54 protein-coding genes, 1 tRNA gene and 1 pseudogene (2 of these 56 only partly in view) are annotated in these 56,548 nt (G+C 65.0%); 33 read left to right on the top strand and 23 right to left on the bottom strand.

Going from position 1 to position 56,548, the window contains the following annotated elements; translation table 11 throughout:
• Positions 1–520 carry the start of a helix-turn-helix transcriptional regulator gene (locus tag DL891_RS10840; RefSeq protein ID WP_198668859.1) on the bottom strand. Its footprint begins 536 nt before the window's first position, so only the first 520 of its 1,056 coding nucleotides appear in the window; its start codon is at positions 518–520; its stop codon lies off the left edge, out of view.
• Between the two features lie 103 nt (positions 521–623).
• Between DL891_RS10840 and DL891_RS10835 the strand changes: the two genes are divergently transcribed.
• Positions 624–908 carry a hypothetical protein gene (locus tag DL891_RS10835; RefSeq protein ID WP_111720447.1) on the top strand — a complete coding sequence of 95 codons (285 nt, stop codon included), beginning with the start codon at positions 624–626 and terminating at the stop codon, positions 906–908.
• Between the two features lie 216 nt (positions 909–1,124).
• Here the strand turns inward: DL891_RS10835 and DL891_RS10830 are convergent, their stop codons facing one another.
• Positions 1,125–1,979: a GNAT family N-acetyltransferase gene (locus tag DL891_RS10830; protein WP_111720446.1), complete on the bottom strand. Its 855-nt coding sequence runs from the start codon at positions 1,977–1,979 to the stop codon at positions 1,125–1,127.
• Between the two features lie 458 nt (positions 1,980–2,437).
• Here DL891_RS10830 and DL891_RS10820 point away from each other — a divergent pair, with 458 nt between their 5' ends.
• Positions 2,438–3,259 carry a UbiA family prenyltransferase gene (locus DL891_RS10820; RefSeq protein WP_232819116.1) on the top strand — a complete coding sequence of 274 codons (822 nt, stop codon included), beginning with the start codon at positions 2,438–2,440 and terminating at the stop codon, positions 3,257–3,259.
• Positions 3,256–4,749, top strand: coding sequence for an NAD(P)/FAD-dependent oxidoreductase (locus DL891_RS10815; protein ID WP_111720443.1), 1,494 nt, complete (start codon positions 3,256–3,258; stop codon positions 4,747–4,749). Before DL891_RS10820 ends, DL891_RS10815 begins: the two co-directional genes overlap by 4 nt.
• A gap of 125 nt (positions 4,750–4,874) precedes the next feature.
• On the opposite strand, the gene DL891_RS10810 is transcribed toward DL891_RS10815, so the two are convergent.
• Positions 4,875–5,516, bottom strand: coding sequence for an alpha/beta hydrolase (locus DL891_RS10810; RefSeq protein ID WP_111720442.1), 642 nt, complete (start codon positions 5,514–5,516; stop codon positions 4,875–4,877).
• Positions 5,517–5,522: 6 nt separating this feature from the next.
• Entirely contained in the window at positions 5,523–6,494 is a 972-nt protein-coding gene (locus DL891_RS10805; RefSeq protein WP_111720441.1) for a ring-cleaving dioxygenase, read from the bottom strand.
• Positions 6,495–6,684: 190 nt separating this feature from the next.
• Here DL891_RS10805 and DL891_RS10800 point away from each other — a divergent pair, with 190 nt between their 5' ends.
• On the top strand, positions 6,685–7,155 hold the full coding sequence (locus DL891_RS10800) for a MarR family winged helix-turn-helix transcriptional regulator (RefSeq protein WP_111720440.1): 471 nt from the start codon (positions 6,685–6,687) through the stop codon (positions 7,153–7,155).
• 116 nt (positions 7,156–7,271) lie between these two features.
• Complete coding sequence (locus tag DL891_RS10795; protein WP_111720439.1) at positions 7,272–8,348, top strand: maleylacetate reductase; 1,077 nt, start codon at positions 7,272–7,274, stop codon at positions 8,346–8,348.
• 56 nt (positions 8,349–8,404) lie between these two features.
• Here DL891_RS10795 and DL891_RS17795 read toward each other — a convergent pair.
• Positions 8,405–8,671 (bottom strand): annotated as a pseudogene (locus DL891_RS17795) (DUF5996 family protein); the annotation flags it as partial.
• A 52-nt stretch (positions 8,672–8,723) separates the two neighbouring features.
• On the opposite strand from DL891_RS17795, the gene DL891_RS10790 reads away from it, so the two are divergent.
• Both DL891_RS10790 and DL891_RS10785 read left to right on the top strand, forming a co-directional pair.
• Complete coding sequence (locus tag DL891_RS10790; RefSeq protein WP_111720438.1) at positions 8,724–9,782, top strand: 2,3-butanediol dehydrogenase; 1,059 nt, start codon at positions 8,724–8,726, stop codon at positions 9,780–9,782.
• Between the two features lie 229 nt (positions 9,783–10,011).
• Positions 10,012–11,586, top strand: a complete 1,575-nt coding sequence (locus DL891_RS10785) for an aspartate:alanine exchanger family transporter (protein ID WP_111720437.1) — start codon at positions 10,012–10,014, stop codon at positions 11,584–11,586.
• 25 nt (positions 11,587–11,611) lie between these two features.
• Here the strand turns inward: DL891_RS10785 and DL891_RS10780 are convergent, their stop codons facing one another.
• The gene (locus tag DL891_RS10780; protein ID WP_111720436.1) at positions 11,612–12,217 is read right to left on the bottom strand and encodes an NADPH-dependent FMN reductase; all 606 of its coding nucleotides are present in this window, start codon (positions 12,215–12,217) and stop codon (positions 11,612–11,614) included.
• A 122-nt stretch (positions 12,218–12,339) separates the two neighbouring features.
• Between DL891_RS10780 and codA the strand changes: the two genes are divergently transcribed.
• On the top strand, positions 12,340–13,599 hold the full coding sequence (codA, locus tag DL891_RS10775; RefSeq protein ID WP_111720435.1) for a cytosine deaminase: 1,260 nt from the start codon (positions 12,340–12,342) through the stop codon (positions 13,597–13,599).
• Between the two features lie 38 nt (positions 13,600–13,637).
• On the opposite strand, the gene DL891_RS10770 is transcribed toward codA, so the two are convergent.
• The 3 genes from DL891_RS10770 to DL891_RS10750 form a co-directional block, all read right to left on the bottom strand.
• On the bottom strand, positions 13,638–14,576 hold the full coding sequence (locus tag DL891_RS10770) for a DMT family transporter (RefSeq protein WP_111720434.1): 939 nt from the start codon (positions 14,574–14,576) through the stop codon (positions 13,638–13,640).
• A gap of 264 nt (positions 14,577–14,840) precedes the next feature.
• Entirely contained in the window at positions 14,841–15,212 is a 372-nt protein-coding gene (locus DL891_RS10765) for a hypothetical protein (protein WP_111720433.1), read from the bottom strand.
• Between the two features lie 1,404 nt (positions 15,213–16,616).
• Positions 16,617–16,790, bottom strand: coding sequence for a CsbD family protein (locus DL891_RS10750; RefSeq protein WP_111720430.1), 174 nt, complete (start codon positions 16,788–16,790; stop codon positions 16,617–16,619).
• 162 nt (positions 16,791–16,952) lie between these two features.
• Between DL891_RS10750 and DL891_RS10745 the strand changes: the two genes are divergently transcribed.
• The 5 genes from DL891_RS10745 to paaZ all read left to right on the top strand — a co-directional run bounded on the left by DL891_RS10745 (position 16,953) and on the right by paaZ (position 22,796).
• Positions 16,953–17,615 carry a response regulator transcription factor gene (locus DL891_RS10745; protein WP_111720429.1) on the top strand — a complete coding sequence of 221 codons (663 nt, stop codon included), beginning with the start codon at positions 16,953–16,955 and terminating at the stop codon, positions 17,613–17,615.
• Positions 17,616–17,882: 267 nt separating this feature from the next.
• Complete coding sequence (locus tag DL891_RS10740) at positions 17,883–19,070, top strand: acetyl-CoA C-acyltransferase (protein WP_111720556.1); 1,188 nt, start codon at positions 17,883–17,885, stop codon at positions 19,068–19,070.
• Positions 19,070–19,813, top strand: a complete 744-nt coding sequence (locus DL891_RS10735; RefSeq protein WP_111720428.1) for an enoyl-CoA hydratase/isomerase family protein — start codon at positions 19,070–19,072, stop codon at positions 19,811–19,813. Before DL891_RS10740 ends, DL891_RS10735 begins: the two co-directional genes overlap by 1 nt.
• Positions 19,810–20,718 carry a 3-hydroxyacyl-CoA dehydrogenase family protein gene (locus DL891_RS10730; protein WP_255563089.1) on the top strand — a complete coding sequence of 303 codons (909 nt, stop codon included), beginning with the start codon at positions 19,810–19,812 and terminating at the stop codon, positions 20,716–20,718. The genes DL891_RS10735 and DL891_RS10730 overlap by 4 nt, the downstream gene beginning before the upstream one ends.
• Entirely contained in the window at positions 20,715–22,796 is a 2,082-nt protein-coding gene (gene paaZ, locus DL891_RS10725) for a phenylacetic acid degradation bifunctional protein PaaZ (RefSeq protein ID WP_111720427.1), read from the top strand. Before DL891_RS10730 ends, paaZ begins: the two co-directional genes overlap by 4 nt.
• Positions 22,797–22,914: 118 nt before the next feature.
• Here paaZ and DL891_RS10720 read toward each other — a convergent pair whose 3' ends face one another.
• The 5 genes from DL891_RS10720 to DL891_RS10700 all read right to left on the bottom strand — a co-directional run bounded on the left by DL891_RS10720 (position 22,915) and on the right by DL891_RS10700 (position 28,543).
• Positions 22,915–23,718 carry a class I SAM-dependent methyltransferase gene (locus tag DL891_RS10720; RefSeq protein WP_111720426.1) on the bottom strand — a complete coding sequence of 268 codons (804 nt, stop codon included), beginning with the start codon at positions 23,716–23,718 and terminating at the stop codon, positions 22,915–22,917.
• 149 nt (positions 23,719–23,867) lie between these two features.
• Positions 23,868–25,136, bottom strand: coding sequence for an FAD-binding oxidoreductase (locus DL891_RS10715; RefSeq protein ID WP_111720425.1), 1,269 nt, complete (start codon positions 25,134–25,136; stop codon positions 23,868–23,870).
• A gap of 124 nt (positions 25,137–25,260) precedes the next feature.
• Positions 25,261–26,925 (bottom strand): ABC transporter permease, encoded by a 1,665-nt coding sequence (locus tag DL891_RS10710; RefSeq protein WP_111720424.1) that lies wholly within the window; start codon positions 26,923–26,925, stop codon positions 25,261–25,263.
• Positions 26,922–27,845: an ABC transporter ATP-binding protein gene (locus tag DL891_RS10705; protein ID WP_111720423.1), complete on the bottom strand. Its 924-nt coding sequence runs from the start codon at positions 27,843–27,845 to the stop codon at positions 26,922–26,924. Before DL891_RS10705 ends, DL891_RS10710 begins: the two co-directional genes overlap by 4 nt.
• Positions 27,842–28,543 (bottom strand): TetR/AcrR family transcriptional regulator, encoded by a 702-nt coding sequence (locus DL891_RS10700; protein WP_198668858.1) that lies wholly within the window; start codon positions 28,541–28,543, stop codon positions 27,842–27,844. The genes DL891_RS10705 and DL891_RS10700 overlap by 4 nt, the downstream gene beginning before the upstream one ends.
• A 94-nt stretch (positions 28,544–28,637) precedes the next feature.
• Here DL891_RS10700 and DL891_RS17335 point away from each other — a divergent pair, with 94 nt between their 5' ends.
• The gene (locus tag DL891_RS17335; protein WP_198668857.1) at positions 28,638–28,946 is read left to right on the top strand and encodes a hypothetical protein; all 309 of its coding nucleotides are present in this window, start codon (positions 28,638–28,640) and stop codon (positions 28,944–28,946) included.
• Between the two features lie 253 nt (positions 28,947–29,199).
• Here DL891_RS17335 and DL891_RS10690 read toward each other — a convergent pair whose 3' ends face one another.
• The 3 genes from DL891_RS10690 to paaI form a co-directional block, all read right to left on the bottom strand.
• Entirely contained in the window at positions 29,200–29,850 is a 651-nt protein-coding gene (locus DL891_RS10690; protein WP_111720420.1) for a TetR/AcrR family transcriptional regulator, read from the bottom strand.
• A gap of 146 nt (positions 29,851–29,996) precedes the next feature.
• Positions 29,997–31,319, bottom strand: coding sequence for a phenylacetate--CoA ligase PaaK (paaK, locus tag DL891_RS10685; protein ID WP_111720419.1), 1,323 nt, complete (start codon positions 31,317–31,319; stop codon positions 29,997–29,999).
• Between the two features lie 2 nt (positions 31,320–31,321).
• Positions 31,322–31,861 (bottom strand): hydroxyphenylacetyl-CoA thioesterase PaaI, encoded by a 540-nt coding sequence (paaI, locus tag DL891_RS10680; RefSeq protein ID WP_368665628.1) that lies wholly within the window; start codon positions 31,859–31,861, stop codon positions 31,322–31,324.
• 218 nt (positions 31,862–32,079) lie between these two features.
• Here paaI and paaA point away from each other — a divergent pair, with 218 nt between their 5' ends.
• Genes paaA through DL891_RS10650 form a run of 6 tightly spaced genes read left to right on the top strand, consistent with a single transcriptional unit; the run spans position 32,080 to position 36,803 of the window.
• Positions 32,080–33,087, top strand: a complete 1,008-nt coding sequence (gene paaA / locus DL891_RS10675) for a 1,2-phenylacetyl-CoA epoxidase subunit PaaA (RefSeq protein ID WP_198668856.1) — start codon at positions 32,080–32,082, stop codon at positions 33,085–33,087.
• Positions 33,087–33,422: a 1,2-phenylacetyl-CoA epoxidase subunit PaaB gene (gene paaB / locus DL891_RS10670; protein ID WP_111720418.1), complete on the top strand. Its 336-nt coding sequence runs from the start codon at positions 33,087–33,089 to the stop codon at positions 33,420–33,422. Before paaA ends, paaB begins: the two co-directional genes overlap by 1 nt.
• A gap of 47 nt (positions 33,423–33,469) precedes the next feature.
• Positions 33,470–34,288, top strand: coding sequence for a 1,2-phenylacetyl-CoA epoxidase subunit PaaC (paaC, locus tag DL891_RS10665; protein ID WP_232819127.1), 819 nt, complete (start codon positions 33,470–33,472; stop codon positions 34,286–34,288).
• A gap of 5 nt (positions 34,289–34,293) precedes the next feature.
• Positions 34,294–34,884, top strand: coding sequence for a 1,2-phenylacetyl-CoA epoxidase subunit PaaD (gene paaD / locus DL891_RS10660; protein ID WP_111720416.1), 591 nt, complete (start codon positions 34,294–34,296; stop codon positions 34,882–34,884).
• Between the two features lie 2 nt (positions 34,885–34,886).
• The gene (paaE, locus tag DL891_RS10655) at positions 34,887–35,999 is read left to right on the top strand and encodes a 1,2-phenylacetyl-CoA epoxidase subunit PaaE (RefSeq protein ID WP_111720415.1); all 1,113 of its coding nucleotides are present in this window, start codon (positions 34,887–34,889) and stop codon (positions 35,997–35,999) included.
• Between the two features lie 27 nt (positions 36,000–36,026).
• The gene (locus tag DL891_RS10650) at positions 36,027–36,803 is read left to right on the top strand and encodes an enoyl-CoA hydratase/isomerase family protein (protein WP_111720414.1); all 777 of its coding nucleotides are present in this window, start codon (positions 36,027–36,029) and stop codon (positions 36,801–36,803) included.
• Between the two features lie 63 nt (positions 36,804–36,866).
• Here DL891_RS10650 and DL891_RS10645 read toward each other — a convergent pair whose 3' ends face one another.
• A complete protein-coding gene (locus tag DL891_RS10645) occupies positions 36,867–37,505 on the bottom strand; it encodes an MBL fold metallo-hydrolase (RefSeq protein WP_111720413.1) in 639 nt (212 codons plus the stop codon).
• 111 nt (positions 37,506–37,616) lie between these two features.
• Between DL891_RS10645 and DL891_RS10640 the strand changes: the two genes are divergently transcribed.
• Both DL891_RS10640 and DL891_RS10635 read left to right on the top strand, forming a co-directional pair.
• Positions 37,617–37,689 (top strand) — tRNA-Glu (locus DL891_RS10640).
• Between the two features lie 81 nt (positions 37,690–37,770).
• Positions 37,771–38,634, top strand: coding sequence for a hypothetical protein (locus DL891_RS10635; RefSeq protein ID WP_111720412.1), 864 nt, complete (start codon positions 37,771–37,773; stop codon positions 38,632–38,634).
• An 82-nt stretch (positions 38,635–38,716) separates the two neighbouring features.
• On the opposite strand, the gene DL891_RS17330 is transcribed toward DL891_RS10635, so the two are convergent.
• A complete protein-coding gene (locus tag DL891_RS17330) occupies positions 38,717–38,887 on the bottom strand; it encodes a hypothetical protein (RefSeq protein WP_198668854.1) in 171 nt (56 codons plus the stop codon).
• A 384-nt stretch (positions 38,888–39,271) separates the two neighbouring features.
• Here DL891_RS17330 and DL891_RS10625 point away from each other — a divergent pair, with 384 nt between their 5' ends.
• Positions 39,272–40,261 carry a TerC/Alx family metal homeostasis membrane protein gene (locus DL891_RS10625; protein ID WP_111720410.1) on the top strand — a complete coding sequence of 330 codons (990 nt, stop codon included), beginning with the start codon at positions 39,272–39,274 and terminating at the stop codon, positions 40,259–40,261.
• Positions 40,262–40,357: 96 nt separating this feature from the next.
• Here DL891_RS10625 and DL891_RS10620 read toward each other — a convergent pair whose 3' ends face one another.
• The gene (locus tag DL891_RS10620) at positions 40,358–40,774 is read right to left on the bottom strand and encodes a hypothetical protein (RefSeq protein WP_111720409.1); all 417 of its coding nucleotides are present in this window, start codon (positions 40,772–40,774) and stop codon (positions 40,358–40,360) included.
• An 85-nt stretch (positions 40,775–40,859) separates the two neighbouring features.
• Positions 40,860–42,998, bottom strand: a complete 2,139-nt coding sequence (locus tag DL891_RS10615; protein WP_111720408.1) for a prolyl oligopeptidase family serine peptidase — start codon at positions 42,996–42,998, stop codon at positions 40,860–40,862.
• A gap of 218 nt (positions 42,999–43,216) precedes the next feature.
• On the opposite strand from DL891_RS10615, the gene leuC reads away from it, so the two are divergent.
• The 6 genes from leuC to DL891_RS10585 are packed head-to-tail and all read left to right on the top strand — an operon-like array spanning position 43,217 to position 49,536.
• Complete coding sequence (gene leuC / locus DL891_RS10610) at positions 43,217–44,680, top strand: 3-isopropylmalate dehydratase large subunit (protein WP_111720407.1); 1,464 nt, start codon at positions 43,217–43,219, stop codon at positions 44,678–44,680.
• Positions 44,680–45,276 carry a 3-isopropylmalate dehydratase small subunit gene (gene leuD / locus DL891_RS10605; protein WP_111720406.1) on the top strand — a complete coding sequence of 199 codons (597 nt, stop codon included), beginning with the start codon at positions 44,680–44,682 and terminating at the stop codon, positions 45,274–45,276. Before leuC ends, leuD begins: the two co-directional genes overlap by 1 nt.
• A 42-nt stretch (positions 45,277–45,318) precedes the next feature.
• A complete protein-coding gene (gene murA / locus DL891_RS10600; RefSeq protein ID WP_111720405.1) occupies positions 45,319–46,647 on the top strand; it encodes a UDP-N-acetylglucosamine 1-carboxyvinyltransferase in 1,329 nt (442 codons plus the stop codon).
• A 7-nt stretch (positions 46,648–46,654) separates the two neighbouring features.
• Positions 46,655–47,395 carry a 1-acyl-sn-glycerol-3-phosphate acyltransferase gene (locus DL891_RS10595; protein ID WP_232819115.1) on the top strand — a complete coding sequence of 247 codons (741 nt, stop codon included), beginning with the start codon at positions 46,655–46,657 and terminating at the stop codon, positions 47,393–47,395.
• On the top strand, positions 47,382–48,539 hold the full coding sequence (locus DL891_RS10590) for an NAD(P)H-dependent glycerol-3-phosphate dehydrogenase (RefSeq protein ID WP_232819114.1): 1,158 nt from the start codon (positions 47,382–47,384) through the stop codon (positions 48,537–48,539). Before DL891_RS10595 ends, DL891_RS10590 begins: the two co-directional genes overlap by 14 nt.
• The gene (locus tag DL891_RS10585; protein ID WP_111720403.1) at positions 48,442–49,536 is read left to right on the top strand and encodes a D-alanine--D-alanine ligase family protein; all 1,095 of its coding nucleotides are present in this window, start codon (positions 48,442–48,444) and stop codon (positions 49,534–49,536) included. The genes DL891_RS10590 and DL891_RS10585 overlap by 98 nt, the downstream gene beginning before the upstream one ends.
• 281 nt (positions 49,537–49,817) lie before the next feature.
• On the opposite strand, the gene DL891_RS10580 is transcribed toward DL891_RS10585, so the two are convergent.
• Complete coding sequence (locus tag DL891_RS10580; protein WP_111720402.1) at positions 49,818–50,327, bottom strand: DUF3515 domain-containing protein; 510 nt, start codon at positions 50,325–50,327, stop codon at positions 49,818–49,820.
• A gap of 25 nt (positions 50,328–50,352) precedes the next feature.
• On the opposite strand from DL891_RS10580, the gene thiL reads away from it, so the two are divergent.
• On the top strand, positions 50,353–51,513 hold the full coding sequence (gene thiL, locus DL891_RS10575; RefSeq protein ID WP_111720401.1) for a thiamine-phosphate kinase: 1,161 nt from the start codon (positions 50,353–50,355) through the stop codon (positions 51,511–51,513).
• Positions 51,514–51,550: 37 nt separating this feature from the next.
• On the opposite strand, the gene rsmD is transcribed toward thiL, so the two are convergent.
• Positions 51,551–52,147 carry a 16S rRNA (guanine(966)-N(2))-methyltransferase RsmD gene (rsmD, locus tag DL891_RS10570; RefSeq protein WP_111720400.1) on the bottom strand — a complete coding sequence of 199 codons (597 nt, stop codon included), beginning with the start codon at positions 52,145–52,147 and terminating at the stop codon, positions 51,551–51,553.
• 190 nt (positions 52,148–52,337) lie between these two features.
• Here rsmD and DL891_RS10565 point away from each other — a divergent pair, with 190 nt between their 5' ends.
• The 3 genes from DL891_RS10565 to DL891_RS10555 all read left to right on the top strand — a co-directional run.
• Positions 52,338–53,306 carry a MoxR family ATPase gene (locus DL891_RS10565; protein WP_111720551.1) on the top strand — a complete coding sequence of 323 codons (969 nt, stop codon included), beginning with the start codon at positions 52,338–52,340 and terminating at the stop codon, positions 53,304–53,306.
• Between the two features lie 62 nt (positions 53,307–53,368).
• On the top strand, positions 53,369–54,628 hold the full coding sequence (locus DL891_RS10560; protein ID WP_157962474.1) for a DUF58 domain-containing protein: 1,260 nt from the start codon (positions 53,369–53,371) through the stop codon (positions 54,626–54,628).
• Positions 54,615–56,548: the 5' portion of a DUF3488 and transglutaminase-like domain-containing protein gene (locus DL891_RS10555; RefSeq protein ID WP_111720398.1), read on the top strand. 475 nt of this gene lie beyond the right edge of the window; the window shows 1,934 of its 2,409 coding nt (coding positions 1–1,934); its start codon is at positions 54,615–54,617; its stop codon lies off the right edge, out of view. Before DL891_RS10560 ends, DL891_RS10555 begins: the two co-directional genes overlap by 14 nt.

The raw sequence follows: 56,548 nt of genomic DNA, 5'->3' as shown, positions 1-56,548 counted from the left end.
CCCTGAATGCTGCTGCCTGCATGCCTCGGAGAAGTAGGGTGATCGCGGGCCGTGCGCAGGCAAGAGCAGTCGCTTCGTCATTGGTGAAGAGGCTCTCGCGGCGCCACAGGTCCAGAAACCCCCACCAGCCAAAACGGTCGTTGAAGACCACCGAGACGACATCGATGATGCCGAGGCCAGCCAAATATTCGCGCCACAACCCGCTTTGTTCGGGGCGCCCAGCCGTGGCATGAACCAAGGTCGCGCACCCGCTCTCAGACAACCCGGTCCACCTGTTCACCGGAGTGACGTATTTCAGTCGGATCAGGCTCGGAAGGGTGGCGAGGTCGGGAACGTCTGCCACGGGTGAACAGCCGACGCTGGTCGTGGGATCCGTGAGCAAGAATGCGTAGTTGTCGAAAGGGATCAAATTGCGAATGACGTTCAGGATCTGTGCGCGCAGGTCACGATCGTCGACGCCAGCAGCGGCAATGCGCTCCACGGCATTCGTCAGACGTGCAGCCCCTGTGCGACCTGTCACGTTGCAAGCTTAACCCTGGTCGACCCCCAGATCTCTGGGATGGTGGCCGCCTTCGGCTCGTCCTATCGTCAAGACAACGCACCATCCCAATTTTGGAGGAGCCATGTCCACACTACGTATCGAACACGCCATCAGTGACTTCCACACGTGGCACGAGGCCTTCGGGCGATTTGCAGCGCAGCGCAAGGAGGGTGGGGTTCTTGTCGAGCGGATCACGCAACCGGTCGACGATCCGCACTACGTGTTCATTGATCTTGAGTTCGCCACTGTTGCAGCAGCACAACGGTTCCAGCAATTCCTGGAGACGCAGGTGTGGTCGAATCCTGCCAACTCGCCCGCGCTCGCGGGCACCCCGCGATCACGCGTCACGGAGATGGCGCCTGCCTGAACCCATCGAACGCAAATTGGGTGGGGCCCTCGACAGTGCTCGTGAGATCAGATCTGATAACACGCACGACCGGGCAACCCTGTCACCCATTCACCCGCGCCCATCCAGCCGTGGCTGGTGTCCATCTCCAATCGGGTGAGCTCCGACCAAACGCCGGACTTTCGCACCCAAGGTGATCGGTGATGACGTTCAGATCGGCGCCGAAAAAACCTCCGGCTAGCCCTCACCGGCCGGTACCGGATCGATGTCGTCGAGAGTTCTTTGGCGCTCGCGCTTGCTGTCGTCAGTTTTCTCCAAGAGCGTCTCCGTTTCCGTTGCGGTGAAACCGACGGAGCGGTACACGCGGTCCGCACCGCTCTCGGGGTCGGCCACGATCACGAGCGTGCGGGCGCCGAGCGTATTCAGCGCGTAGGTTCCGGCGGCATGCACAACCGTCGCGCCGAGACCCCTGCGCCGGTAGTCGGGGTGCGTATCGACACTCTGGTACCGGGCCACACCGGAACCGTCGCTGAACACTCCGCATCCGGAAACCATCAGATCCCCGGCGAATGCGCCGAACCACGCACCATGGCCCTCTCGTTGCAGAGCCCGCAGAGTAGCCATGCGTCGTATCAAGAACGTCGTGTAGCCGCGAGGCTCTTCCTCCGTGTTGTTCGCCACCTGCAACGCGATCGCGGCGGCCCAGTCGTTGTCTTTGTCGACATCGAGAACGCGCGTGTCAACATTCTGTACCCGACGCGATGGAGGCACCATCTGGGTGGCGGTCATCACCGGAGATGACTCAGCGCGGAGGCGAACAGACAACAATTCCTCAGCACCACCGGAATCGCCGCCGCGGCTGTCGATGCCGATCGCGACGTATTCCGCGTGCGGAAACTCCTGTCTGAATACGTCGACCCACTTCCTCAGCGAGCCGGGATGGGGCGTTGCATCGAGGAGTATGAAATTGCCCCAACGGAACGTCGGGTTCGACGGAGTGCGCACGCACAAGTATCCATCGTGCTGCTCGATGGTGCTGCCCTGAAGTTGCAGCAGCATGAGATCGGTGCGGAATCCGAGCGAGCTAACCATTGCTGAGTGAGCCTTCCGAGTGGTCCAAGTCAAGCAGTTTCAGGTGCGTCACGCCCAACGCCCGACGCGCGCAGCGAGCCCTCGCGGTCTCTCGAATCCGTCAGGTGAGGCAGACTCGAACATCATCACACCATTCTCAACGGTCGTGCGGTGAAACACACGGTGCCGCGAATAGGATTTTCATCATCGAACACAATCTCGACGACCGGTGACTGGGCGGTGCAGATCTCTGAACCCGGCTCAACTCATGAGCGTTGCGAGTGCATACTTTTGGTCGCCCACGACGCAGCGCTTGAGAAGGTACTCTCGAACAGACCGAACCCAACCGTGGCGGCCACCACCTGAAACCGACTTTGACCACAATCGCCAGCAGGACTCTCTGGAGCTCCGACTAGTGGGGGAGGATCTGCCCAGTGTGCAGCACGAAGACCTCCCTGCGTGTGCAACGCATTGTTCATGTGTCCCGACCAGTGCTCTGGGTCAATGCGATCGGCCCCGCCGTCATCGGGATGTGGTTGGCGGGCTCGCTCTGGGATTGGGCTGCACTGCCGTTGCTGCTCTGGTTGACGCTGCCGTTCAACCTGCTGATCTACGGGGTCAACGATGTCTTCGACCAGGACACCGATGCCCTCAACTCCCGAAAGGGGTCGCTGGAGGGCGCCCGGATCGCTTCGTCGGAAGTGCGCACCATCCTCATCTGGGTGACTGCGACCAACGTGCCGTTCATGGCGTGGTTCGCGCTCACGATACCGGCTGCCGCGTTGGCCTGGATCGGCGCCTATATCCTGGTCTTTTTGTTTTACTCGGCACCTCCGCTTCGGTTCAAGGCCCGACCATTTTTGGATTCCCTGAGCAACGCGGCCTACGCCTTTCCGCTGGTCTTCGTTCCCTACGCCCTGGGGGCGCCACCGGTGTGGCCGGCAGCGCTCGGACTGATGGCGTGGAGCGTGGCCAAACACGCCTATGACGCAGTGCAAGACCGTGAGGAAGACCGCGCCGTCGGCATCACCACCACCCCGGTGCTGTTGGGGGTGCGCGGTACCGCAGTGTGGAGCGGCGTGTGGTGGGTTGTCGCCACAGTGTTCTTTGCGTGGGTGAACTGGCCGGTGGCGGTGGTCAACGCGTTGATCGCCGGTTTTCTGGTGGTCGCCCTGTTGCGCCGGCCCCAGCCCGCGACCGGCCGCCGTCTTTACCGCTACTCGATCGCGTTTCCCTACGTCGCCGGCACGGTGGCCGGGATACAACTGGTGGCCGCACTGACCCTCGGGAGATTTCCGTGAAACGGGTAGTTGTCGTTGGCGGCGGCATCGGAGGATTGACGGCGGCCGCCCTGCTGGGCGCAGCCGGCCACCGCGTCACCCTGCTCGAGGCGACTGACCAATTGGGTGGCAAGAGCCGACGAATCATATTGGCGGGGCAGATGCTCGACACCGGTCCGTCAATGGTCACCTTCCCCGACGTCTGGGCCGAACTTTTGAATCGGTTCGATGGCCTGCGCTGCACTGCAGAAGGGCGCCACCACCCGGGCTCCGAGTCGGCTTCACGAACAACAGGATCATCATCAACCAGCGCATCGGGCGCGGAGCAGATCTCCGGGCTTGAATTCGAACGCCTGCCCGACGTCGGCACCTACTACTGGCATGGCAGCGAGGTGACGTTGCCGGTACCACTCGGCCACCCATGGCATGGCGCCTGGGCGCGGTTCGAGGCCGAACACGGCGGGCTCGGCCCTGACATCACCCGGCTGCTCACCGCGCCTCCGCTGAACCGGCGCTCCTTCCCGGCCCTCGGCAGGCTCGGGCAGACGTACGGGCGGCGCCTGACCACGCGCAGCTATCTCGATGGTCTTGACTGGATGCCGGGGGGGCTGCGCGAGATCATCGCCATCCACACACTCAACGCCGGCGTTGGGCCCTCGCGCACGCCTGCCCTGTACGCCTCGATGCCCGCCGTCATGGCGCACGACGGCGTCTTCGTTCCGCGAGGCGGCGTGAATGAAATGGTCGGCGCCCTTCACCGGCTCGGCGAGGAGGTCGGCGTCGCCTTCCACACGGAGGAACCCGTGGTCTCCATATCGTCCCACCGGGTGGTGACCGGCCGGGCCGCGTACCCGGCCGATATCGTCGTCAGCGGCATCGACGCGCAGCGCCTGGGTGGTCTGCTCGCGGGTGGTCGCACGCCGAAAGTGCCGCGCCGGATGAGTTGCTCTGCAGTGGGCATCTACGCGGTGCTGGATCCCGCGCTGCCGGCGGGTACGCCGCGGCACTCGGTGCTGGTGCCGGATCAGCCGGCCGCGCTGTATGCGGCGCTCGAAGCACGGAAGGAACCGGCCGAGACCATGGCCTTCGCGAACTATTACCCCGCGCATACGGTCAACGGCAACGACGCCGCAACGCTGGCGCTGCTGCTGACTGCGCCGGCGAACGGGAAGCTGTACACGCTACGCGACCCATTCGTGGTTCGAGAACTCGAGCGCGCCACCCGAGCACTCATGTTGGATCGGCCGCTTGAAAGCCATTTTGCCGAAACCACGATCCTGGACCCGGCATACTTCGCGACCAACGGGTCCTCGCGGGGCGCCCTGTACGGGGCGGTGCGGCCGATGTGGATGAGCGGGCCATTCCACAACCCGCCGCATCGCAGCCTGTTGCGGCCGTGGCTCTGGAGGGTGGGGGCCTCGGTGCACCCCGGCGGCGGGCTGCCGGCCGTGATGGGTGGGGCCATCATGGCGACCGAGAAACTACTCAGCCACCTGAAGTCGCGAAAGTAATCGGGGACAGACGGCCTGCGGTGAACGATCCTGCAGCGACGGGGGAGCATGCACGAGAGCACCAGATGCTGGTTCGCCGGCCGCTCTGCCGACGGCGCAGCCTGTCCATCGCCCGGAGATCCTCGCTACTTCTCGAGGGCGCGTGCCATCCACTCCTTCGCGGCGGCCAGATCGGCCCGGGCGATGCCGTGTCCGCCCGGACGCCGGACCTGCTCTGCGTCGGCGCCGTTCTGCCGCAAGGTGGTGATGAGCGTGTCGACGCTGCCGAGTGGGGCCATCGGGTCGGCCTCGCCGTTCAGAGCGAGAATTCTGCTCCCCGTCAACTCGACCGAGGACTCCCGGTCTCCGAAGGGATACATGCCGGAGAACGCGATCACCTGGCTCAGAGCCTTCGGGTGCAGCATGGCCGTGGCCAGGGCGATGTTGGCGCCGTTGGAGAACCCGACCGCGATGACCGGGCGTCCGGCCAGGTCGTAGTGCTCCCGGGCCGCTGTCAGGAAGCCGGCCAGATCGCCCGCGCGCGCAATGACGTCGTCGACGTCAAAGTTTCCTTCGCCGTGGCGACGGAACCAGCGGAGCTTTCCGTTTTCCTGGACAGCCCCCCGGGGTGCGAGGATGCCGGCGCCCGGGTGGAGTTCTGCGCCGAGGGATGCGATGTCGTTCTCATTGCTGCCAGTGCCGTGCAGCATCAGCAATACCGGTGTGTCCGCCTCCCCGGGGGTGTACAGGTGCGGCCAGCCGGTGACGGCGGTGGTACTCGTGGTCATCAGGATCTACCTCTCGGCCATCGCGGGGTTGTTCTCCGCCGGGACCTGGATCCGGGCGACGGAGTTTTCGATGGCTTCGCGCGAGGGTTCGAGCCACGGCGGCAGCTTCAGGGAGCGACCCAGTTCCAGAAGCGGTTCATCAATGTCGAAGCCCGGGGTGTCCGTGGCGATTTCGAAGAGAACGCCGCCGGGTTCGCGGAAGTAGATGGAGGTGAAGTATTGGCGGTCCAGGATCTCGGTGACGTGGAATCCGCGCTCGACCAGTTCCTGGCGCCACTTCTCCTGCGTCGCGGCGTCGGGCACCCGGAAGGCGATGTGGTGAACGGTTCCGCCGGCGGTGAGGCCGGGCCGACCATTGGGTTCGGCGATGACGTCGACGATGTTCCCCGGTCTGCCGTCACCGGCGGCCAGGCGCGTGCGGTTGCCGGTCGTTTCGATCAGGTGCAGGCCGAGGTCTCCGGTGAGCACACCGATGGTCTTGTCCGGGTCGGCCACAGTGAGGACCGAGGAGTGCTGGCCGCGCACCGCGTATTCGGCGGGCACGGAGGCGGAATCCCAGGGATTTCGGGGATCAATGGTGGAGGAGGCGATCAGGTCCAGCTGGAGCCCGTCGGGGTCCCGCAGGGAGAGTCGCTCCTCATCGGCCGAAGCCCGAGTGATGCTGGATTCGACGCCCAGGCCCTTGAAATGGTTCTGCCACCAGCCCAGGGTTCCCTCCGGAACGGAGAAGGCGGTGGACGTGGACTGGCCCGCCCCGACCCGACCCGAGGAGATGCCCTTCCACGGGAAGAACGTCATGAGCGAGCCGGGCCGGCCAGCTTCGTCGCCGTAATACAGATGGTAGGTGGACGGGTCATCGAAGTTGACCGTCTTCTTCACCAGACGCAGGCCGAGTCCCTGCACGTAGAAGTCGATGTTGGCCTGCGGATCGCCGGCGATAGCGGTGACGTGGTGCAAGCCTGATGTGTTTACGGTCATGTGACCCTCCGAATGTTGTGGGCAGTTCCGGTCACGAAGACCGGGCGCGGATATTCATGCGAATGTATCTCTCTAGAATATTGTGTCTCAGGAAGGTAATTTAGTCAACTCGCAAGAGGATGCTTCGAAAGAAGGTTGCCAGCGAATAACTTCCTACATGAGCTAATGTGGGAGCAGAGAGGATGAGTCGATGAGTCAGCAGGCATCAGCAACGGCACGCCGAGGCGTTGATCCGGTCACCCAGTGGGGCCTGGTCATTGAAGGCTTCCAGATCACCAACACAAAGCTGCACCGGGCGGTCACTGACGCCTTCTCCCTTGATCCGGCGGAGGCCGAGACGTTGCTGCGGCTCACACGCAGCCCGGACAACAAGATGCCGATGGCGGCGCTGGCCCGGGAGGCGGCGTTCAGCACCGGAGGGTTCACCAAAGTTGCAGACCGCCTGGCCAAACGCGGGCTCGTGGAGCGTAACCCCTGCGCCGATGACCGCAGGGTGGTCTACCTCACACTGACGGGCTCGGGCGCAGGATTGGCTGACGAACTCGCGGGCCTCGTGGCCGGAATCGTCCAGGAGATCTATGTCGACGTGCTGGGAGCGGACAGGGCGGCGATGGTCGCTGAAGCGATGGCGGAGCTGCGCGCGGCCCACGCACACCGGTAGCACCCCCGGCGTTCCAGTGAGAAGTTGGAACGGTCCGAGGAAGGGCATTTCCCCGTCCATCAGCCCCAGCCGCCATCCGGTTCGCCCCCGAGACCAGTAACCGACCAGGAGTCGCCATGGAACGGCAGAGAAAGTTCGAACACATCACCTTGGGCCAGCGCGTGCTGTTCGGCACTGGCAACGCAGCGGAACACCTGGCCGGCGAGGTGGAACGCCTGGACGCGAAAAGGGTCATGGTGATCACCTCGGCCAGGCAACGGCCTGAAGCGGAACGGATCATCGCCGACATCGACCCCGTACTGATCCATGACGAGGTAGCCCCGCACGTCTCCATCGGCCAGGCGGAGAACGCCCGGAACGTGGCAATCAATAACGGCATCGACCTGCTGGTCAGTATCGGCGGCGGATCCACGACCGGCCTGTCCAAAGCCATCGCCCTGAAAACAGATCTGCCCATCGTCGCCATTCCGACCACCTACGCAGGCTCCGAGGCGACCAACGTGTGGGGACTGACCGAATCATCCCGTAAGACCACGGGAGTCGATGACCGCGTTCTGCCGGTGACCGTGATCTACGATGCCGCGCTCACGCTGTCGCTGCCGAAGGAAGTGAGCATTGCCTCCGGCATGAACGCCCTGGCCCACTGTATCGATTCGATGTGGGCGCCCCGCACCGACCCCATCAATCAGGCGCTGGCCCTAGACGGCATCCGCACCCTGAGCAAGGCGCTCCCAGCGATCAGCAACGACCCGAACGACCTGGCTGGCAGGGAACAGGCGCTGTACGGGTCATACCTCTCCGCGGTCGCCTTCGCGTCCGCCGGATCCGGCCTGCACCACAAGATCTGCCATGTGCTGGGCGGCCGATGGAACATGCCCCACGCTCAAACCCACGCAGTCGTGCTCCCGTACGTGCTGGCTTTCAACGCTCCCGCCGCTCAGGGGGCGGCCCACAGAATCGCGGACGCGCTGAGTGCCGAGAACGCCGTGGACGGACTGAACTCCCTGCGCGCCGCAGTGGGTGCACCAACAGCACTCAAAGACCTCGGGCTGTCTGCAGAAGGCATCAACGAAGCCGTCCAGCTCATCCTGCCCGCCATCCCCGCGTCCAACCCCCGTCGCGTCACCGAGGAGAACCTCACCGCTCTGCTTGGTGCAGCCCACGCCGGAACCTCACCGGGTAGCATGTGCTGATCCGGACGTCGGAGCGTCATTGTGGTCACCGCCGGGCGTGGGGAGCTGAACGCACGATCCGCATCAGGCAGGTCGAACGGGTGTGGCAAGGCGACCTCCGCCTTCACCCCCAACGTCGCCAATCCCTGTCCGAGGCGGTCATAGAACGCGGTGACTGACAGCCCCATCAGCGAGAACGAGTACCGCTGCCCGGCCGTGGTGGTCAAGTCCAACCGGTGGTCCTCTGCATTCGAACTCGTTCGGCGGAGACGCGCACCGGACGCGGTCCCGTGCTTCAAGCCCGGTATACGGGCCCCTCGAGGGCTGCGGGGGACAGTGGACATTTTTCCGATGATCGCCATACACTCGAACTACAACTGTTGAGGGAGATGCGTCATGAGAGCAGCCCGCTACTACGACCGCAAGGACATCCGGATAGAAGACGTTCCGGAGCCGGAGTTGACGCCTGGAACCGTTGCGATCGACGTCGCCTGGAACGGGATCTGCGGCACGGATCTGCACGAGTACCTAGAAGGACCGATCTTCATCCCGCCTGCTGGCTCGCCGCATCCGATCTCCGGTGAAGAGGCACCGGTGACGTTGGGACATGAATTCTCGGGCACGGTGACCGCCCTCGGCGAGGGCGTCGATGACCTCCAGATCGGCGAGAGCGTCGTGGTGGAGCCGTACATCATCCGCGATGACGTCGAAGTGGGTCCGGGGCACTCCTACCAGCTCTCCGATGACATGAATTTCATCGGTCTGGCCGGTCGAGGCGGCGGCCTCGCCGAAAAGATCGTGGTGCAACGACGGTGGGTGCATCCGGTCGGCGATATCCCGTTGGATGAGGCGGCACTCATCGAACCGCTGTCCGTCGCACACCATGCATTCGTGCGCAGCGGTGCGAAAGCGGGAGATGTCGCTGTCGTCGGTGGGGCCGGCCCCATCGGCCTGCTGACCGCTGCCGTGCTGAAGGCGTACGGCTTGACCGTCTACATCTCCGAGCTCAGCGCGGCGCGCAAGAAGGCTGCCTTGGAGACCGGGGTCGCCGACGAGGTGTTCGACCCGCGCGAGGTCGACGTCGCCGACAAGGTGCGTGAACTCACCGGGGCCGGTGCGGACGTCGGATTCGAGTGCAGTTCCGTCCCGGTGGTGCTCGACATGCTGATCGACGCCGTGCGCCCAGGGGCTGTCATCGTGAATGTCTCCATCTGGAGTTACAAGCCCGAAGTGGACATGCCAGCTCTGGTTCTCAAAGAGATCGATCTGAGGGGGACGATCGGTTACGCGAACGACCATCCCGCCGTGATCAAGCTGGTGCAGGAGGGCAGGGTCAGGCTCGCGCCGTTCATCACCGCGAGGATTCCGCTGGACGAGCTTGTCTCGGGCGGCTTCGACCAGCTCATCAACAACAACGAGGAGCATGTAAAGATCCTGGTGAATCCAAACGAATAGTCGGACAGACTCGAGTGTCCCTGAGCCGGAGTGCGCCGATCGGTTCTCAGATCGCAGCTCCCTCGGGACGTTGGCACGCTTGATAGCGTGTGATAGTGACGAGTCTCAGGGTGCTCAACCTCGCTGTGTCCTTGTTGCATGAGCCGCATCACGTTTTCGGGCTTCCGTGTGAGGCAACGTGTCTTAGTGGCGTGAACCTCATTTTTCGGTCTGTCCTGAAGGAGGTTGAGTGGTAGCCCTCGACATCCTGGCGAACTCTCCCCTTCTGACAGTCTTCCTTGTCGTTGCGCTGGGGACCGCGTTCGGCGCAATCCCATTCGGGCCGCTGCGATTCGGCTCCGCGGGAGCCCTGTTCGTTGGACTGAGCCTCGGAGCCGTGGATCCTCGCCTCGGGGAAGGGCTCGCCCTCATCCAGACCTTGGGGCTCGCCCTCTTCGTCTACACAGTGGGTCTCGCAGCGGGCAACACGTTTTTCCGGGACCTCCGACGGCAACTGCCGTTGATGGTCGCAGCCGTCGTCGCAATCCTCGGGGCGGGAACAGCCGCGGTCGGGATCGGGAGGCTCCTCGACCTGGGAGGGGCGCTCACGGCGGGCACGTTCGCGGGGGCTTTGACCTCGACTCCGGCGCTCGCCGCCGCAACGGCCGCCGCCGGCACCTCCGAACCCGCAGTCGGGTATTCGCTCGGATATCCGATCGGAGTGACGGTTGCAATCCTCGCCGTGTCGGTCGTTGTCAATCGAACGTGGCCCGCGCGCCGCGACCCACAGCCGACAGCGAGTCTCGGACTGGACGCATGCACCGCACTGGTGAACACCCGAACACGGTTCGAGGATGTGCCCGGGTTCGCCGACCAGCGTGTTCTGATCTCGTACCTCGATCGTGACGGCCGCACTCGCGTGGCCACACCCGGCGAGGAACTCCAGCCCGGAGACCGGGTCGTGGTCGTCGGTCCGCTGGCGCGCGTCAACGAGGCAATCGCCCACCTGGGCGAACGAGCCACTGAACACCTCGCCGATGATCGCACGTCGGTCGACTTTCGGCGGTTCGTGGTATCACGTCGACAGGTCGCCGGCCTCAGCGTCGCAGAGTTGGACATGCCCGGACGCTTCGGGGGTGTGATCACACGCGTTCGGCGCGGGGACCTCGACCTCCTGGCGCGCGACGATCTGACCCTCGACCTCGGCGATCGGGTTCTCGCCGTCGTGCCGAGTGACGAACTCGAGGCCGTCTCAGAGTTCCTCGGTGATTCCGAGCAGCGGGTTTCTGAGATCGATGCGTTCACCGTCGGCATCGGCATGGCGCTGGGCTTGGGGCTGGGGCTGATCGCCCTCCCGCTGCCCGGAGGGGTGAGCTTCTCGCTCGGGTCGGCGGCGGGTCCGCTCCTGGTCGGGATGGTGTTGGGTGGGCTCGAACGAACCGGACCGGTTGTGTGGGGCATGCCGGCGGCCGCGAATCGAACGATCCGACAGTTGGGGCTGCTGTTGTTCCTCGCCGCGGTTGGGCTGTCCTCCGGTCAGGACTTCGCTTCGCAAGCGTTCACACTGGTCGGGCTGAAGGTACTCCTCACTGCGGTTCTGATCGTCACCATTGCGGCGGCCGTCCTGCTCGTCACCGCGCGACGGATCGGGGTGAGCGCTCCACGAGCCTCGGGAGCCCTTGCAGGCCTCGTCGGTCAACCCGCCGTCCTCGCCTATGCGGACTCACGAGTCGTCGACGAAAGGGTGGAGGGCGGTTACGCGGCAATCTTTGCGCTCGGGATCATCGTGAAGATCCTTCTGGCGCAGCTGATCGTCGTCCTGTGACCCGCACCGTGGCAGATCCGGTGGTTCACGTGTCCGAGGACCGCGGCTGCGGAACCACAGTCAGCACCCGTGTGATGAACTGGAGAAACGTGTTCATGTAGTCGCGCAGAAATTCGGCGGTGCCTTCGTTGGTGACGTCGCCGTCATCGGTGATCAGCCCATCGGTGATCTGGATGTAGGCCTCCGGCGCGTTCATTTGTGGCGAGTTGCAGAAGCTGAGCACGCTGCGCAGGTTCTGTTGCGCGACGGCCGTGCCGATCGCCCCAATGGATCCACCGATGACAGCCGACGGCTTACCGGAAAACGAGTTCTCGCCCCACGGTCGACTCGCCCAATCGATCGCGTTCTTGAGGCCCCCAGGGATCGACCGATTGTATTCCGGGGTGACGAACAATACGGCGTCGACCGACTCGATGGACTGCTTGAGCGCACGTCCTTCTGGCGGGTAATCGGCGTCGAAGTCGTAGCTGTAGAGCGGCAGGTCGCGGATGGGGATCTCGGTGAACTCAAGTTCGACCGGTGCGAGGCGAATGAGAGCCTGCGACAGCATACGATTGATCGAATTAGTCGCCAGGCTGCCGACGAAGTAACCGACGGAGTACGGTGGCTGGTGGTGCTGAATGGTGGGCATGGCTCGTCCTTTCCAACGGCAAGTGTAGACCTGCGCAACACTCACTCAGAGAGCTTCTTCCCAACCTCTGAAAATGGGCGGGGACGTAGCCGGCGGATCAACTGAAATGACATGAGGAAGCGATGAAGAAGTTCACCAACGCTCGAATCTACCGACAGCACGACCACGCCAGCGAGATCTTGGTCGACAAGGGTGTGATCACGCAGATCGGCACGAATCTGCCCGAAGCAGACGAGGAAATCGACCTGGGCGGCCGGCTGGTGGTGCCGCCGTACGTCGATGCCCACCTGCACCTGGATTACGTGTACACCGCCCGCAACGAGGGCGCCACAAACACGAGCGGCACGCTGTTTGAAGGCATCGCCCGCTGGCACGATGTCAAGAAGACCCAGACACTCGAGGATGCGCGCGAACGTGCGCTGAAGGGCATCGAGGAAGAGGTTTCCAAAGGCGTGCAGTTCATCCGCACCCACATCGACGTGGATGATCCGAAACTGACCGGCCTGAAGGCAATGCTGGAAATCCGCGAACAACTGAGGGACAACGTCACCATCCAGATCGTCGCATTCCCGCAGGAGGGTATGTACGCCTACAAAGGCGGCGATGAGATGATCGAGGAGGCGCTGAAGATGGGCGCGGACTGCGTCGGGGGCATCCCGCACTTTGAATGGGCACGCGAGATCGGTGAGAAGTCCGTCCGTCGGACCGTCGAACTGGCCGAAAAGTACGGCAAGCTGATCGACGTACACTGCGACGAAACCGACGATGTGATGAGCCGGTTCGTCGAGCTGCTCAACGCCCTGGTGATGATCGAAGGCATTGGTGCCCGCACGACCGCCAGCCACACCTGCTCCTTCGGCTCGGTGGACAACGCCTACGCCTACCGCATGATGGGACTGTTCCAGAAGTCGGGGATGAACTTCACCGCGAATCCCACCGAGAACGCTTATCTTCAGGGTCGTCAGGACTCCTATCCCAAACGGCGCGGCCTCACCCGGGTGAAGGAGATGTGGGAGAACGGAATCAACGTCTGCTTCGGCCAGGACTCCATCAACGACCCGTGGTATCCGGTGGGCAACGGCAACATGATGAACATTCTCGACAACGGCATCCACCTCGCACAGATCATGTCCTTTGACGAGTTGGACAGGTGCTTGGACCTGATCACCTACAACGGCGCCAAGACCCTGAACGTGGAAGACCGGTACGGAATCGAAGTGGGCAAGCCGGCGAACTTTCTGGTACTGAACGCCAATACGCCGTTCGAGGCCGTGCGTCAGCGCGCCGACGTGCTGGCTTCGATTCGCAATGGCGAATACCTGTTCAAGCGCCCCGCGCCAAGCTACGAGATCGAGATCGATCTCTTCAGGAAGACCAGGTAAGGGAAGCAACTGGTGGCGTTGCTGAAGTGGGCCGTCGCCTATGGGTGAACCGGCAGGCCGGGCTTGGGTTGTTGCCGAGAGAGTTGGATCACCCCGTAGATGGCGATCAGTCCGGCAACGATGAATACCGCCCCCGCCCAAAGCGGCGCGGATGTGGCCTCGCCGAGAACGATGATTCCGATGGTTACCCCGACAAGTGGGTCGATGACGGTGAGCGCCGCGACAACCAGTTCCGGCGACCCGGACGAGTAGGCGGTTTGAACGAAATAGGTTCCGAGGAGCGCCGCGACGACCAGCCCGAGCAGGCAGGCGCCGGTCAACCAATCTGCGGGCGTGATGTGAAATCCTCCGTGGATGATTGTCTGAATTCGCGTGATGAGCACCTTTGCGAGCGTTGCGACGAAGCCGAAGAGAACTCCTGCCGCTGCCACGTAGAAAATTCGGCTGAATCGCTTGCGCAGGAAGACGAACGCCAATCCGAGCGCGATCAGGATGCACACCAGAACGATCACCACGATTCCCAATTGGGAGTCGGTGATCGGGACCGTGGTGGTGGTCAGAGATGCAACGGCCACGAACAGGCCGACCCCGCCGACGCAGTAAATGATGGCGCGAATCGTGGCCGCTGTGAGCTTCGTCTTGGCTATCCGGGCGGTGATGACCGAGGTGAGGACCAGCGCGATCGCGCCTAGCGGTTGCACCACCGTCAACGGGGCGAGGTAGAGGCTGACCAGTTGGAAGACGATTGCGAGCCCGAGCATGAGCGTCCCGATCAGCCACGACGGACGTGTGGCCAGGGAGAGAAGTTGCCCCATTCCCAAACCCGATCGTCCAGCTTCGACCTTCTCCGTGTCGTGTACCTTCGCGACTCCGTGCTGTTGGAACTGCGCTCCTAAAGAGAGGAAGATCGCACCGACGAGCGCAACCGGGATGCCGAGCGCCTGAGCCGGCGTCAGAGAGATCACCTCAAGGCTCATGCTGTCACGCCCTCCCGGTAGAACTCGCGATATTTGACGCTCCGTTAAGCATCATAAGTCTCGCCCGCGCACTCGGCTCTTCGGCCACGGAGGGTCGGCGTCCCCCCAGGTCGGTCGACTCGCGACCGCCGGCGACGATCAATGTGGAACTTCCGTGCCGCGTGAAGGCATGTGGGTGGGGAGACCGACCGCACGCCGGTACTTCGCGTCCAAAAAAGACCGGGGTTCACCTACCCCGGATGAGTCCGACGTGAGCGAACGAAATCAGAGCGAGCCGGATCCTTCAATGAATGTCTGGGCGTCCTCGAGGGCTTTTTTAAAGGCATCATTGCGCAACCTCAAATTTTCTAGAGGCCCGGGTTCGAGATAGTCGGTGATGCCAGGACGCAGAAGCCAGATATCTCCCGCGGGGGGCAGATAGAACATGGCGAAGGATCGCTGGGACTGATCGTCGCTCCACACCGGCACCACAGCCAGTGCGGCACCGGTATCCACGTTGATCCATTGCGCCCGCGGCATGGGTTGGTCGAGCACTTCAGGATCCAGGAACGGAGCGGTCCCCTTGCCCCATCGCTCCTCGAAGCGTTCGTGGAAGGCAGGTAACAGCGGAGAATCGTAACGGCGCCACGCACTCATATAATTGCACCTCCTGATAGTGGCTCCCGGCGAAAGGAGAAAATGGCTTCAGCCATCCACCTGGGATACAGACGTCTGGTGAAGCAACGTCGGTCGCGCTCGCAGACGTGCCGCTCGTCAACTCCCTCGATAGCGGATGCGATAGCCGCTCACCCGCGCTGGGCGTCATCGGTATATCTGTATTGATTCGTATAGTTTTTATAACTCAGGACGACTAAGAATTCAAGGGCACGTTCAAGGGTTTCGTGACGCACGGTTCGGCCGCAACTGCCGTTATCCTTCTCGAGCCCCGGGTGTTATCCCTGGAACCGATTGAGCGTGTGATTTCACTGTGCTTTCCCAATTGCGATGAGGGTGCTGCAAACTTGTCCAGGTCGGGTCGGACCTCCTCCGAGGGGATGGTGTTATCGGGACAGCTGGCCGGGCCGCCCGGTCCGAAGAATTTCGCAACAATTTTCATGCTTGTAGGCCTGGTGTCACAGGTATCTGAGTTCGGCGTTGCTGCGGTGGTAGGCCGAACGTAGGCAGAGCGGGTGATGGTGGCATCTGATGCTGCCGCGCGACCCGTTTGCGGCCGGTTCCTTTGGAAAGATTCCGGTCTCGATCACTAGCTGTGCCGCGGCCATATTCCACGAGCGGGATTGCTTGCATTCCACAGCACGGTCTGACCGCGCGCCCAGCAAGGCTACGAAGACCGGACCGGCCAGCTGAATGAATCCAATTACTCGACCGTCGACACTGATCTCTTGTGTGAGGTCGTCCCGGATGCTCGTGGTTACGCGGACAGTTCTGACCGTTCCCGGCCATTCGACCCTCACGTTGGTCTCGTAGCTCACGTGCATTCCCCTTTGCTGAGGGAGGCGGCTTCATCGGCAGGACCAGCCGCATGCAGTCGCGTGACGCTCTCAAAGAAGTGTTCTCGTGGGGAGAGATGATTGTCACGCTCGGAAACCAGATTCTGGATCCAATCAGAGATGGCGCCGTTACGGTGTGCCTGGGCGTGCGTGACCGCCGGCACGGGAGCAAACGGAATCTGGCCCCGGTGGTGGTTGGATCCGCAGTGGCGGGCGTGTTGAGCCTCACTGTCATCGCTCTGGGCGGATTCGGGCTGGTCCATGACTCTCTCTTTCTTCCAAAAGTGTTGCTGTGCTTGAAATGGTGGTCACGATCGCTCGGCCGACAGGTGCTTCGAATTTTTGGTCGTCATATCTCCAGCCGGGCTGCCGTCGTCCCCGAATTGGCGACGGCAGCCCGAGTTACTCATGCTGTCGAGCGGAGATCAGACGTGGCCGGATTCACGGTCATCCGAGTCGAGCCCATTGAGGCTCTCCTCGGTCGAAGGATCGGGCTTAGCCGATGGCTCCGGGTCGTCACGCTGGTCGCGATTGCTACAGGCGCGCCGGACTATTTGGTGACCGCGTCTTTGGCGTTCCCGGCAGCCTTTTTCACACTGGCCTTGGCCTGGTCCGCTTTGCCCTCGGCGACAAGTTTGTCGTTGTCGGCAACCTTCCCCGCGGCCTCTTTTGTTTTGCCCTTGAGGTCTTCTGCGGTGTTCTTGGCTTTGTTCGATGTGGTCACGATTAAACTCCTATTTCTTCGCCGGGGAGGGGTGAACCAGAACATGAGCGGAGCCCCATTCGCCATGCCCATGATCCGAAAATATCTCCCATCCGAAAGCAAAGGTTCACCCCAAAGGGTGAAACTTGCGCGAGAACCTGCGTGATCCCATATCGTGGGGATATGGATGCGGTGCGCGTTGCCCTGGTGAACGACTACGAGGTGGTCGCGCGCGGGGTCGCAGAAATGTTACGTAACTACCAGAACAGGATCCACGTCGTTGAGCTCGATCTGAATAAGCAGGTCGGCGAGCACGTGGACATCGCCTTATACGACACCTTTGCCACCACCCGCGGAGACCGGTCCGAGGTTCGAGACCTCGTCTCGAACCCGTTGGTAGACGTGGTAGCCGTCTATTCGTGGACCCTCGAGCCGGTTCACATCGAATCGGCGATGTCGAACGGGGCAGGCGGGTACATCTCCAAAGGGCTTCCGGCCGCCGGGCTAGTTTCTGCCCTGGAGACGATCCGCGCAGGCGGCAAGCAACTCCACCTCGAGCAAGAGGACGCCCAGACAGTGATTGTTGGCGACTGGCCGGGCCGGGAGGAGGGCCTTTCTGAGCGCGAAGCCGAGATCTTGGCATTGATAACGCAAGGCCTCTCAAATGCGGAGATCGCCGAGCGAACATACCTCTCAATCAATTCGATCAAAACCTACATCCGCAACTGCTATCGGCGCATCGGCGCGGACAGCAGGACCAACGCGCTGCTGTGGGGTATCGAGCACGGCTTTCGCCCGGACCGCGTCAGAATCAAGCACCCGGAACCAGCACCTCGTTCGCGCTGAAACCGCGAGCGAGCATGCGCTGTCTTCCGGATGTTGCGTGTGTGACCAAGCGAGGTTCTCCCGGCCGAAAACGCTCACAGTTCGTTGGGCGGCCGAATCGGACAGGCGGACCCGGCCTGGAGCCGATGTTTCTCTCCGGTGATGATGCGTGAATCCGCAGGCTCGGGACGGGCCCGCTGCCGGTGTCGCGTTGACCGGTCCCGGCCGCCGTGACATGATTTACAGAATGATCGGTCGGTAATTCGCCGGCCGATGATGGGAGCATTCATGGTCGAGGCTTTTCTGGTGGGCGGGGTTCGTACCCCGGTCGGTCGTTATGGTGGGTCGCTGGCATCTGTACGCCCGGATGACCTGGCCGCCCTCGTCGTCGGCGAGGCGGTCGCCCGGGCCGGCATCGACCCGGCTGTGATCGACGAGGTGATCCTCGGCGCGGCCAACCAGTCGGGTGAGGACAACCGCAACGTCGCCCGCATGGCGGTGCTTCTGGCGGGCCTGCCCGATGAGATCCCCGGGATCACCGTCAACCGGCTGTGCGCCTCAGGGATGAGTGCGATCACGCTGGCCGCGCAGATGATCCGGGCCGGCGACGCCGACGTGGTGGTGGCCGGCGGCGTGGAGTCGATGTCGCGGGCGCCGTGGGTGATGGCCAAACCGGAGAAGGCATACGCCAAGCCGGGCGACGTCTTCGACACCTCGATCGGCTGGCGGTTCACCAACCCGCGGTTCGCCGAGCGAGACAAGAGCACCTACTCGATGATCGAAACAGCCGAAGAGGTGGCGCGGGTCGATCAGATCAGCCGGGAAGATGCCGACGCATTCGCGCTGCGCTCGCACCGATTGGCGATCGGTGCTGCCGACGCCGGGCGTTTTGACGCCGAGGTCGTTACGGTCACAACCAAACGCGGGCAGGTCGTCGACCGAGACGAGGGCCCCCGAGCCGATACCACCCTCGAAGCGCTCGCGAAGCTGCGCGCGATCGTTCCGGGCGGATCCGTGGTGACGGCCGGCAACTCCAGTTCGCTGAACGACGGTTCGTCAGCGATCGTCGTGGCCAGCGAGAAGGCGATTGACCGGTATGGGCTGACCGCCCGTGCCCGGGTGGTGGTGGGGGCATCCGCTGGCATCGCACCGGAAATCATGGGCCTCGGGCCGGTTCCGGCCACGCAGAAGGCGCTCGCCAGAGCCGGCCTCACGGTGGGTGAGCTGGGCGCGGTCGAGTTGAACGAGGCGTTCGCCACCCAGTCGTTGGCGAGTATGCGCCGGTTGGGGCTCGACCCGGACATCGTCAACCGTGACGGCGGCGCGATCGCCCTCGGTCACCCACTCGGGTCGTCGGGTTCACGCATCGTGATCACCCTGCTCGGCCGAATGGAACGCGAAGACGCGCGGTTGGGGCTCGCCACCATGTGCATCGGGGTCGGCCAGGGCTCGGCCCTGATCGTGGAGCGGATTTGATGGACACGACCCGCCTGGTCATCGAACACGGCGATGACCGGATGCACGTGCGGCTCGACCGCGCCGAAACCCGCAACGCGATCGACCAGCAGATGGTCGACGAGTTGCACGCGGTCTGCACCGAGTTGGAGGACGAGCCCAAGATCCTGATCCTCTCGGGCGCGAACGGACTGTTCGCCTCCGGCGCCGATATCGGCCAAGTGCGGGAACGGCGCCGCGACGACGCCCTGGCGGGCATCAACTCGGCCCTGTTCGTGCGGATCGCCCGGCTGCCGATGCCGGTGATTGCGGCCATCGACGGCTACGCGCTCGGCGGTGGCGCCGAGCTGGCCTACGCCGCAGATTTCCGCATTGCGTCCACCACCGCGAAGATCGGCAACCCCGAGACGGGGCTCGGCATCATGGCCGCTGCCGGTGCCACCTGGCGCTTGGCCGAGCTGATCGGTGAGCCGCTGGCGAAGGAGATCCTGTTGGCGGGGCGCATCCTGACTGCGACCGAGGCGCTGGCGGTGCGCCTGGTCACCGAAGTGCACGAGCCGGCTGCCCTGCTCACCGCCGCGCACGCCCTGGCCGACCGAATCGCCGTGGGCGACCCGCTCGCCGTGCAGTTGACCAAACGGGCCATGCATGCGCCGACCGCCGCGCATCCGGAGTTCGACAATCTCGCCCAGTCTGTCTTGTTTGAGTCACCGGAGAAGATGCGGCGGATGACGGAGTTTCTGGAGAGGAAGAAACGGCCGTGAGATCAGACACGACTAGACCCGACGATGTCGGGCGCGGCGACGGCGTGCCCGAGCATGTCGGCGTGCTCGGCGGGGGCCGGATGGGGGCCGGGATCGCGCACGCGTTCGCGGTTTCTGGCAGCCGGGTCACAGTTGTGGAGCGAGATGAGGCTGCGGCGCAAGCGGCGCTGGAGCGCATCCGCCGCGATCTTGCCAGGAGCATCGAGCGCGGGCTGGCGGTGAGCCTGGACGAGCTGCTGGCCCGGGTTGCCGTCGGAACCGACGCCGCCGCATTCGCCGATGCCGGGCTGGTGATCGAAGCCGTGCCCGAGGACCCGGAGCTGAAGCGGTCATCGCTTGCACGCATTGAGGCCGAGGTGTCGCCCGAAGCGGCAATCGCCACGAACACGTCGAGCCTGTCGATCACCGGGTTGGCTGCGGGGCTCGCGCATCCGAACCGGTTCATCGGCTTGCACTTCTTCAACCCGGTGCCGGCCTCGGGGCTGGTCGAGATCGTGCTGGGCGAGCACACAGACAACATACTCGCCGCGGCTGCGCGTAACTGGGTGACCGCCTTGGGCAAGACCCCGGTGACGGTGAATGACGCACCTGGATTCGCGTCATCCCGACTCGGGGTGGCCATCGGTCTGGAAGCGATCCGGATGGTGGAAGAAGGCGTCGCCTCGCCCGAAGACATTGACAGCGCCATGGTGCTGGGTTACAAGTATCCGATCGGGCCGTTGCGCCTGACCGATATTGTCGGCCTTGACGTGCGGCTCGGCATCGCCGAATACCTGCACAGCCAGTTGGGGGAGCGGTTTCGGCCGCCCGACCTGTTGCGGTCGAAGGTGGCCGCCGGTGAACTCGGTCGTAAGAGTGGCCGCGGATTTTTTGATTGGTCGACAGAAGGAGCCGAATCACTATGAACAGCAGCATGGTAGTCACCGACGTTCCCGTCGTGGCCAGTTACCTCGAAGGCGAGTGGGTCGCCCCATCGGCCGCGACAGAGGGAACACTCGTGCGCGACGCCAGCACAGGGGAGCCGGTGGTTCGGGTGACCTCTGACGGGCTCGACCTGGCCGGGGCCATCGAATACGCGCGCACCACCGGGCAGACGGGCCTGGGTGAACACACCTTTCACCAGCGCGCGCTCATGCTCAAAGAGCTCGCGCAATACCTGAACGCCCGCCGGCCGGAACTGTATGAATTGTCGGCGGTCACCGGGGCCACCAGGATCGACTCGATGGTCGACATCGACGGCGGAATCGGAGTGCTGTTCACCTACGGGTCGAAGGGGCGCCGCGAACTGCCCAACTCCAACGTGGTGGTCGACGGGCCGCCGGAGATCCTTTCCAAGGACGGTTCATTCCTCGGCCGGCATATCTTCACTCGGCTCACCGGGGTGGCAGTGCAGATCAATGCGTTCAACTTCCCGGTGTGGGGGATGCTCGAGAAGTTGGCACCGGCGTTCCTGGCCGGGGTGCCCACCATTGTGAAGCCTGCCACGCCGACCAGTTACCTCACCGAGAGGGTCGTGCGCATGATCGTCGAGTCGGGCATCCTGCCGGCCGGCAGCCTCCAACTGGTCTGCGGTGCGGCCCGAGAACTGCTCGACCACCTGCAGCTCGGCGACCTGGTCGCGTTCACCGGCTCGTCGTGGACGGTGCCGGTGCTGAAGAAGCACCCGGCGATCGCCGACCGGGGCGTGCGGTTCACGAGTGAGACCGACTCGCTCAACGCGATCGTGCTGGGCCCGGATGCGGTGAAGGGCACCCCGGAGTTCGACGCGTTCATCCGCTCGGTCGTGACCGAGATGACCGTCAAGGCCGGACAGAAGTGCACCAGCATCCGGCGCGTCATCGTGCCGAACGCTGTGACCGGTGACGTGGCCGACGCGGTAGCCGATCGGATCGCCGAACGCGTCGTCGTCGGCGACCCGCGCGCGGAGGGGGTCACGATGGGGCCGCTGGCAAGCCTCGAGCAGCGCGGCGAGGTGCGCAAGAGTCTGGATGCGTTGGTCTCCGGTGGCGGCCGCGTCGTGGTCGGGTCGCTGGACGAAACCGATGTCATGCGCGCCGACGGCAGTGTGGGGCCCGCCGGAGACGGGGCCTTCCAACATCCGGTGCTGTTGCAGTTCGACGACCCTCAGGCGCACGCCGTACACAACGTGGAGGCGTTCGGCCCGATCTCCTCGATGGTCGGCTACGACAGTCTGGAAGACGCGGTGCGCCTGGCCACGATGGGCGGCGGCTCGCTGGTCGCGTCGATCGTCAGCCATGACCTGGATGTGGTGCGCACGCTGGCGTGGGGCATCGCGGCGAACCACGGCCGCGTGCTCGTGCTTGACCGCGACGACGCGCGCAGCTCAACCGGTCACGGCTCACCGGTGCCGCACCTGGCGCACGGCGGGCCGGGGCGTGCCGGCGGCGGTGAAGAGCTGGGTGGCATCCGCTCGGTGCTGCACCACATGCAGCGCACCGCCATTCAGGGATCCCCTGACATGCTGACGGCGATCACCGGCGTGTGGCACGCTGGCGCCAGGGCGCAGGCGGGTGACGAGCATCCTTTCCGCAAGCCGCTGTCGAGGCTGAAGCTGGGTGACCAGATCGCCTCCGGTTCGCGCACGGTCGAATTGGCAGACATCACCGCTTTCGCCGAGACGACCGGCGACACCTTCTACGCACACACGGATGAGGAGGCAGCCGCCGCCAACCCGTTCTTCCCCGGTCGGGTGGCGCACGGCTACCTGTTGCTCAGTTGGGCGGCCGGCTTATTCGTCGACCCGGCACCGGGCCCCGTGCTAGCGAACTACGGGCTGGAGAACCTCAGGTTCATCACGCCGGTGTCGCCCGGGGACAGCATCCGGGTGACCCTAACCGCCAAGGAGATCACCCCGCGCGAGACTGATGACTACGGCGAGGTGCGCTGGGATGCCGTGCTGCACAACCAGAACGACGAGATCGTCGCCACCTACGACGTGCTCACCCTGGTCTCGAAAAAATAGCGCGCCGGGGGCGCAACTGCAGCTTCGCGCCAATAGGAACGCATCGCCCCGGTTCAAACCGGGGCGACGCGTTCCCTCTGGCGCGCGGTGGTTCTGCGCGCCCGTGTGGGAGATGTCGTCACAGAGTTTCCACAACGCCGCGGGCTGCCCAGGCGCGCGAGGTGACGGTGAACGGGGCCGGCGGAAGCCTGGCCCGGCAACGGGCTTGCAGTTCGTCCTGCCGGGCAGGTTCGAGACTCGTGTAGAAGCGCCCGGCGGGGCCGATCCCGCCGGCGTACGGGGCGAACCACTCCTCGAAACTGCCGTATTCGACCCCGATCTCGAGCGGCACCTCCATGACATCGTGGAGGCCCGCGGCGGTGAAGAGCTCGTGGAGGGAGCCTTCCCGTGACCCATGCTGGTTGGATTCGTCGGGTATTCGCGGCTCTACTTCTCGTGCTGCGCTCCAGAACAGGCTGAAGGGGGAGCGCGCACCCGCAAAGTCCCAGACGTTGGCCGCAACCACACCGCCGCCACGGGTCACACGTCGCATCTGTTCGAGGGCCGCGACCGGGTCGGTCACGACCGGCAGCACGAGTTGGGCCAGCGTCACGTCGAACGAGCCGTCGGCAAAGGGAAGGTTCTCGACGCTCGCCACACGCACATCGACCCGCGGATAGCGCTCGCGCACAGCCTGCACGAACGACGCAGAGGGATCGATCGCAGAGATGGCTTCGGGGCCGAGACGAGACTGGAGTTCGGCGATGAGTGCCCCGGTTCCGCATCCGACATCCAGCACCCGCGCATCCGCACCGTGCAAGCCGCTGTCGGTGGTGGCCGCGGTGTCGAGGCCGGCGAAGTCGACGAACAACGGGGAGAGAAGGGCCGAGTACGTACCCATGAAGCTGTCGTACGCGACGGCGGGAAGGTTATTGATGCCCATGAGTGAAGCCTAGACACCTGCGAAACGAATGTGCGCAGCTGAGACCATTCGCCACGTCGCGCCAGATGAAACCCTTCGCGCCTGGTGGAACTGGGGCGAAGCGTTCCAACTGGCGCGCGAGGCGTGAAGCGCGATGCTGGTCAGTTCCGTCAGCGCAACGGGTTGAAGTTCTTCAGCACCGGATCGGGCTCGCCGACGATGGCCCCGGCGAGCAGTTTGCCGGTGAGCGGCCCGAGCGCGATGCCCCACATGCCGTGGCCACCGCCAACGAACACCCGCGAGGATTTCGTCGCGCCGATCAGGGCGTGGCCATCAGCCGTGACGGGGCGACCACCGACCCACTCCTCCTGTCGGGCGTCGAAGTCGACACCCTGGAAGACCGGACGGGCGGCGTCAACCAGCGTCTTGATACGGCGCTCATCGGGTGCCGCGTCGACGTCGCGAAACTCCATCATGCCGCCGATGCGCAGGCGGTCGCCGAGCGGGGTGCAAGCGAGACGCTGCGTCGGAAAATAGATCGGGTGCGAGGGGATCACGTCGGGCTTGACGCTGAAGCTGTAGCCGCGACCGGCCTGGACGATGGTCTTCACCCCGAACTTGCGGGCGAGCTTGCCGAGCCAGGCGCCGGTGGCGATGACGACCGCGTCGGCCTTGATGTGGCCGGTACCGCCGGTGAAACCGGATGCTGGAATCACCTCGACCCCGTTGCCGGTGTCCTTGATGTCTGCCACGTTGAAGCCGGAAATCAGTTCGCCGCCCCGGCTGACCACAGAGTCGGCAAGCGACTTGGCGTACTTGGGCGGGTCGATGAAGTATTGGCCGCGCAGCAGCACCCCCGAGGCCACCGCATTCGACAGGGTCGGCTCGATCGCGCGCAGTTCGTCGCCGGTGGCGAGGTCGTAGTCGACCGTGCCGCCACTCTCCTTCACGACCGCGAATTCGTGCAGGAGTCCCTCACGGTCCTTATCGTTGAGGAACCCGGCGAGGAAGGGCTTGGCCTCATGCACCGGTTCGTTCACCCCGTGTGCGGCGAGCTCATGGAACGGGTCCATGGCCAGCGGATTGACCTTTGCGAAGATCCCAATGGACTTGCGCCATTGGCGAGGAAGTGAATGCCAGCCGAACCCCATCAAGAATCGGATGAGCTTCGGGTCGGGGGACAGCGGGATGTATACCGGGGAAGAGGCGCTCAACATCGTTTTCGGGGCAGAGCGCATCACGGAGGGTTCACCGAGTGGCAGGGTCAGTGCCGGGGTGAGCCAGCCCGCGTTGCCCCAGCTCGACCCCGCCGCGACACCGGTGCGATCGACCACAGTGACCTTCACTCCGCGCTCCTGCAGATACCAGGCTGTGGTCAGGCCGATCATGCCCGCACCAACGACGACGACGTGTTTGACTCCTGTGGAATTTGTGCTCATGAGACAACACTATCGACTGCCATGACCTGTTCGAAAACTGGGCGGAACCAGTGGCAGTGCTGGGGCGCGGTCCGAGCGAATCTCAGCCATGGACGGGTCGTGAATCTGGGCCGGGGCGGATCTCTCAGGCGCTGACCATGTCGCGCCGCTGCAGCACCCACAGGCCCACCCCGCCCGCGACCAACACAAGCACGGTGATCACAACGAGCGGCAGTATCGTGAACGTCTCGTCCAAGCGCGGAACTGCGGTGAAGGGTGTGTTCTTCGTGACCCAGTCGGGCAGCCCGAAAAGGTCGCCGAACATCGACAGGATCACGACGACCCCGTAGATGCCCCATGTGACGGCTGCGGCGGCGCGAGGGATCACCGCGGCGCAGAACACCACCAGCCCGACCATCAGCAGAGCGGTGGGCCAATAGGCCAGGGATGCCAGGGCGAACCGGCCCGACTGGCTCGGGTCATCCACTGCAGCGCCGTAGGCGAGGCCGACGCAGGCGCCACTGAGCGCGAGCAGCCCGAGGGAGGCCACTGCGGGGACGACCATGCGGGCAGCAGCCCACCGCACGCGCGAGATCGCCGACGACCACTGGATCTCGGTACGCCCTGCTGCCTCCTCGGCCCGAATCGAGTCGGTGCTCTGCAACACGAAAGCCGCGACGAGCAGCGCGTTCGCCATCAGAAAGAAGCCGAGCAGGCCATCCAGCACATTCGTCGAACCGCCGACGAAGGCCTGGGTGATCGGGTTGTCCGGTTTGAGCAGGTCAACCATGGCTTTGGCCACGCCGCCGAAGAACAGGCCGCCGACGATGATGCCCACGGTCCAGCCGATCAGCGAACCTCGTTGCAGCCGCAGGCTCAGCCCGACCTGCGTGCGAACAAGGGCGGATGCCGTGCGCGGGCCGACCCGGTCGGGCAGCAGCCCCGCGCCGAGGTCCCGTCGACGCTCGAGGGCGAGGGCAATACCGCACAGGAGGGTTCCGCCGGCCAGACAGAGAAGCAGCGGCCACCACAGGTTCTCCCCGTAGGATCGCGTCTGCTGCCCCCAACCGATGGGGGAGAGCCAGGTCAGCCAACTCGCCCTGTCGTCGGTGGCATTCACATCGGCCACGGCCCGGATCAGGTAGCTGACAGCCAGCACGGTCGAAGCCAGTGCGTTGGCACCCCGGCTGGTGCGCGCCAGTTGTCCGGCGATCGCAGCCACGCCCACGAAAACAAATCCGACCCCGGCGAAGGAGCCCCCCATCACGAACGCACCGTCGGCCGGAAGACCCTGCGAGATGGCCGCGGCGCTGCAGGCCAGACCGACCACGACAGCGAACGCGGAGAACACCAGCCAGTTGGCCAGCGAGTAGGCGTTCTTGCCGAGCACCCCGGAACGAAGCAACTCGGTGCGCCCGCTCTCCTCCTCGGCACGTCCGTTGCGGTTGACCATGAAGATCACGGCGAAGGAGAGGCCGATCGCCACGGTCATCCAGAGCTTGATGTTGAGGATGCCACCGAGTGTTCCGGCCGCGTACGGCAACCCGGTCAGTGCCGCGATGGCGGGAGTGTTCGCGACCTTGGCATAGGCGTCCCTGTCGGCCTGGGTGGGAAAGAGTGATCGTTGTGAATCGATCACCAAGACGACCATGCCCGCCAGAACAATCAGCCAGATCAGCATTCGCAGCCAGTTGCGGCGAAGGATGAAACGCATGAGGATGCCGACCCCGAGCGCGGCATCTGCCAGCACGCCCGCTCGAGGCAGGGCGGCGTCGGGAGCGGCGGACCGCGCCGCGACCCGTGTACTCATGGCCGTGCCACCTCGTGATCATCGGCGGCGGCGTGCACCCCGTAATGGCGAAGGAACAGTTCTTCGAGCGACGGCGGCGTCGAGACGAGGTCGCGCGGCCCGAGTGCCGCCAGCGCCGTGAGAACCCGAGGTAGCGCCACGCTGTCCACGGTGAAACTCGTGTGCCCACCGTCGGCGATAAGGTCGTGCACTCCGTCGATCGCCTCAAGTGCCGCGGGATCACTGTCCAGGGTCACGGTCACCGTCGACCGCTTCAGGTGACGCAAGTCCTTCAGGGTGCCCGATTCGACGGTGCGGCCGTCGCGGATGATCGTCACGGTGTCGCACAGCTTCTCCACCTCGGCGAAGATGTGACTCGACAGCAGCACTGAACGCCCCTCGGCTCGCGCCTCGGCGACGCACTCGGTGAACACCCCTTCCATCAACGGGTCGAGCCCATTCGTGGGTTCGTCGAGAAAGAGCAGCTCGGCACGGCTCGCGAACGCGGCCACGAGTGCCACCTTCTGACGGTTGCCCTTTGAATAACTGCGTGCCTTCTTGGTCGGGTCGAGGTCGAACCGGGCGAGAAAGTCATCCACCCGGTCGCGGTCGAGGTCGCCGCGCAGCGAACCGAGGATGTCGATGGTCTGGCCGCCGGTGAGGTTCGGCCAGAGCGTCACGTCGCCGGCGACATAGGCAATGCGGCGGTGCAGTTGAACCGCATCCCGCCAGGGGTCCCCGCCCAGCAGCGTGGCCTCGCCACCATCGGCCCGCAGCAGGCCCAGCAGGATGCGGATTGTCGTGGATTTGCCGGATCCGTTCGGGCCCAAAAAGCCGGCGACGGTTCCGGCTTCGACCTGCAGGTTGAGCCCATCGAGGGCCCGTGTGGTACCGAATCTCTTGGTGAGTCCGCGAACGTCGACGGCGAATGTAGTGGTCATGGGGTGCTCTCCGGAAATTGTGGGGTGGATGCGGTGAACGTGGCCGTGCCCCCGGGAGGCTCACCGAGTTGGAGAAGGTATTCGTCGAGGTACCGGCGGTCTGCGAGGACGCCTTCTGTGTACAACTCGAGCGTGGGCAGAGTGATCTCTTCGACGAGCCGGCGCACAGTCGGTCCAACGTCGGCGAGGTCGAGCTGGGGCTGAAGTGAGAGCTGGAGGAGTAACCCGCCGAGACTCGAGGTGACCAGATAGCGGGCGCGGGCCAACGGGTCTCGGCTGGGCCGCACAATGCCGGCCGATACTCCTTCTTCGGAGAACCTGACCGCCTCATCGATCATGTTCTCGAGAAACGTGACCCCTGCCGGGCCCCCCTCCCGCACGCTGCGCAAGATGTAGACGAGCATCGGCGCATAGTCGTCGAGCTCGGCCATCATGGCCATCGTCTGGGTCGGAGACATGGCGATGCCGTCGCTCTTGAGGGTGCCGTACTGGCTGAGCACCTCGGCGTCGCACTCCTGGCGCAACTTCTGCTTGGAACCGAAATGGTGCGTGATGAGCCCTGCGCTCACCCCGGCGTGCGCCGCGATCTCGCGAACCGAAGCGTCGAACCCGCGGAGGGCGAACTCTTCGATGGCGGAGTTGCGCAGGCGCGCGCGCGTGGTCAGGTCAGGGTTACGAATGAAGGGTACTGCACGCATGTATAGTATTTTATGCGCCTGTATAGGGTTTGACAATACCCGGTGACGCACTTTCTGCCCGTCCTGAGGCGTGTGGCTGCACGCATCATCGGCCGTGGCTTTCGACCAGAGGTCAGCGAGACTGCACACGACCGTCGGATCGGCGCGCGCAGCGGGAGCCACCTGGCAGAGTATCGGGGCGACGCTCGGCATGACCAAGCAGGCGGCCCAGAAGCGCTTCGCGCCGCCGGCTGCCGTGCCGGCAGCACACGACCCGAATGAGCGCACCATCGGGCCAACCACGAGTTTCGACGAGATGCAGGAGTTGGCGCTGGCCGGACAGTACGGCTGGCACGCGTGGAGTTCGGCGCCACCCATCACCGCGTCATCCATTCGAACACACAGTGGGAGCATCGTCGGGTGACGATCTCGCCGAAAACGGTGAGGCGATTGGTGGCCGACGGTTGGCAGCTGATCGGTTCGAGCTTCCCGTATGCGTATCTCAAGCGCGACCGGGGTGCCGGCCCTCCAAGAGCCATCACACTCGAGCCTCTGACCGCCCATTTTCACAGGTCGCTCCAGTTGGAACACTAGGCGCCCGGTTGAACCGGGGCGATGCGTTCCAAGTGGCGCGCCGTGAGGGAGAGCGCTGGTCGGCGCATGCCCGAGAGCGTGGTTCAGCGACTGTGCAGGCCGTCGAAGGCGACCGTGACGATGTCGTCGGCCAGTTTTTGCGCGGGTTCGGGGCCATCGGGCCGGTACCACTCGACGATGGAGTTGACCATGCCGAACAGCAGCCGGGTGACCACGCGCGCATCGACGTCCTGGCGCAGGCTGCCCTCGTCTCGGGCGGCGTCGACGAGAAGTGCCACCCGGTGGTCGAAGTCGCGGCGGCGGGTGAGGGCATCCCGCTCCACTTCGGTGTTGCCGCGCACCCGCAGCAGCAGCGTGACAAACGGCAGCCGCTCCACCAGCACATGTACGGCGCCGCGGATGACGTGTTCGAGGCGGGCGTCCACCGGCCCGGTCGTCGCGCCCGGTTCGGCGAGTACGCCCTCCAGGCCGCCCAGGGCCTCATCGAGCGCGAGCCGGAGCAGGTCTCCCTTGCTGGCGACGTGGTGGTAGATCGCCGACTTGCTGATGCCTAACGCGTCGGCGAGCATTCCCATCGACGTGGCCTCGTAGCCATGGGTGTTGAACGCCGTGACCGCGACCTGTAGCACGGCACGCTGGTCGTAGCCGGGCCGACCGCGTCGAGCGGCTGGTGCGTCAGCGGTGGCCGGAGCGACCGTGTTGTCCTGGGTGGTTTCAATCCGGGTGGGGGTCATGATTCGTTGGCGGCGAGCCGTTCGTCCTTTCTCAAGTCGTGGTGCTGGCTAAGAAATGTGGTGCTGGCTAAGAAACGGGGTGCTGGCTGAAAAGCCTGGTGCTGGCTGCAAACGTGGTGCTCGCACTGGCGTGCGCGTGGCGCGGCTCACCTGTGGTCGTAGACGCGCTTCAGCTTGCCGCTGCTGCGCTCCAGACTGCCCACGGCCGCAAGCTCGACCCTCACGGTAGCGCCGATGTGCCGCTTGATCGATGACGACAACTCGAGCGCGGCAAGGTCGGCGGCAACAGCTTCAAGCCCCTCCCGTGGCTCGACACGCACCGTCAACACATCGAGCCTGGCCGGTCGGGTCAGCTCCAGGATGAAATGCGGGGACAGTTGCGGAATGTGCAGGGCCAGTTCCTCGATCTGGGTCGGGAACAGGTTCACCCCGCGCAGAATGATCATGTCGTCGGTGCGGCCGGAGATCCGTTCCATCCGACGCATTGCGGGCCGGGCGGTTCCCGGAAGCAACGCCGCCAGGTCGTGGGTGCGATACCGAATGACAGGGAGGGCCTGCTTGGTCAGCGATGTGAAGACCAGTTCGCCGTGCTCGCCGTCGGCACGCACCTGGCCAGTGTCTGGGTCAACGATCTCCGGTCTGAAATGGTCTTCCCAGATGTGCGGCCCGTCCTTCGACTCGACGCACTCGTTGGCGACCCCTGGCCCCATCACCTCGCTCAGTCCGTAGATGTCGGTGGCATCGATGTCGAGCCGCTCCTCCAACTCCCCACGCATCTCTGCCGTCCAGGGCTCTGCGCCCAGAACCGCGAACTTCAACGAGGTCGACCCCCGGTCGATGCCCTGGGCGATCATCTCGTCGGCGATCGTCAACAGATAGCTGGGGGTGCAGAAGATGGCATCCGGTTTCAGATCGACGATCAGCTGCACCTGTTTCGGCGTCTGTCCGCCCGACATCGGGATCACGGTGCAGCCGAGTCTCTCCGCACCGCCGTGCAGGCCGAGGCCGCCGGTGAACAACCCGTAACCGTAGGAGTTCTGCACCACGTGGCCCGGACGCACCCCGCCGGCACGCAGGCTTCGGGCGATGAGGCCGGCCCAGGTTTCGAGATCCTGTCTGGTGTAGCCGACAACCGTGGCCCGCCCGGTGGTGCCCGACGAGGCGTGGATGCGGACCACCTCGTTCATCGGCACCGCGAACATCCCGTATGGGTAGGTGACGCGCAGGTCTTCTTTGGTCGTGAACGGAAACTTGGCGAGGTCTTCCAGTGTGACCAGATCATCGGGACGCACCCCGGCGTCATCGAACTTCTGCCGATACAGCGCGACCTTTTCGTAGGCGTAGTGGAGGGTCTGCTTCAAGCGGGTCAACTGGAGGTTCTCCAGTTCGTCCCGGCTCATCCGCTCTTCGACGTCGAGCGAATCGGGGTTGGGGGCAGGGCCCAGGCGGGTGGTGGAGGTCGGCGACATGATCAGGCTCCTTCGTCGGGAGGCGACACTTCTTCTTTGGGTGACACTTCTTCTTGGGGTGACACTTTCTCTTCGGGCGACACAGCTGTTGGAGCAGACATCGACGTGATCCTGCTGCGCCCACGGAACTCCGCGATCACCTCGTCTTCGTTCGTCACCTGCACGTCGTAGATACCGTTGCGCCCTGACAGGTGGCGGCGGTGCGCGGTTGCGGTGAGCAACTGGCCCTCCCGCGCGGGGCGTAGGTACGAGATCTCGGCGCCCGAAGCGACCGTCACCCGTTCGTCCTCGTTGCAGGCCGCGGCGAATGCCGTGTCGGCCAACGCGAAGATGAAGCCGCCGTGCGCGATCGCAAACCCGTTCAGCATGTCGTTGCGCACTCGCATGGTGATCACTGCGTGGCCGGGGGTGAGCGTGATGACATGCATCCCCAGTGCCGCCGATGCCCGATCGTTCTCGAACATGCGCACGGCTGCCGCTGCGGAATCGGTGGCCAGGGTGGGCCCCGTCCAACCCGGCGCGGCAACAGGCTTGCTCGTCACGTGCGTCACCTCGATCGATTACCGACCGAATGGTCAATCGGTAATCCCATAGTAGGTGCGAAGGCGTCAGTGTGCCCATCGCCGCCGGTCCCGGAATGATTGCTCGGGCATCCCACGGTGACTAGACTTGCAAACTATACTGAACGAGCGGTCGGTAATTAGAGTGCCGCGGGGCTCTACCCCAATCCCGGCGGTAGGACCAGTGAGACGAGGTTGTCATGACGGTGAGTGAACCACGCACCCCCCACGCGGTGTCAGCAGTCACGGATGCCGGTGAGGGCACCGACGAGGAACGAGCACTGTTCGAGAGCGTCATCGCAGACGACAAGCGAATCGAACCGCGTGACTGGATGCCGTCGGCCTACCGCAGAACCCTGGTGCGCCAGATGTCGCAGCACGCCCATTCCGAAATCATCGGCATGCAGCCGGAGGCCAACTGGATCACCCGCGCACCGAGCCTCAAACGCAAAGCGATCCTGATGGCCAAGGTGCAGGATGAAGCCGGGCACGGGCTCTACCTCTACTCCGCGACCGAGACGCTCGGTACCGGCCGGGACGTGCTGAACGATCAGCTCATCCAGGGCAAGGCCCGCTACTCGTCCATCTTCAACTATCCAGCCCCCACCTGGGCCGATATGGGCGCCATCGGTTGGCTGGTCGACGGCGCCGCGATCGTCAATCAGGTGCCGCTGTGTCGGGCATCCTTCGGCCCCTACGCCCGCGCCATGGTGCGCATCTGCAAGGAGGAGTCGTTTCACCAGCGACAAGGTTTCGAGATTCTGCTCGAGCTGATGCAGGGCACCCAAGCACAGCAGGAAATGGCGCAGGATGCGGTGAACCGTTGGTTCGCCCCGAGCCTGATGATGTTCGGGCCGCCCGATGCGGAATCGACCAACTCGGCACAGTCGATGGCGTGGAACATCAAGCGGTTCAGCAATGACGAGCTCCGGCAGCGTTTCGTCGACATGCTCGTGCCGCAGGCAGAGGTTCTCGGCATCACCTTCCCCGACCCCGAACTCGCATGGAATGAGGAGCGCGGGCACTACGATTTCGGCGAGCTCGACTGGGACGAATTTGCGGAAGTTCTGGCCGGCCGCGGCCCGTGCAACGCGCAAAGGCTGCAACGCCGCCGAGACGCCCACAACGACGGCGCCTGGGTGCGGGAAGCTGCCGCCGCATACGCCCGCAAGACGGCGGGGCGCGCAGTCGAAGGAGCGGCAGCCTGATGGCGAAGGCGGAGAACAGCAAGTTCGAGAACCGGGCCACCGAGGCTGCCGGGCACGAGACCTGGCCGCTGTGGGAGGTGTTCATCCGTTCTGCGCGTGGACTCTCACACGTGCACGCCGGTTCGTTGCACGCCCCCGACGCCACGATGGCCGTGCGCAATGCCCGCGATCTGTACACCCGGCGCATGGAAGGCGTCTCGGTGTGGGTGGTGCCGTCGGCCGAGGTGACCGCCAGCGATCCCGACGCCAAGGGCGCCTATTTCGAATCCGCGCAGGGCAAGGAGTACCGACATGCCTCCTACTACACCAAGTCGGAGGGGGTGAAGCACCTGTGAGTGTGACCGACAAGCCCGTCACCGACAAGGCTGTCACCCACAAACCTGTGACCGACCAGGTCGAGAACCAGGCAGTAGCCAACTCGTCGACCGGGCAGACCGCAGTGCCGTCCACAGCGGTGGCCGAGTACGCGCTCGGCCTCGGCGATGATGCGCTGATCCTCGCCCAGCAGTTGGGTCAGTGGATCTCTCGGGCACCTGAGCTCGAGGAGGATGTGGCGCTCGCGAACATTGCCCTCGACCTGTTGGGTCATGCCCGCCAGCTGCTCAGCTATGCCGGCCGTGCCTGGGACAAGAGCGAAGACGACCTCGCCTATTTTCGGGACGAGCCGGAGTTTCGCAGCGTGCACCTGGTCGAGCAGCCCAATGGTGATTTCGCCCACACCATTGTCAGGCAGCTGATCTTCTCCAGCTACCAGTTCGAGCTGTACTCCGAGCTCGTTAAATCGACCGACCCGATGATCCAGGCGATTGCAGCAAAGGCGGTCAAGGAGGTCGACTACCACCGTGATCACGCGGTACAGTGGACGCTCAGGCTCGGCATCGGCACCGACCAGTCGCACGCACGGATGGCCACGGCCCTGATCGACCTGTGGCCCTACGTCGACGAGCTCTTTCACGACCACGCCGTCACCAAAGATGGAAAACTGAAGTCAGAGCTGTCGGGCATCGCAGTGGTGCCGTCGACCCTCCGTGCCCGGTTCGACTCCCGCACGGCCGAGGTTCTCGAACGCGCAGAGCTCACAGCCCCGGCAACCTTCATTGCCCGCGGCGGGGGCAGGCGCGGGGTGCACTCGGAGTACCTGGGGCCGCTCCTGGCCGAGATGCAGGTGCTCGCCCGGCAGCATCCGGGGGCAAGCTGGTGACGATGATGACCGCCTCGACGACCACGAACAATACTGACAAGAACACTACTGACACGAGCAATATTGAGCGGGAGGCCCGGCCGCGCCCCAGCGATGCGAGGGCAGCCGCGATCTGGGATATCGCGGCGACCGTCTGCGATCCGGAACTGCCGGTGCTCACGATCGAAGACCTCGGCATTCTGCGCGATGCGCGAGTCGAGGTCGCCGACAGCCAGGACGGTGCGGTCGAGACCGCGGTCGTGGTGGTCACGCCGACCTATTCCGGCTGCCCGGCCATGGACACGATCGCCACCGACGTGATGGCAGCGCTCGCGGATGCCGGCCATCCGCACTCCCGCGTCGATTTCGTGCTGTCTCCGGCCTGGACCACCGACTGGATGTGCCGCGCCGGCAAAGACAAGCTCACCGAGTACGGAATCGCCCCGCCGACCGGCCACGCGGCCGCCGGCAAGGTGCACCTGCAACTGGCGGTGAAGTGCCCCCAGTGCAACTCACTGAACACCCGCGAGCTCGCTCGGTTCGGATCCACCTCGTGCAAGGCGCTCTACCAGTGCCAGTCCTGCCACGAACCGTTCGACTACTTCAAGGTGCTCTAGTGATGACAACCACGACGTTGCCAGCCCGGCGCCGGGCGCTGTTCCACCCGCTGACCGTGACCGGGGTGAATCGACTGACCGAGGATGCGATCGAGGTGGTCTTCGAGATCCCCGACGAGCTCGCCGAAGATTTCAGCTACCTGCCCGGGCAGTACGTGGCGTTGCGCACGACGATCGAGGAAGAAGAGCTGCGGCGCAGCTACTCCATCTGTTCGGCGCAGACGGCGGGGGAGCTGCGGATCGCCATCAAGAAGGATTTCGGAGGCCTCTTCTCCACCTGGGCCCTGGAATCCCTGACCGCCGGCATGCAGATGAACGTGATGATCCCGCAGGGCACGTTCACCACCACCATCGATCTGGCCGACCAGAAGCACTACGTGGCGATCGCCGCCGGCTCCGGCATCACGCCGATCATGGCGCTCGCACGAAGCGTTCTGGCAAAATCTCCCGGCTCCCGGTTCACCCTCGTCTACGCCAACCGCACGGCGCAGGACGTGATGTTTCTCGAGGAACTCGCCGACCTGAAAGACCGCTACCCGGCACGGTTCTCGTTGAACCACGTGCTCTCTCGGGAAGCACGGAGCGCTGCGGTGTTCTCCGGTCGCCTCGATCACGAAAAATTGCAGATCCTGCTGACCGAACTGATCCGCCCCAGCCAGGTCGACGAATGGTTCCTGTGCGGGCCGTTCGAGTTGGTGCAGTTGTGCCGCGACACCCTGAAGGCAGCCGGGGTGCCACAGACCGAGATCAACTTCGAACTGTTCACCACCGGTCATCCGGGCACCGTGGAGGGATCTCGCGGCCGCCGCGTCGTCGAAGATCCGGGTGGCGCCAACCAGAGGATCACCTTCACCCTCGATGGGCGCACGGCGTTGGTGACCACCCCCGTGAACGCCAGGGAGACCGTCTTGAACGCGGCGCTCCGGGTGCGCCCCGACGTGCCGTTCGCCTGTGCAGGCGGGGTCTGCGGAACCTGCCGCGCCAAACTCATCGACGGTGAGGTGACGATGGACGAGAACTGGGCGCTCGAACCGGACGAGGTCGAAGCCGGGTACATCCTCACCTGCCAGTCGCATCCGGTGTCCGACGCGGTGACCGTCGACTACGATGCCTAGAGCACACCATCAGGAGGAGACGCGTCCATGATCGAACTCAGCATCGAGGCGGATGTCGCCGAGGTCACCCTGAATGCACCCGACCGGTTGAATTCGATTGACGACGACGGTTTGCGCCAGTTGGGCGAGGCGTACGACGAGGCCGAGCAGGCCGGCGTGCGGGCGCTCCTGCTGCGCGGCGAGGGTCGCGCCTTCTGCGCCGGACGCAACATCTCCCAGATCGACCCCGCCACTAATGACGTGCGCGGCTTTCTCGAGAACGCCGTCATGCCAGCGATGAAGCGGATGGCCGCGTTCCCCGCGCCGACGTTCGCCGCGGCCCAGGGCGCCTGCCTGGGGGTGGGGCTCGGCCTGCTGATCGCCACCGATGTGGTGTATCTCGCCGACACCGCGAAGATCGGATCGCCGTTCGCCAAACTGGGTGCTGTGCTCGATTCGGGCGGCCACTCATTGTTCGTCGAGCGGCTGGGAGCCCACCGGGCACTCGACCTGATCTACACGGGCGACCTGATCAGCGGAACCGAGGCCGTGTCATCCGGCCTGTTCAGCCGGGCGGTGCCCGCCGACGACCTGTTGGAGTTCACTCGGGGCCGCGTGCGACAGGTGGCGGCGGGTGCGACCCAGTCGTTCCTCGAGAGCCGCAAGCTCGTGGCCCAGCTGCGCGACCAGCGAATCGGGCTCTGGCAGAGCATTCACGGCGAGAACGTGGCCCAGGCCGACCTGGCGAGCACCCCCGACTATGCGGAGGGTTTCGCTGCGTTCCAGGCCAAGCGCCCGCCACACTTCACCGGTCGAAGCTCGTAACACTCGTTGCCTCGCCCGGGTACATCCCGGTATCCGGTTCCGGGTGCGTCCGGCCCGGCGTGACTACAGGTCGACCGTGTCGTTCGGCTGCAGGTCGAGGAACTCTCCGCCACTTCGTTCCAGCACCTCGCGAATGCGCGCATTGGAGAGCGTCTTGCCCGCGGTGGAAAGCAGCATTTCATGCACCGCGAAGGCGCGCCTGGGCCGCACTTCGGCGACGTAGTCCATCACCTCGCTGATCTTCAGCCAGGGCGCGCCCGACGGAACCGCCAGTGCGTCCACCTCGACCCCTTCCGGCACGGTGAAGGAGTCGCCGGCGTAGTAGAGCTCGCCGTTGACCAGAACCCCGACGTTGTCGACCACGGGCATGGACGGGTGGATCACCGCGTGCTTGCCGCCGAAGAATCGGAGCTCGAACGGGCCGATCGTCACCGCGTCGCCGGCCGCCACTGTTGTCACGGGAAAGTCGTGGGCGGCCTGAGCCACCCCGGCGGGTCCGTAGACGACGGCGCCTGGGTTCTTGTCCAGGATGCGGCGGAGTTGCTCGGGAGTCCAGTGGTCGGCATGCTCGTGGGTGATGACCACAGCGATGGTGCCGGCAGACTCGGTGATCGGGGTCGTGAAGGATCCGGGGTCGATGATCAGTTTCTTGCCGGAGTCGTCCAGGACCAGTGCCGAATGCTCAAGTTTTGTCAGTCGCATATAGCGAGCTAACCCTCATTTCCGCGCGTCCGCAACTGTGTGTGGTGTCAGCGAGACCCAGCGTTTGGTGTCATCGCGTTCGGTGTGGCATACTCGATGAGTTGCGCAAACGGCCCCATCGTTTAGCGGCCTAGGACACCGCCCTCTCACGGCGGCAGCACCGGTTCAAATCCGGTTGGGGTCACATCAGTCCGGCATCTGGAAATGTTCAGGTGCCGGACTTTTTTCCGTCGGCTCACACGCCCCTGAACAGTAGTCTTCAGCCATGAGGTTCACCGGTGTGGTTCTGTTCGGCATATCGCTGGTTCTCGCCACCGGCACACTCTCCGGATGCACCGGCAGCACACCGGTCGACCCCGGCTCGAACACGGTGTCTGCCGCGCCGGGCGACGAATCGGTAGCGCTCGGCCTCGTCAACCTCTGGCGAGTCACGGGTGCGGCCGGCGAGACCGCAGACACCTGGCTGCGCATCGATGCCGACGTGATGATCCTCTGGCGCCCGTGCGGAGGCATTGACTACGCATGGGCCGCTGCAGACGCCCAGATCATTACAGAACCCACCGGCTACTCGATGGGCTGCGGGGCGGGCGCAATCCGGCCTCCTGCCGCTACCTGGTTGGATGACGCAACCGAGTTTCGCGCCGATACCGGCGGTTGGCAGTTGCTCGATTTCGCCGGTCACACCGTGGCGACCCTCACGATCGACGGTGCACCGCAACCGTCCGCCACCCTCGCGGATGAATACGCGAAGCCACCCATCGTCACCGAACAGACACGTCAGGCTCTCCTCCAACCGCAGCCTCTCCCTGATGGGTTCACCCCGGCAACGATCGACACGCTACTCGGAACGTGGAAGCCGGTGGGGGAGTATTCGACAGACCCACACGTGACATTCAGCGCAGACCAGAATGCACGAGCATCCGACGGATGCAACGGCACGCTCACGCGTTGGACGGCTCTCGACAATGGCCGGTTCCTGGCCACGGTCGGCGGGATGACAGACATTGGCTGCGATGGCGCACCCGTGCCGGAGTGGGTATCGACCGCGGCCTACGCGGGATTCGCCGACGGTCAGCTGGTGCTGTTCGATGCGCCGGGCGCGGAGCTGTGCCGGCTCGACCGTGGCTGACAGAGTGTACGAGCCAGCGTGCGCGGGAGCACAGCCGCGTCGTGCCAAACCCAGCCGGTCGTGGAAGCCTGCGCCTCCGGAACTATTCGGTGCGGCCCAAGATGTGCGCCGGGATCCCGATCGCCAGTGACACCACGAGGATGCCACCCAGGAAGTACTCGGCCTGGAAGGCCTCGACCTCGAAGGCATGACCCATCATCCAGATGCCAAAACAAAAAATAGCGAACACGATGATGAACGCGGGTACCTTCACGGTGGTGTCTCCTCCAAGATCGTGCGACAGAGCGCAGGATCTCCCGCGTCGCGCTGTAATTGCCGTTACAAGTCTAGCCAGAACTTGCGGCCGCTGATGGGAAACCCGCCGGTGCGCGGTTCCGCCGCGTTGGAACCGGAGACAGTCCTGCGGCCGACACCCGTCCCGTGGGCGATCTCAGTCCTGTCTTGGGCCTCAGTACTGTATCGGGCCGCAGTGCTGTAGCCTTGCCGAAGCGAAGGGGAGTATCCCACCACACCGTGGTCGTCAAGACGATCTGCATCGATGCGGATCCGGGCACGGGGGCACATTTTTTCAGGTGCGGGAGAGACTTTCGGGAATTGCGCACGCCCGCGGGCGGCCCCGAAGGAAAGTACCCCCACAATGCATCTGGCATTACCCATCTGGTTCGAGATCACGAGTTTCGTCGTGCTCACCGTGATTCTCGTCGCCGACCTGCTGATTGTCTGGAAACGGCCGCACGTTCCGAGCCTGCGCGAGTCCAGCCTCTGGGTCAGCTTCTACGTCGTGCTCGCCCTGCTGTTTGCGCTCAGTCTGTTCCTCGTCGGTGATGCGGAGATCTCCACCCAGTTCCTCGCTGGCTGGTTGACCGAGTACAGCCTGAGCATCGACAACCTGTTCGTGTTCGTGATCATCATGGCCCGCTTCGCGGTGCCGCGGAACTACCAGCAGGAGGTGCTGATGGTGGGCATCATCATCGCCCTTATTCTGCGCGGCATCTTCATCCTGCTCGGCGCCCAGCTGATCGCGAGTTTCAGCTGGATCTTCTACATCTTCGGCGCGTTCCTGCTGTTCACGGCCATCCATCAGACGTTCGGCAAGGAGAGCGCCCCCGACTCGGACAACAAGCTGATCACCTTTCTCAGGAGGCACATCGCGATCTCGCCCGACTACGACGGCTCGAAGGTTCGCACCGTGATCGACGGCAAGAAGTTCTTCACGCCGATGCTGATCGTATTTCTCGCAATCGGTTCAACCGACCTGCTGTTTGCGCTCGACTCCATTCCGGCGATCTTCGGTATCACCCAGAGTCCGTTCATCGTGTTCACCGCGAACATCTTCGCGCTGATGGGTCTGCGCCAGCTTTACTTCATGCTCGGCGGCCTGCTCGAGCGCCTTGTGTACCTGAAATACGGCATCGGAGTGATCCTTGCCTTCATCGGCGTGAAGTTGGTGTTGCATGCGTTGCACGAGAACGAGGTTCCGTTCATCAATGGCGGTCAGCCGTTCACGCAGGTGCCCGACATCGGAACGCTCGCCTCGCTGTTGGTGATCGTCGGAACCATGGTCGTGGCCACCGTCGCGAGCCTGATCCGCTCGCGCGTGCTCGCACGGCGCGCCTCGATCTCGTGACCGGTCCAACGCCCCGAACCGTCTGACCGGCCGACGTCCCACAGCGGAGAACCCGCTTCCCACCACGCGGATGCCCAGCCGCGCTCCACCGCATGGCTAGTCACAGATGTTCCGGCGAACCCAGGCTGCCGCTTCAGGCACGGGCAGATCCCCGGACAGCAGCCGGTGCGCGAACGCCACCGCCAGATCGGTGAGCCGGCCATCGGGAGTAGACGGGGCGTCTTTGCCGACAACGATCGACAGCCACCGGGTGAGGCGCGGTCCGATCCGCGCGACAGATGTGGCGATGCCGACGAAGTGCCGAATCTGGCCATTCGTGTCGTCGTCGACCAACGCGCGCACCCCGCCGCCCGGCAGGCGGTTCTTACCGCCGCGGGCCAGATCGACGAAACCCAGGGGACCCCGGCGAATGCCGGCAGCGTCGGTTCCGAGTTGCAGCAAGAACCGCTTCGGGTCGGAGGTCTCGGAGCCCAGTCGTTCAACGATTGTGACGAGTCTGCTGCAGGCATCCATGTTTCGACGCTACCGGGTCATGGGTAGTCCAACTCTTCGCACACCACTGGTCCCTCGGTTCTGCACGTGCCCCACCCGAAGCGAATCAGCCGAGCAGTTCAGGGCGCTTCCACGCGGCCCCGTGCACGTGCTGGTCAAGGAACGCGAACACAGTTTCATACCAGAGCACCGCGTGCTGCGGCTTCAGCACCCAATGGTTCTCATCGGGGAAGTAGAGAAACTTGTGATCCATTCGGCCGTCGGGGGAGCCATGGTGCGCGGCGAGCTCCGACCACAGCCGCAGGCTCTCGCCGATCGGCACCCGGTAGTCGCGGTCGCCGTGGATGACGAGCATGGGCGTGACGATGTCGGCCACGCTGTGATGCGGTGAGTTCGTGTCGAGAGCCTCCGGTGTGAAGATGCTCTGCCAGTAGTGCGAGTTGTCGGTCGTTCCCCCGAACTGGTCGAGCGCCCACAGGCTGGCGTGGCTGATGATCGCCCGAAACCGGTCGGTGTGTCCGGCGACCCAATTGGCCATGTACCCGCCGAATGACCCACCCATCGCCGCTGTTCTGGCGGCATCGATGTCGGAACGACTTTCGGCGGCATCCGTGATCGCCATCAGGTCGGTGAACGGTGCGTCACCCCAGGCGTTCCAGCCGCGGGCGATGAAATCAAGGCCATACCCGGTCGAGAGTGCCGGGTCGGGCAGCAGAACCGCGTATCCCCGGGCGAGGGCCAGCAGCGGGTTCCACCGCCAACTCCACGCGTTCCAGCTGTTCAACGGGCCACCGTGGATCCAGAGCAACATCGGCGCCGGATGCCCGGCTGAGGCTCCATCAGGTAGCAACAACCAGCCGCGCACCCGGGCGCCGTCGCCGGCACGCGTCTCGACCTCTGTGACCGACCCGGGTACTGCCGGCAACGGTGCCGGAGTCGCCAGCAGGGTGATCGCGCCCGTTCTCGGGATCCTGACCGGATGCGGCGGTGACGTCCACGAGGACCGCAATGCGCACAAGTCACCGGTTGCGCGATCGACGGCGACGTCGGTATAGGTGAATTCGTCGTCTGTGAGCTGCTCGGGGGTGCCCCCGGCAAGCGGAATGCGAAACACCGGGCCACGGCCATCCTGATCGGCGGTCGCGATCAACGCGCTGTCATCGGCATCGAAGACGACCCCTGTGGCCCACCGGTCCCAACCGTCTGCGAGCCGGCGTGGGTCACCGCCGTCGATTCCCGCGACCCAGACCTCCTGGTCTGCTGGCCCATCGGGCGTGCTGAACGCCGAACGCAGGTAGGCGATGCTGAGCCCATTATGGCTGACTGCCGGTTTCTCGAAGTCGGTGTTCTCTTCGTCGAACAGCGTCGTGTGTGCACCCGTTTCAACGTCGACCGACACGAGTATGGATCGGCCGAAATTCTTCTCCTGCGCCCGCAGCGCTGCGATCAGGGTGTGTCCGTCTGGAGTCAGTGCCTGCCCAGCGGAATCGCCCGAGCGGCCGGATCCGGGGGTGAGGTCTCTCGGGCGCGGAAGCTCGGCGGGATACGGCGTCGTCGCGTTCGTGTCAGCGTCTGTGAGTTCCGGGGCAGCTGCCACTGCCTCCTCCAGAGCCGAGAGCTCGAGAGCGAACAGGTGCGGGGTGGCGGGCCCGAGGTCGTGATCCCAATACCGCACCGGGTAACTCTCGTGCAGGATGGCAGTGATCTTCTTGTCGGTGCGCTTCGTGCGGATTGCTGCGTCTGTTTCTAAGTCTTCAGGGCCCGGCCCCTCGGAACGCTGCCCCTCGGAACGCTGCCCCGCGGACGCACTCGGCACGAGGTCGGCCGTGATCGCGATCGTGTCGGATTCGGTCGCCGTTGCGGCGAGCTGGGTGACCCCGCCGACAAGGCGAGTGATCGGCCGCGCTTCACCGCCGGCAGCCGGCAACAACCAGAGCTGGGCGGCTCCGTCTTCGTTCTTCTCTGTGGCATCGGGGCGTGCCGACACGAACAGCACATCGCCCGAACCGGTGAACCCAGCACCGGATTCTCCTTTGGCCGAGCGGGTCAGCCTGACGGGAGTGCCCGATCCGTCGGCCGAGACCTGCCAGAGTGCACGCTCATACGCGTTGCGCTCGCGGTTCAGCGTGGCCACGGTGAGCACGACTCGTGTGCCGTCGGGGGAGAGGGCAAGGCCCTCAACCCGTGGCACGGCGATGTAGCTGTTCAGGGAGGCAAAGGGCGCGGTCACCGATTCGATTGGCATGCGAACTACCGTACGCCGGTGCTCCGTTTCACGATTCGTGCCTGCGGCGACCGCGGCGCCGCACCCGCACGGCCGGGCACAGCCCGCGGTGATACTCTGAAGTGATGCCCCGCCGCACACTTCTTAGTTGCCGCGCCGAGCCCCTGTCCTGAACAGCCTGGCTCGTCGCGGTGTCTGTCATCGGCTGACCACTCACACAGTTCAAGGAAAAAACTCAGATGAACACAGCAGCGAAAACAGCCACGGCGCCACGCACGTTGGCCCAGAAGGTGTGGGACGACCATGTTGTCGTGCCGGGCTCCGACGGCGCCCCAGACCTGATCTACATCGACCTGCACCTGTTGCATGAGGTGACCAGTCCGCAGGCGTTCGACGGGCTCCGACTGGCGAACCGGCCGCTGCGCCGGCCCGACCTGTCGATCGCCACCGAAGATCACAACACGCCGACCCTGGAGATTCACAAACCGATCGCCGACCCGGTCAGCCGGACGCAGATCGACACGCTGCGCGCCAACACCGCGGAGTACGGGGTACGCCTGCACTCGCTCGGTGACATCGAGCAGGGCATCGTGCACATCATCGGTCCGCAACTGGGGCTCACCCAGCCGGGTTTGACGGTCGTCTGCGGCGATTCACACACGTCCACGCACGGCGCGTTCGGGGCCATCGCAATCGGCATCGGCACGAGCGAGGTCGAGCACGTGATGGCGACTCAGACCCTGCCGTTGAAACCGTTCAAGACGATGGCGATCAACGTCGAGGGCGCCCTGCGCCCCGGTGTGACCGCGAAAGACATCATCCTCGCGGTGATCGCGAAGATCGGCACCGGAGGCGGCCAGGGTTACGTGCTCGAATACCGCGGCTCCGCGATCCGAGCGCTCTCGATGGAGGGCCGGATGACCATCTGCAACATGTCGATCGAAGCCGGTGCCCGCGCAGGAATGATCGCGCCCGACGAGACCACCTACCGTTACCTCGAAGGCCGGGCCCACGCCCCCGCCGGCCAGGATTGGGACGACGCCCTCGCCTACTGGAAGACCCTGCCCACCGACGAGGGCGCAGTCTTTGACGCCGAGGTCTTCATCGACGCGGATGAACTCGAACCCTTCGTCACCTGGGGCACCAACCCTGGCCAGGGTGTGCCGCTCAGCGAAGTCGTTCCCGACCCATCCACCATCGATGACCCGAACGAGCGCAGCGCTGCCGAGCGAGCACTGGTTTACATGGATCTTGAGGCCGGCACCCCGATGAAGCAGATCAGGGTCGATACCGTGTTCATCGGTTCGTGCACCAACTCACGGGTGGAAGACCTGCGTGCGGCGGCGGAGATCGTCAAGGGGCACACGAAGGCCGACAACCTGCGGGTCATGGTGGTTCCGGGATCAGCCCGAGTGCGCATCGAGGCGGAGGCGGAGGGCATCGACAAGATCTTCACCGACTTCGGCGCGGAGTGGCGCTTCGCGGGCTGCTCCATGTGCCTCGGTATGAACCCCGACCAACTGGCCCCGGGGGAGCGCTGCGCATCCACCTCGAACCGCAACTTCGAGGGACGCCAGGGCAAGGGTGGCCGCACCCACCTGGTCTCGCCGCTCGTGGCGGCGGCCACCGCTATCCGTGGAACGCTCTCGAGCCCGTGGGACATCGAACAAGACGCCGCAGCGACCGAGACGAGGAATACATAATGCAGAAGATCACCAGTGTGACCGGCGCCGCCGTTCCGATGAAGCGCAGCAACGTCGACACGGACCAGATCATCCCCGCCGTGTTCCTGAAGCGCGTGACCCGAACCGGATTCGAAGACGCCTTGTTCGCCAACTGGCGGCAGGACCCCGAGTTCGTGCTGAACAAGCCAGAGTTCGCCCACGGCGGAGTGCTGATCGCCGGGCCGGACTTCGGCACCGGTTCCTCCCGGGAGCACGCTGTCTGGGCTCTGCGTGATTTCGGCTTCACGGCAGTGCTGAGCCCCCGATTCGGCGACATCTTCCGCAGTAACGCGGGCAAGCAGGGACTATTGGCCGGGCAGATCACCGAAGCCGAGGTGGAACACATCTGGCAGATGATCGACGAAGACCCCGGCGTGCAGATCACCGTCGACCTGGTGGAGCGCACCGCGAGTATCGGCGAGTACACCATTTCTATCGGGATAGATGATTACACTAGGTGGCGCCTGCTCGAAGGATTGGATGACATCGGGCTGACATTGCGTGACGAAGCGCGAATCACAGAATTCGAATCCCGTCGCGAAAGCTGGCGGCCCAAGACATTGCCGGTGAAATAGGTGAATTCACTCCTTCACGACTCAAAATCCTCAGGAGAGCTCGTGGGGCTCCACCACGACAAGATCGTCATCAACGGTGGACGTCCGTTGCGTGGCCGCGTCGACGTTCGCGGAGCCAAGAACCTGGTCACCAAGGCGATGGTGGCAGCACTTCTGGGGGAGTCTCCCAGCGTCTTGCGGGACGTTCCCGACATCAGCGACGTGCGGGTCGTCAAAGGGCTGCTCGAGGTGCACGGGGTCACCGTGGTCGCCGGTGACGAAGACGGAGAACTGATTCTCGACCCGGTCGACGTGGAGAGTGCGCACTTCGCCGCGATCGACGCCCACGCCGGATCCAGCCGCATCCCGATCCTGTTCTGCGGCCCGCTGTTGCACCGGCTCGGCCAGGCGTTCATTCCCGACCTCGGAGGGTGCCGCATCGGCGACCGGCCGATCGACTTCCACCTGGATGTACTGCGCAATTTCGGTGCGGTGATCGAGAAGCTGCCGAGCGGAATCCGCATGTCGGCACCCGACGGGCTGGTCGGCGCCAAGGTGTCGTTGCCGTACCCCAGCGTGGGCGCCACTGAGCAGGTGCTGCTCACCGCGGTGCGGGCAAAGGGAATCACAGAGCTCACCGGCGCCGCGATCGAGCCCGAAATCATGGACCTGATCAACATCCTTCAAAAGATGGGCGCGATCATCACCGTCGACACCGACCGGGTGATCCGCATCGAAGGGGTCGACCGCCTCGAGGGGTACACCCATCGTGCGTTGTTCGACCGCAACGAAGCCGCCAGCTGGGCGGTCGCAGCGCTGGCGACCGAGGGCGACATCGTCGTCGGCGGTGCCAAGCAGGCCGAGATGCTGACTTTCCTGAACATCTTTCGCAAGGTCGGCGGCCAGTTCGAGATCCTCGACGACGGCATCCGGTTCTGGCATCCGGGCGGCGACCTCAAGCCGGTGGTGATCGAGACGGATGTGCACCCCGGGTTCATGACCGATTGGCAGCAGCCGCTCGTGGTCGCGCTGACCAAGGCACAGGGTGTGTCGATCGTGCACGAGACCGTGTATGAGCAGCGATTCGGCTTCGTCGACGCGCTGATCGAGATGGGTGCCACGATCCAGATCCACAAGGAATGCCTGGGCGGGCACGCCTGCCGGTTCGGGCGGCGCAACTTCGACCACTCGGCCGTGATCTCGGGCCCTTCGCAACTGCACGGGGCCGACATCGTCGTTCCCGACCTGCGGGGCGGGTTCAGCCACTTGATCGCGGCGTTGACGGCGGAGGGAACCTCCACCGTCAGCAATGTGGGAATCATCAGTCGCGGATACGAGAACTTCATCATGAAACTCGAGGCGCTCGGGGCAGACTTCCATCTCGCGGGATAATAGCCGCGTGAGTGAAAAGTCGAGACCGTCGTTCTTCTGGCCCATCGCGGCCATCGTCCTGCCGATCATGAACGTGATCGCCCGCTACACCATCATCGACGGCCAGAAACTGCCGAAGACCGGCTCGTACGTGTTGACTCCGAACCATTACAGCGAGATCGACCCGCTGGTGATCGGTCTGGTGTCGTGGCGGTTGGGCCGGGCGCCCAGGTTCATGACGAAGGCGTCGTTGTTCGAGGTGCCCGTGTTGGGCTGGCTGTTGAGCAAAACAGGCCAGATCCCAGTAGTGCGCGCCGGCTCGGGACGTCACAACCAGCCGGTGCAGGCGGCCATCCGGTTGGTCGACCGTGGCCAGTGCGTGGTGGTGTACCCCGAGGGCTCGCTCACCCGCGACCCCGACATGTGGCCGATGCGCGGGAAGACGGGCGCAGCCAGGCTTGCTCTGCAGCACGACATTCCGGTCATCCCGATCGCTCATTGGGGCACACAGCAGATCATGGCCCGGTACTCGAAGAAGATCAGCTTCTTTCCGCGCAAACACGTGACCATCAAGATCGGCGACCCTGTCGACCTGTCTGATTTCAAGGGCCGCAGCATGGACTCGGCGACCATGAATGAGGCGACGACGCGGATCATGGATGCGATCACGGCACAGTTGGTCGATCTTCGGGGAGAGCCCGCACCCGAGTTGCGCTGGAACCCGACCCAGCACAACCAGAAGGAGACGGGTCGCTTTGACTCCGAATAGGCGCACCGCAGCCAAAGCCCCTGCAGCGAACCGCAGCACCGGCCGCGTCGCCGTTCTGGGGGCGGGCAGTTGGGGAACAACCTTCGCCAAGATCGTCGCCGACGGGGGCTCCCCGGTCACCCTGTGGGCGAGACGACCCGAACAGGCGAAGGAGATCTCCGAAGCCAAACGCAACAGCTCCTACCTGCCTGGCATCAACCTGCCGCGGTCTCTGCAGGCGACCAGCGACCTGGCGCAGGCGCTTCGCGGCGCCGACCAGGTGTTCATCTCGCTGCCCAGCCAGAGCGTTCGGGAGAACCTCGTCGATATTGGCCGGTACCTGGAGCCCGGGGCAATCGTTGTCAGCCTGATGAAGGGTATCGAGAAGGGCTCGGGCCTTCGCATGAGCGAGGTGATCGAGACCGGACTGAAGGTCGCCCCGGAACTTATCGCCGTTGCATCTGGCCCCAACATCGCCTTGGAGATCGCCCGGGAGCAGCCGACGGCGGCGGTGATCTCATCGATCAGCAGTGAGACCGCGCAGAAGATCGCGGTCACCGCAACCAACCGGTATTTTCGCTCGTTCATCAACACTGACGTGATCGGCACCGAGTTCGGCGGGGTGCTCAAGAACTTGATCGCCTTGGCCATCGGCATCGTCGACGGAGTGGGGCACGGGGAGAACACGAAGGCGACGATCATCACCCGCGGACTGGTCGAGATGACCGAGTTCTCCGTGGCCTACGGGGGACGGGCAGACACGCTGTCTGGACTGGCCGGGCTCGGCGACCTGATCGCCACCTGCCAGTCACCGCTGTCGAGGAACAACACGGCCGGCCGGCTACTCGGGCAGGGTTACACCCTGGCCGATGTGATGGCCAGCATGGAACAGACCGCAGAGGGCCTGTCTTCGGTGGAGCCCGTGCTGACGCTGGCGCGCGCCAGAGGTGTGGCCATGCCGATCGCCCATCAGGTTGGCCAGGTGCTCGCCGGCACTCTCGACCCGCGTGAACTGGCCCCACATCTGACCACGAACCCCGACGAACCCCAGGGCGAAAGGATGATCGATGACTCGCAGACTCACGGTGGCACTACTTTTTGGGGGACGCTCAAGCGAGCATTCGGTCAGCTGCGTCACGGCGGCGGGAGTGCTCCACGCGCTTGACCCGGAGCGTTACGATGTGATCCCGGTCGGTCTGACCCGGGACGGCGCGTATGTCCTGATGGGTGCGGAGGTTCTCGACTACACATTCGACGTCGATCACATGCCCGAAGTGCCCGACAACGGCACTCGGGTCGCGTGGCCCGTCGATGCACTCGGCCACGAGTTGACGGCGACGGATGCCCAGGGACAGGTGCGCTCGTTAGGGCAGGTCGACGTGGTCTTTCCGATCCTGCACGGCCCGTTCGGCGAGGACGGCACGATTCAGGGCATGCTCGAGCTGGTCGACCTGCCTTACGTGGGTTCCGGTGTGCTGGCATCCGCGGTGGGCATGGACAAGCACTTCACCAAGACGGTTCTCAAGGCCGAGGGGATCGCCGTGGCACCGTGGGTCGTGCTTTCTGCCCGCGACTGGGTCACGTCACCCGAGAAGGCCCGCGCGGCACTCGACGAACTGGGTCTGCCCGTTTTCGTGAAGCCCGCGCGCGCCGGATCCAGCGTGGGCGTCTCCAAGGTGGCGTCGCTCGCCGACCTCGATGCAGCGATGACGCTGGCGTTGGCCGAAGACGACAAGGTGCTCATCGAGGCGGCGGTCGTCGGACGCGAGATCGAGTGTGCGGTGCTCGGCGGCCGCGCGGGTGCCGATGCCCGGGCATCGTCCGTTGCCGGCGAGGTCGTGCTCACGGGGCGCGACTTCTACGACTTCGACTCGAAATATCTCGCGGCACCGGGGGTGGAGCTCGAATGCCCGGCCGACCTGACCGGCGAGCTGCTGGCCGAGCTGCAGGAGTTGTCGGTGCGGGCGTTCAACGCCATCGACGGCGCCGGACTCGCCCGGGTCGACTTCTTTCTCGGCGACGACGGATTCGTGCTGAACGAGATCAACACGATGCCGGGATTCACCCCGATCTCCATGTTCCCGAAATGCTGGCAAGAAAGCGGAATGAGCTACCCGGCGCTGATCGACGAGCTGATCGCGCTCGCCCTGGACGGCCGCTGACCGCCCTCGACGGCCGCTGACCGCCCCCGACCGCCGCTGACCGCCCCAGACGTCGGCCAATCACCCCGCCTTCGCGGAGCACAACTTCAGGAGCACAGCCCTGCCGATGGCCTGTGCGCGTCGGCGCCCCTGTCATCCTGAGTTTTTGACGCGACCGAGTGCGGGGAGGGCCGGGAGGGCCGGAGGTGGGACCGGCGACGTGGGTTGCGGGACGTGTGTTGCGGGACGAGTTGCGGGTTGGGTAGCGGGACGAGTTGCGGGTTGGGTAGCGGGGTGGGCGGCTAACCGGAGGGAGACGGGGAGGGGGCGAGATCCTGTGGGCCCACGCACTCACGGGTCTGCGGCACCAGGGAGATCACCGCGCCGAGGTCGATCAGTGCCGTGGTGCCGGAGATCTTCGACGAGTCGATGACCACTTCGGTGGCCGGGATGCGGCCATAGGCCTGGTAGCGGAGCATCGGCGCGTCTGAGGTGTCTTCGATCCAGTCGATCCCGTTGATGTTCAGGCACGGAAGGGTGGTCGGCCCGATCGGCGGCACACCACAGCGCAGCAGTACCGCCGCCGGTTGGCCCCACGCGCCGGTCGCCTGCGCGTTCGTCTGGCGGATGTCGAGATCCGCCACCTGCTGCGGCAGGCGCACGATCATCTCGGCGCACTCGGGGTTCACCGCATCCGGGGCGGGATCCATCGGCACGATCGGCGCGCAGCCGGTGAGGGCGACCGTCGCGGCAACCAGCAGAAGAACAAGGGGCGTGCGACGAGGCGTGCGCGGCGAAGTGGGGTGCGTCATGTCGAGTTCAGGCTACCGTTTGTGTATGGGAGCTTCATCTTCACCGCAGGCAGGTCACAGGCGTGACAGGGGTGTCGGCGACACCGGCAACGCCGAGGAATCTTACCGCGCCGACGAAAGTTACAGCGCCGGCGAGAATTACAGCGTCGACGAGAATTACAGCGTCGACGAAACCGGTGGGGTTGAGGACACCGTCGGTGCCGTCGGGGAACTCGCCGTTCTGGCCCGCATCTTTCCGCGGCTGCCCGCGGCCCGTGCAGCGCTGCTCGGCCCCGGTGATGACGCCGCGGTGATCGCTGCGCCGGACGGGCGCTTCGTGGTGACCACCGACATGATGATCCACGGTCCAGACTTTCGGCTGGCCTGGTCGACGCCACACGACCTGGGTTGGAAGGCGGCGGCATCCAACCTTGCCGACGTCGCCGCGATGGGGGCCGTACCGACGGCACTGGTGGTCGCGATCGCCGCGCCGACTGACACACCCGTGTCAACGCTGGAAGGCATTGCAGACGGTTTGCGAGAGGCCTGCGCCCGGATGGCGCCCGGCTGCGGGGTGGTCGGCGGCGACCTGTCGGTCTCACAGACGCTCACCATCGCGGTCACAGCCTTCGGCGACCTGGAGGGTCGTGCCCCGGTGACCCGTTCGGGCGCGCGCGTCGGCGATGTCGTCGCGATCGCCGGTGAGCTGGGCCGTGCCGGTGCGGGCCTCGCGCTGCTGTTCGCGGGGGCAGTGGACGGCGAGGGAGAGGCGGATGCGCGGGCCGCTGCCACACTGCGGCACGAGCATCCGCTCGAGATCACGGCACAATTGGCGCCGACCCCACCGATCGCGGCCGGGCGGTTGGCCGCTGAGGCCGGCGCGACGGCCATGCTCGACGTCTCAGACGCCCTGGCCCTCGACGCGGCACGCATTGCCGCCGCCAGCGGCGTGGGCATCGACTTCGACGAGGCCGCGCTGGGACCCCGCCCGCTGGCTGCGCTCGCGGGCGGCGAAGATCACGCTCTGCTCGCCACCTTTCCCGATGCGGCCGGCATACCCGAACCGTTCCGGGTGATCGGGCGAGTGACCGCTCCAGCCGAGGGGCAGGCCGGGACCCCCGCAACGGCCAGGGTCACCGTCGACGGGGTGGCCGCCGACACCGCCGGCTGGGATCCCTATCGCGGCTGGGACGGTCACGCCGGCTGACCAGCCCCGAGCCGGCTGAACAGCCGACGTCGGCCGATCAGAGATCGCGGGGTTCCAACCAGAACAGCGTGGTGTCGCCGTAGGACTTCTCTCGCACGAGCTCGAGGTTTGAGGGAACCTGAGGACGACCGGAGCGTGTACTTCGTTCGATCACGACAGTGGCCTCCGGCGCCAAAAGTGGCATGAGTGCCTCAAGGTTCTTCCCGAGCGCCTGGTTGTCCACCTCGTAGGGCGGGTCGATGAACACCATGTCGAAGGCCTGGGGCATCGCTTCTGCTCCCGCGTCCAGAAAGGTCTGCGCCGCCTGGGGAATCACGACGATCACAGGGCGGGCGTCTGCCGCAACCGAATGCTCGGCGGCTCGGGTCACCAGGTCTGCATTGCGTTTCGCGACACGGGCGGCTGCCCGGTTCTTCTCCACGAGCACCACGTGGCTGGCGCCGCGACTGGCGGCCTCGAGCCCGAGCGCCCCCGATCCGGCATACAGGTCGAGCACTCGTGCTCCTGTGAGCGAAGACCGGGCAGCGATGGCGGAGAAGATCGCCTCGCGCACCCGATCGCTTGTCGGTCGGGTACCGCTCGTCGGCACCTGCAATCGGTGCGAACCTGCGAATCCCGCGATAATCCTCGTCACGGATGTGAGCTTACATACCCGCGGGGGCACTCATCTGACAGACTGTTGGGCAGGGGCACTCGAACGTAAGGTATTGGTTCAACGAATGAACGAAGCGTGGCCGACTCACTCTCGGACCGTCGCCGGGGAACGCGTCTCCGAGGGCGGTGCCAACGACGAGCCGCTCGAGACGAGCACGCACAGTGAACCGATGAGCCTGGACCTGGTTCACGAGGCTGCCATGCGCATCCGCGATAACGTGCAATCGGTGATCGACGGCAAACCCGACGCAGTCGAGATGGCGCTCACGGTGTTCCTGGCCGGTGGCCACCTGCTGATCGAAGACGTTCCCGGGGTCGGCAAGACGATGCTCGCGAAAGCGTTGGGACGGTCGGCCGACTGCACGGTCAGCCGCATCCAGTTCACCCCCGACCTGCTTCCCTCTGACGTCACCGGCGTCTCGATCTTCAACCAGGCGGCGCAGGAGTTCCAGTTCAAACCGGGCCCGGTGTTCGCCAACATCGTGATCGGCGACGAGATCAACCGTGCCTCGCCGAAGACACAGTCGGCCCTTCTCGAGTGCATGGAGGAGGGGCAGGTCACCGTCGACGGTGTGACCCACCGCCTGACCGCGCCGTTCACCGTTATCGCGACCCAGAACCCGGTCGAGATGGAGGGAACATACTCGTTGCCCGAAGCCCAGCGCGACAGGTTCATGGCGCGCATCTCCATGGGTTACCCCGACCAGCAGGCAGAACTGCGGATGCTCAGGTCCCGCGACAACGCACAGCCTCTCGAGTCTCTTCGGGCCGAGGTCACTGCCGGCCAGTTGGAGGCGATGTTGGCGGCGGTGCAGTCAGTGTTCGTGGCCGACGTGGTGATGCAGTACGCGGTCGCCCTCGTGCAGGCGACCAGGCACGAACCCCGGCTCCGGCTGGGGGCGAGCCCCCGCGCCACGTTGCAGCTGGTGCGTGCCGCGAAGGCGCGTGCTGCCCTGGACGGGCGCGAGTTCGTTCTTCCCGACGACATCGACCACCTGGCCGTGCCCGTGCTCGGGCACCGGCTGATCCCGGTGGCTCGGGCGCTGAACCGTGATGGGCGCGGAGAGGCGAATGTCGCCGAGATCGTCGAGTCGATCGTTCTGGCCACCCCGGTTCCCGTCGCCGCAGCAGGTTCTTGAGGTCGAGAATGGGCGCTCGCGGGCCCCGGGGCCCTCACGCAACTGATCGGCCGCGTCTGACCGTGCGCGGCTGGGGGGTGACCCTGGCCGGCATCGTCTTCTTTCTGGCCGCCCTGATTCTTGGCAACCGCGATCTGCTCACCGTCGCCTGTCTGCTGGTCGGCCTTCCCCTGGTCGCGCTGATGGTGGTGCGCCGCGGGCGGGCAGAACTGGATGTCGCGCGCAATTTCGTCCCCGATGTGGTCGCTGTCGGTGATCCCACTCAAGTCACGGTCACTGTCACGAACCGGGCACGGCGCCCCGTTGCGGCCAGCCGGTGTCGGGACGGCGACGAGGGGGAGTGGTCGGGCGGCTCGCTCCCGTTCCCGGCGCTCGCGCGGGCCTCGGGTCGTGGACTCGGCCGGGTTCGCGGAGTGATCCGCTACACGGTGACACCCCGGCAGCGAGGAATCCATGAGGTGGGCCCGCTGATCGTGCACTCAGGCGACGGGCTCGGCCTGGTCACGTGGGAGCGCAGCTATCCGGGGGCGCAGAGGTTGGCGGTGATCCCACGGGTCGAGGACCTGTCTGGTGACGGGGCCAACCTCGGCGGCTCCGACGGTGCGATCGACCGGGCGAGGCTTTCTCTTGCCGGCGGCACCGATGACACCCTGCCGCGCGAGTACCGGCCGGGCGACCCGATGCGGCGGGTGCACTGGCGTTCCACAGCCCGGCACGGCGACCTGATGGTGCGCCAGGACGAGGAACAGTCCGATCCGCAGTGTTGGGTGATTCTGGACAACCGGATGTCCAGCCATCCCGATTTTGAGCGCAGCGGTGGACGAAGCAGCCGCAGAGTCGTCTCCGCAGGTTTTGAATGGTCTGTGCGGTTGGCCGCATCCATCGCCGTGCATGCGCAACGCGAGGGCTACCGCGCGCGCCTGGTGGCGACCGCCGACCCCACCGTGCTCGACGCAGCCGCGAATGATCGCGGCGGGACCCAATCTGCTCACGACGCCTTGCTCGAATTCGCCTCGATGAACCTTCTGGGCGGTCTCACCCACGGCGACTACGCGCACGAACTCGAGCAGGTGATGCGGGCATCGGGTGGTTCGCGTCCGGTCTTCGCCGTGTTTGGCAGCATCGACGAAGACGAGGCTTCGCGTCTGGCACGGCTGGGCGTTCTGGGGAGGCCGGCGACCATCTTCGTGATGCGGTCGGCCCCGGGGGTGGAACAGACGCTCACCCGGGCCGGCTGGCGGTATATCACGGTCAGCGAGACGGACGACATCGCCACCGTCTGGCAGGAAGTCACCGCGCGGGGCAGTCATGTCGTCCACTGAGGCTCGCCGGTTGCCCCCGGTGCGCTCGGCGCGCCGGCTGCCGCCCGCGCGCCGGGCCTCGTGGCCGGTGACGGGAGCGGTCTGGTTGTGTGTGGTGGTTTCCGCAGCCGGGCTGGGGCCGCTGCTGGTGGGCGGGCGCTGGTGGTTGGTCGCGGCAGCGGTTGCGGCGGTCATCGTTGTCGTGACCGCGTTGGTGCGAGCCACACGGTTGCCCGACATGGTCGTCGCGTTCAGCGCGCCGGCCACCTATGTGCTCGTGATGACGTGGATCTTCGTACCGGCCTCCACCTTCTTCTTCGTGCCGACGCGCGACACCGTCACCACGTTCGGAACGCTGTTCCAGGAAGGAGTGAAATCGATCTATCGGCAGACCATGCCAGCCGCCGTCGAACCGGGGTTGCTGCTCATCCTGGTCGCCGGCGTCGGGTTGATCGCAGTGGTGTTCGATCTGGTCGTCTTCAGCGTGCGCGCGCCGGCAGCCGCCGGTATCCTGCTGGTCGTGGTGCTCGCGATCCCGGCGGTGACGCAGGGGTCGCGGGTGGACGGCTTCGTTTTCATCGCCACCGCGGTGTCATTCCTCATCCTGCTGCGGGCCGACATGCTTCGTCGAGACTCTGACGGGGGTGCGCGACGCCGCCGGACGAGCCGCGGAGCAACGGGCGCCGACGACCGAGCCCGCGTCACCACGGTGGGGCCCACAGGCGCCGGGGCCATCGGCATCGGCCGCCAGACTGTGGTGATCGCCGCGGCCGCACTCGTCGGGGCGATGCTGTTGGGCGCCGTGCTTCCCGGCTTCGACAGGCCGCCGCCGGTTCCGCTGGCGGGCAACACCACAATCTTCGGCGGCGGCATCAACCCCATCATCAGCCTCGGCAAAAGCCTGCGAAAACCGTCGGATGCGGTGATGCTGACCTATACGACGACGGCCAAGGCGCCGCCGTATCTCAGCGTGATCACCCTGGACCGGTTCACAGGTGATAACTGGGCGCCCACGCTGAGAGACCCCGATCCCACTCGCCCGGTATTGAACATCGGCCCGATACCCGGCCTGGGGGAGCAGACCCCTCGAGGTGACGACATCGTCACCGATGTCACCATCGAGAATCTGGTCAGCCGGTGGCTCCCACTGCCGTACCCGAGCAGTTCGGTGCGGCTCGCGCAGGCGGACTGGTTCTGGGAGCCGTCAGACCTCAGCGTCTCCGGTGAGCAGCCGACCGGCCCAGGGCTCAGCTATGCGGCCACCACGGTGCAGCCTGAACCCACCGTCGACCAGCTGAACGCGGCCGGTGACCCGGTCGATAACCAGCAGTACCGGGAGCTTCCGGGCGACCTGCCCGCAATCATCAGAGAGACCGCGAACGACGTGACCGAAGGAGCAAGCAGCCACTATGAGCAGGCAGTGATGCTGCAGGAGTATCTCCGCGGCAGCACCTTCACCTACTCACTGGACGCGCCGGTCAAGCAGGGCTACGACGGCGACGGAATGGCGGTCCTGTCGCAGTTCCTCAAGGTGCGCAGCGGCTACTGCGTGCACTTCGCCTCCGCGATGGCGGTGATGGCGCGCTCACTGGGGATTCCCACCCGTATCGCGGTCGGTTACCAGCCGGGAACACCCGTTTCCGCCGTCGTGACGCAACCGGCACCACTGGTCCAGCGATACGAGGTGTCCAGCGCAGACCTGCACGCGTGGCCGCAGTTGTATTTCGAGGGCATCGGCTGGCTGAATTTCGAACCCACGCCCACCCGAGGGAGCCCTGCAGCGTACAGTCTCCCCGCCACCGGCTCGAATCCCGGTGCCAGCGCAGCCCCGTCGATCGCGCCGAGCCCCGGGGCATCGGCGGCCCCGAACCGGGGACCGAGCCGCGCCCCCCTCGACGTGGGCGAGGCCCCGTCAGCCGGCGCAGATACGACGACAGGTGT

The sequence above is a fragment of the Homoserinimonas sp. OAct 916 genome, assembly GCF_003260275.1.
Classification (GTDB): domain Bacteria; phylum Actinomycetota; class Actinomycetes; order Actinomycetales; family Microbacteriaceae; genus OACT-916.
Note: the sequence above shows the minus strand (reverse complement) of the source record. Positions and strands in the feature narration are given on the sequence as shown.

Excerpts from the sequence above, each read along its gene's own strand:
- DL891_RS10835 (WP_111720447.1), top strand. The coding sequence starts at position 624 with ATGTCCACACTACGTATCGAACACGCCATCAGTGACTTCCACACGTGG.
- DL891_RS10830 (WP_111720446.1), bottom strand. The coding sequence starts at position 1,979 with ATGGTTAGCTCGCTCGGATTCCGCACCGATCTCATGCTGCTGCAACTT.
- DL891_RS10810 (WP_111720442.1), bottom strand. The coding sequence starts at position 5,516 with ATGACCACGAGTACCACCGCCGTCACCGGCTGGCCGCACCTGTACACC.
- DL891_RS10805 (WP_111720441.1), bottom strand. The coding sequence starts at position 6,494 with ATGACCGTAAACACATCAGGCTTGCACCACGTCACCGCTATCGCCGGC.
- DL891_RS10800 (WP_111720440.1), top strand. The coding sequence starts at position 6,685 with ATGAGTCAGCAGGCATCAGCAACGGCACGCCGAGGCGTTGATCCGGTC.
- DL891_RS10795 (WP_111720439.1), top strand. The coding sequence starts at position 7,272 with ATGGAACGGCAGAGAAAGTTCGAACACATCACCTTGGGCCAGCGCGTG.
- DL891_RS10790 (WP_111720438.1), top strand. The coding sequence starts at position 8,724 with ATGAGAGCAGCCCGCTACTACGACCGCAAGGACATCCGGATAGAAGAC.
- DL891_RS10780 (WP_111720436.1), bottom strand. The coding sequence starts at position 12,217 with ATGCCCACCATTCAGCACCACCAGCCACCGTACTCCGTCGGTTACTTC.
- codA (WP_111720435.1), top strand. The coding sequence starts at position 12,340 with ATGAAGAAGTTCACCAACGCTCGAATCTACCGACAGCACGACCACGCC.
- DL891_RS10770 (WP_111720434.1), bottom strand. The coding sequence starts at position 14,576 with ATGAGCCTTGAGGTGATCTCTCTGACGCCGGCTCAGGCGCTCGGCATC.
- DL891_RS10765 (WP_111720433.1), bottom strand. The coding sequence starts at position 15,212 with ATGAGTGCGTGGCGCCGTTACGATTCTCCGCTGTTACCTGCCTTCCAC.
- DL891_RS10745 (WP_111720429.1), top strand. The coding sequence starts at position 16,953 with ATGGATGCGGTGCGCGTTGCCCTGGTGAACGACTACGAGGTGGTCGCG.
- DL891_RS10740 (WP_111720556.1), top strand. The coding sequence starts at position 17,883 with ATGGTCGAGGCTTTTCTGGTGGGCGGGGTTCGTACCCCGGTCGGTCGT.
- DL891_RS10735 (WP_111720428.1), top strand. The coding sequence starts at position 19,070 with ATGGACACGACCCGCCTGGTCATCGAACACGGCGATGACCGGATGCAC.
- paaZ (WP_111720427.1), top strand. The coding sequence starts at position 20,715 with ATGAACAGCAGCATGGTAGTCACCGACGTTCCCGTCGTGGCCAGTTAC.
- DL891_RS10720 (WP_111720426.1), bottom strand. The coding sequence starts at position 23,718 with ATGGGCATCAATAACCTTCCCGCCGTCGCGTACGACAGCTTCATGGGT.
- DL891_RS10715 (WP_111720425.1), bottom strand. The coding sequence starts at position 25,136 with ATGAGCACAAATTCCACAGGAGTCAAACACGTCGTCGTCGTTGGTGCG.
- DL891_RS10710 (WP_111720424.1), bottom strand. The coding sequence starts at position 26,925 with ATGAGTACACGGGTCGCGGCGCGGTCCGCCGCTCCCGACGCCGCCCTG.
- DL891_RS10705 (WP_111720423.1), bottom strand. The coding sequence starts at position 27,845 with ATGACCACTACATTCGCCGTCGACGTTCGCGGACTCACCAAGAGATTC.
- DL891_RS10700 (WP_198668858.1), bottom strand. The coding sequence starts at position 28,543 with ATGCGTGCAGTACCCTTCATTCGTAACCCTGACCTGACCACGCGCGCG.
- DL891_RS10690 (WP_111720420.1), bottom strand. The coding sequence starts at position 29,850 with ATGACCCCCACCCGGATTGAAACCACCCAGGACAACACGGTCGCTCCG.
- paaK (WP_111720419.1), bottom strand. The coding sequence starts at position 31,319 with ATGTCGCCGACCTCCACCACCCGCCTGGGCCCTGCCCCCAACCCCGAT.
- paaA (WP_198668856.1), top strand. The coding sequence starts at position 32,080 with ATGACGGTGAGTGAACCACGCACCCCCCACGCGGTGTCAGCAGTCACG.
- paaB (WP_111720418.1), top strand. The coding sequence starts at position 33,087 with ATGGCGAAGGCGGAGAACAGCAAGTTCGAGAACCGGGCCACCGAGGCT.
- paaD (WP_111720416.1), top strand. The coding sequence starts at position 34,294 with ATGACCGCCTCGACGACCACGAACAATACTGACAAGAACACTACTGAC.
- paaE (WP_111720415.1), top strand. The coding sequence starts at position 34,887 with ATGACAACCACGACGTTGCCAGCCCGGCGCCGGGCGCTGTTCCACCCG.
- DL891_RS10650 (WP_111720414.1), top strand. The coding sequence starts at position 36,027 with ATGATCGAACTCAGCATCGAGGCGGATGTCGCCGAGGTCACCCTGAAT.
- DL891_RS10645 (WP_111720413.1), bottom strand. The coding sequence starts at position 37,505 with ATGCGACTGACAAAACTTGAGCATTCGGCACTGGTCCTGGACGACTCC.
- DL891_RS10635 (WP_111720412.1), top strand. The coding sequence starts at position 37,771 with ATGAGGTTCACCGGTGTGGTTCTGTTCGGCATATCGCTGGTTCTCGCC.
- DL891_RS10625 (WP_111720410.1), top strand. The coding sequence starts at position 39,272 with ATGCATCTGGCATTACCCATCTGGTTCGAGATCACGAGTTTCGTCGTG.
- DL891_RS10620 (WP_111720409.1), bottom strand. The coding sequence starts at position 40,774 with ATGGATGCCTGCAGCAGACTCGTCACAATCGTTGAACGACTGGGCTCC.
- DL891_RS10615 (WP_111720408.1), bottom strand. The coding sequence starts at position 42,998 with ATGCCAATCGAATCGGTGACCGCGCCCTTTGCCTCCCTGAACAGCTAC.
- leuC (WP_111720407.1), top strand. The coding sequence starts at position 43,217 with ATGAACACAGCAGCGAAAACAGCCACGGCGCCACGCACGTTGGCCCAG.
- leuD (WP_111720406.1), top strand. The coding sequence starts at position 44,680 with ATGCAGAAGATCACCAGTGTGACCGGCGCCGCCGTTCCGATGAAGCGC.
- DL891_RS10585 (WP_111720403.1), top strand. The coding sequence starts at position 48,442 with ATGACTCGCAGACTCACGGTGGCACTACTTTTTGGGGGACGCTCAAGC.
- DL891_RS10580 (WP_111720402.1), bottom strand. The coding sequence starts at position 50,327 with ATGACGCACCCCACTTCGCCGCGCACGCCTCGTCGCACGCCCCTTGTT.
- thiL (WP_111720401.1), top strand. The coding sequence starts at position 50,353 with ATGGGAGCTTCATCTTCACCGCAGGCAGGTCACAGGCGTGACAGGGGT.
- DL891_RS10565 (WP_111720551.1), top strand. The coding sequence starts at position 52,338 with ATGAGCCTGGACCTGGTTCACGAGGCTGCCATGCGCATCCGCGATAAC.